General features: G+C 66.1%; 32 protein-coding genes and 2 tRNA genes. 7 read left to right on the forward strand and 27 right to left on the reverse strand.

The annotated features are described in order from the left end of the window. Nucleotides 1–31: 31 nt before the first annotated feature. The 5 genes from M3B11_RS08335 to M3B11_RS08355 all read right to left on the reverse strand — a co-directional run bounded on the left by M3B11_RS08335 (nt 32) and on the right by M3B11_RS08355 (nt 8,348). Nucleotides 32–835, reverse strand: a complete 804-nt coding sequence (locus M3B11_RS08335; protein WP_259877033.1) for a Bax inhibitor-1/YccA family protein — start codon at nt 833–835, stop codon at nt 32–34. Between the two features lie 219 nt (nt 836–1,054). Beyond that, nucleotides 1,055–3,379 carry an AAA family ATPase gene (locus M3B11_RS08340; RefSeq protein WP_165883361.1) on the reverse strand — a complete coding sequence of 775 codons (2,325 nt, stop codon included), beginning with the start codon at nt 3,377–3,379 and terminating at the stop codon, nt 1,055–1,057. 158 nt (nt 3,380–3,537) lie between these two features. Beyond that, nucleotides 3,538–5,202: an AbgT family transporter gene (locus M3B11_RS08345; protein ID WP_259877043.1), complete on the reverse strand. Its 1,665-nt coding sequence runs from the start codon at nt 5,200–5,202 to the stop codon at nt 3,538–3,540. 254 nt (nt 5,203–5,456) lie between these two features. Beyond that, entirely contained in the window at nt 5,457–6,542 is a 1,086-nt protein-coding gene (locus M3B11_RS08350) for an inositol-3-phosphate synthase (RefSeq protein WP_165883363.1), read from the reverse strand. Between the two features lie 210 nt (nt 6,543–6,752). Further along, nucleotides 6,753–8,348, reverse strand: a complete 1,596-nt coding sequence (locus M3B11_RS08355; RefSeq protein ID WP_259877054.1) for a peptide chain release factor 3 — start codon at nt 8,346–8,348, stop codon at nt 6,753–6,755. A 124-nt stretch (nt 8,349–8,472) separates the two neighbouring features. Between M3B11_RS08355 and M3B11_RS08360 the strand changes: the two genes are divergently transcribed. Beyond that, nucleotides 8,473–8,853: a hypothetical protein gene (locus M3B11_RS08360; RefSeq protein ID WP_165883365.1), complete on the forward strand. Its 381-nt coding sequence runs from the start codon at nt 8,473–8,475 to the stop codon at nt 8,851–8,853. Nucleotides 8,854–8,964: 111 nt separating this feature from the next. Here the strand turns inward: M3B11_RS08360 and hrpA are convergent, their stop codons facing one another. Beyond that, on the reverse strand, nt 8,965–13,095 hold the full coding sequence (gene hrpA, locus M3B11_RS08365; protein ID WP_259877058.1) for an ATP-dependent RNA helicase HrpA: 4,131 nt from the start codon (nt 13,093–13,095) through the stop codon (nt 8,965–8,967). 363 nt (nt 13,096–13,458) lie between these two features. On the opposite strand from hrpA, the gene M3B11_RS08370 reads away from it, so the two are divergent. The 3 genes from M3B11_RS08370 (at nt 13,459) to M3B11_RS08380 (ending at nt 16,674) form a co-directional block, all read left to right on the forward strand. Further along, on the forward strand, nt 13,459–13,929 hold the full coding sequence (locus M3B11_RS08370; protein ID WP_259877064.1) for a hypothetical protein: 471 nt from the start codon (nt 13,459–13,461) through the stop codon (nt 13,927–13,929). A gap of 320 nt (nt 13,930–14,249) precedes the next feature. Beyond that, a complete protein-coding gene (locus M3B11_RS08375; protein WP_165883368.1) occupies nt 14,250–15,176 on the forward strand; it encodes an AEC family transporter in 927 nt (308 codons plus the stop codon). Between the two features lie 145 nt (nt 15,177–15,321). Further along, nucleotides 15,322–16,674 (forward strand): TIGR01906 family membrane protein, encoded by a 1,353-nt coding sequence (locus M3B11_RS08380; protein ID WP_259877065.1) that lies wholly within the window; start codon nt 15,322–15,324, stop codon nt 16,672–16,674. A 67-nt stretch (nt 16,675–16,741) separates the two neighbouring features. Here M3B11_RS08380 and M3B11_RS08385 read toward each other — a convergent pair whose 3' ends face one another. The 16 genes from M3B11_RS08385 to mfd all read right to left on the reverse strand — a co-directional run bounded on the left by M3B11_RS08385 (nt 16,742) and on the right by mfd (nt 34,791). Next, nucleotides 16,742–17,542 carry a potassium channel family protein gene (locus tag M3B11_RS08385; RefSeq protein ID WP_102163126.1) on the reverse strand — a complete coding sequence of 267 codons (801 nt, stop codon included), beginning with the start codon at nt 17,540–17,542 and terminating at the stop codon, nt 16,742–16,744. A 69-nt stretch (nt 17,543–17,611) separates the two neighbouring features. After that, on the reverse strand, nt 17,612–17,983 hold the full coding sequence (locus M3B11_RS08390) for a hypothetical protein (RefSeq protein ID WP_217007639.1): 372 nt from the start codon (nt 17,981–17,983) through the stop codon (nt 17,612–17,614). Between the two features lie 222 nt (nt 17,984–18,205). Continuing rightward, nucleotides 18,206–19,147, reverse strand: coding sequence for a cation diffusion facilitator family transporter (locus tag M3B11_RS08395; protein ID WP_259877066.1), 942 nt, complete (start codon nt 19,145–19,147; stop codon nt 18,206–18,208). A gap of 38 nt (nt 19,148–19,185) precedes the next feature. Continuing rightward, nucleotides 19,186–19,563: a helix-turn-helix transcriptional regulator gene (locus M3B11_RS08400; protein WP_259877067.1), complete on the reverse strand. Its 378-nt coding sequence runs from the start codon at nt 19,561–19,563 to the stop codon at nt 19,186–19,188. Between the two features lie 516 nt (nt 19,564–20,079). Next, nucleotides 20,080–21,210 carry an FAD-binding oxidoreductase gene (locus M3B11_RS08405; RefSeq protein WP_259877068.1) on the reverse strand — a complete coding sequence of 377 codons (1,131 nt, stop codon included), beginning with the start codon at nt 21,208–21,210 and terminating at the stop codon, nt 20,080–20,082. Between the two features lie 133 nt (nt 21,211–21,343). Further along, the gene (locus M3B11_RS08410; protein ID WP_259877069.1) at nt 21,344–22,510 is read right to left on the reverse strand and encodes a glutathione-independent formaldehyde dehydrogenase; all 1,167 of its coding nucleotides are present in this window, start codon (nt 22,508–22,510) and stop codon (nt 21,344–21,346) included. A 233-nt stretch (nt 22,511–22,743) separates the two neighbouring features. Continuing rightward, a tRNA-Leu gene (locus tag M3B11_RS08415) sits at nt 22,744–22,820 on the reverse strand. Between the two features lie 131 nt (nt 22,821–22,951). Next, nucleotides 22,952–24,325: an NAD(P)/FAD-dependent oxidoreductase gene (locus M3B11_RS08420; RefSeq protein WP_259877070.1), complete on the reverse strand. Its 1,374-nt coding sequence runs from the start codon at nt 24,323–24,325 to the stop codon at nt 22,952–22,954. 46 nt (nt 24,326–24,371) lie between these two features. Beyond that, on the reverse strand, nt 24,372–25,733 hold the full coding sequence (locus M3B11_RS08425) for a S8 family serine peptidase (RefSeq protein ID WP_259877071.1): 1,362 nt from the start codon (nt 25,731–25,733) through the stop codon (nt 24,372–24,374). Nucleotides 25,734–25,744: 11 nt separating this feature from the next. Further along, the gene (locus tag M3B11_RS08430; RefSeq protein ID WP_259877072.1) at nt 25,745–26,734 is read right to left on the reverse strand and encodes a Ppx/GppA phosphatase family protein; all 990 of its coding nucleotides are present in this window, start codon (nt 26,732–26,734) and stop codon (nt 25,745–25,747) included. A gap of 46 nt (nt 26,735–26,780) precedes the next feature. Continuing rightward, entirely contained in the window at nt 26,781–27,284 is a 504-nt protein-coding gene (locus M3B11_RS08435) for a DUF501 domain-containing protein (protein ID WP_259877073.1), read from the reverse strand. Further along, nucleotides 27,281–27,850, reverse strand: a complete 570-nt coding sequence (locus tag M3B11_RS08440; protein ID WP_259877074.1) for a septum formation initiator family protein — start codon at nt 27,848–27,850, stop codon at nt 27,281–27,283. The genes M3B11_RS08435 and M3B11_RS08440 overlap by 4 nt, the downstream gene beginning before the upstream one ends. Nucleotides 27,851–28,134: 284 nt before the next feature. Continuing rightward, complete coding sequence (gene eno / locus M3B11_RS08445) at nt 28,135–29,415, reverse strand: phosphopyruvate hydratase (protein ID WP_259877075.1); 1,281 nt, start codon at nt 29,413–29,415, stop codon at nt 28,135–28,137. A 63-nt stretch (nt 29,416–29,478) separates the two neighbouring features. Further along, nucleotides 29,479–30,252, reverse strand: a complete 774-nt coding sequence (locus M3B11_RS08450; RefSeq protein ID WP_259877076.1) for a tyrosine-protein phosphatase — start codon at nt 30,250–30,252, stop codon at nt 29,479–29,481. Beyond that, entirely contained in the window at nt 30,227–31,159 is a 933-nt protein-coding gene (locus M3B11_RS08455; RefSeq protein ID WP_259877077.1) for a MazG nucleotide pyrophosphohydrolase domain-containing protein, read from the reverse strand. The genes M3B11_RS08450 and M3B11_RS08455 overlap by 26 nt, the downstream gene beginning before the upstream one ends. After that, on the reverse strand, nt 31,156–34,791 hold the full coding sequence (gene mfd, locus M3B11_RS08460) for a transcription-repair coupling factor (protein ID WP_259877078.1): 3,636 nt from the start codon (nt 34,789–34,791) through the stop codon (nt 31,156–31,158). Before mfd ends, M3B11_RS08455 begins: the two co-directional genes overlap by 4 nt. 140 nt (nt 34,792–34,931) lie before the next feature. Here mfd and M3B11_RS08465 point away from each other — a divergent pair, with 140 nt between their 5' ends. Continuing rightward, entirely contained in the window at nt 34,932–35,630 is a 699-nt protein-coding gene (locus M3B11_RS08465) for a rhomboid family intramembrane serine protease (protein WP_259877079.1), read from the forward strand. A 381-nt stretch (nt 35,631–36,011) separates the two neighbouring features. Here M3B11_RS08465 and pth read toward each other — a convergent pair whose 3' ends face one another. The 5 genes from pth to M3B11_RS08490 form a co-directional block, all read right to left on the reverse strand. Then, nucleotides 36,012–36,605 (reverse strand): aminoacyl-tRNA hydrolase, encoded by a 594-nt coding sequence (pth, locus tag M3B11_RS08470; RefSeq protein ID WP_259877080.1) that lies wholly within the window; start codon nt 36,603–36,605, stop codon nt 36,012–36,014. Between the two features lie 222 nt (nt 36,606–36,827). After that, a complete protein-coding gene (locus tag M3B11_RS08475; RefSeq protein WP_259877081.1) occupies nt 36,828–37,520 on the reverse strand; it encodes a 50S ribosomal protein L25/general stress protein Ctc in 693 nt (230 codons plus the stop codon). Nucleotides 37,521–37,774: 254 nt separating this feature from the next. Beyond that, on the reverse strand, nt 37,775–38,749 hold the full coding sequence (locus tag M3B11_RS08480; protein WP_259857113.1) for a ribose-phosphate diphosphokinase: 975 nt from the start codon (nt 38,747–38,749) through the stop codon (nt 37,775–37,777). After that, nucleotides 38,749–40,206: a bifunctional UDP-N-acetylglucosamine diphosphorylase/glucosamine-1-phosphate N-acetyltransferase GlmU gene (gene glmU, locus M3B11_RS08485; RefSeq protein ID WP_259877082.1), complete on the reverse strand. Its 1,458-nt coding sequence runs from the start codon at nt 40,204–40,206 to the stop codon at nt 38,749–38,751. Before glmU ends, M3B11_RS08480 begins: the two co-directional genes overlap by 1 nt. A gap of 61 nt (nt 40,207–40,267) precedes the next feature. Next, nucleotides 40,268–40,339: transfer RNA gene (locus M3B11_RS08490), tRNA-Gln, on the reverse strand. 75 nt (nt 40,340–40,414) lie between these two features. On the opposite strand from M3B11_RS08490, the gene M3B11_RS08495 reads away from it, so the two are divergent. Both M3B11_RS08495 and pcrA read left to right on the forward strand, forming a co-directional pair. Next, the gene (locus tag M3B11_RS08495; protein WP_259877083.1) at nt 40,415–40,816 is read left to right on the forward strand and encodes a hypothetical protein; all 402 of its coding nucleotides are present in this window, start codon (nt 40,415–40,417) and stop codon (nt 40,814–40,816) included. 126 nt (nt 40,817–40,942) lie between these two features. Continuing rightward, on the forward strand, nt 40,943–43,522 hold the full coding sequence (gene pcrA, locus M3B11_RS08500; protein WP_259877084.1) for a DNA helicase PcrA: 2,580 nt from the start codon (nt 40,943–40,945) through the stop codon (nt 43,520–43,522). Nucleotides 43,523–43,531: the final 9 nt, after the last annotated feature.

Consider the following 43,531-nt stretch of genomic DNA (forward strand, 5'->3'; position numbering starts at 1 on the left):
GTGGGTATTCATCGCCAGGGAAGCACCTGGGTCAATCCTGCCTGAAGTACGACAGCAGGCGCAGGATCTCAACGTAGAGCCAGATGAGGGTCACCATGAGCGAGAATGCGCAGGTCCAGGAGTACTTCTCCGGGATGCGGTGCTTGACGCCCTCTTCGATCATCTGGAAGTCAGCCACGAGGGTGAGCGAAGCGAGAATGACAGCGACGATGCCGATGACGACGCCGAGCGGCATCGTCATGCCCATGATGGTGATCTCGACGTTGCGGGCATTCATCGCACCACCGGTGAACATTGCGAAAGCGAAATTCACGAGCGCGAAGATCGCATACCCGCCGACGGCGAGCATGAGGAACTTCGTCATCTTGCCGCTCATGCGCACGATGCGGAAGCGGAAGAGAGCGAACATCAGGCCGAAGACGCACAGAGTGGCGAGCACAGCCTGAACGACGATGCCCTCGTAGGCGGCGTTGAACATACCGGAGATGCCGCCAAGGAACACGCCCTCGACACCGGCATAGAGGAGGATGAGTCCCTTGTTCGGCTCGCGTTTGAAGGCGTTGACGAGGCCGAGGACGAGACCCAGCAGCATCGCCGGCAGGGCGAGGACGGGCATGAACCAGCCGAGCACCGCACCGGCGAGCAGCACGGCGAAGCAGATGCCGGTCTTGATGAGGACGTCGTCATAGGTCATGACACGCTCATCGACCGGGCGCTGCGGCTCGGCCGAGGGCTGCATGTACATCGAATTGAGCTCTTCGGCGCTTGGGGTGGCCGGCTGGTGGCCAGCCTTGATTCCCTGTTCAAGGCCGCGTCGAACGAGCGGGTTGGACATCCGTGTTACCTCCGGGTATCGCTGGTTTGTCGTCACGGTCCGCGACTGCCTGTCAGTCTACCGAAGGAAGCTGTACGGACGCTGAGGCCGGGTGCGCTCTGGCCAGCCGTTATGCACCCGTTACCGACGCCTCGGCAACGGGTGCCCTTACGCTGACCAGCGAACTATGTCTTACGCCCACCATTAAATTTCATGCACGAACCTGCATAAAGACTGATGCTAAGCAAATATCGAATTGAGCGGATCATCATTTCGACCAGTAGCTTGACACATATATCTGTAATGCTCACCATCAACGCTACGCAGAAGCTCTACGCAACGCCTGATATTCAGGCGTGTCAAACTGACATCCAAAGCAAGTTGCGCCTCACGACCCTCACCATGTGAAAAACGGTTGCAAAAGTCATAGACGTCACGGAACTCGGATTGGCAATCCTCCACTGCCAATTTCTCTATCTGACTACGGAACTCAGACATATGGGGCAATTGGAAGCTAGCGAAGGATTCAAGGAGACGGCGAGCCGCATTAGGCAGCAAAAACAAGGTGGTGTGATCGTCCGGGTTTTCGAGACCAGACAACAGCCGATCAAATAAGAAATGGTACTCAGAATTGTGCTGCAACAGAATTGGAGACACAGGCTTCAGCTCTGAAGCGCGTCGCCCATTTGCATCATGCACGCACCGCATTTCCAAGAAGGAAACACGAGGAAATGCATCTTCAGCCTTAGCTGCTTCCCTCTCACTAGCGCTATTACTGCTTAGCTTCTTAAGAATACCATGACTTTTAGTCAGCTGGCTTTTCTGGGACGCGATCAGGAGGCGGAGCATTTCGAAATCGTGAGTGAGAATAATCGTTTGTCCATATCGAGGCAATAGGTCGAGAAGCCAGGAGTGGGTGGAGAACACAGCCTCTCGGTCAAAACTACTGGATGGATCATCGATCACCACGATCCGCTCTTCGGGCCGGATCTCGACGGTTTCGTCCTCCAAGCACCTCAGAAAATAGATAAGAGCAACGGCATTTCTTTCACCTTCACTGAGATTTTTAGCTGGTTCACCGTCCCGTCGACAACGGTATGACTGGCCGTCACTCGAAACCTCAATCGTCAAATGGGACTTTCCATAGATAGAAGCTAGATCGCTACTGATACGCTGAGCCATCTCATGACTCGAGTATCTCTCAGCCCGCGCCCGAGTCAAAAGTTGCTCAATTTGAGTAATCTCAGATGCGATACGGTCGCGCTCCTCAAATGCCTTGCCCTCTTCGCGGCAGAGTTCTCGAAAGTCAGCCGCCCGCTCGCCTAGCAAATGAGCTAGTATTGCTTCCGCGATCGATTCTTGACGGGATCCAGCTTCTTTAGCAATTCCATTGTGCTGCCTGACAAGGTCTATTACGGTCTCACTGACCAGGCTCGGAACATCGCCGGGTTCCGCAAAATCACATTTCTCGGGCAGATGCCGTTTCTCCGTTAGATTCTGCTTGATCGTCGTGAGAAACTGCCGCACCTTCCCAACATCGCGAACCGCGTCGTCCCTCGCGCCTACGAATTTTTCCCTCAGATCGCTGTAGAGGTCGTCTTCTCCTGGCAACTGCGACTCCCATTGCTCATAAGACAATTGCACGTTTGCTACCCGGGCTAGTAGTTCGTCTGCCTCAGTCTGGATTTGCCGCCGGGAGTCATCAAAGTGGTTCCTTAGCTCGATTAGTCTCGGCCCGTCGAGAGGCCCTTCACAAAAGTAGCAGTCACTTTTCCCTTCATGCAATCGAAGTCCTGTTTCTAGCCAGCGCTGCAGCTCACCTTTACCAAGCAGATCCGAAATCAGCTGTCCGTCACTGTTTCGTTTCAATAGTTGCCACACTTCGTCTCTCAACGACCCCAAGGTCCCATCGGGCGGGGGTGGGATTGCTACAGTTGGAAGTGGGCCACGCGCTACCTCCTCCAAATTTCGCTCGTGCTCCTCCAAAGACGGATAGTCGGCAGTAGCTTCGCTGAGCAATTTTCTGACTCTCGGTACAGAGTAGCGATTCTTCGAATACTGCCGATGATCGACTTCACTTAGTGTTCCGACAATCGAGTCTTGCACCGCGCTCACTAGAGCTGCGGTAGCGTTCGCGGCAGCATTAGCTTTGTCACATGCATCTGGTTGAAGCGCCATGAGCTTCTGCAACTCTTCCTCGTGCTTTTTTTGACGCTTTTTAGCGTCTACCGCAGCTGACCCGAGCATGACTATAGCGGCGGCCTCGTCACCGTCAAGAAAGCTCTCAAGGTTCTCTTGGATCCAAGACTTAGAAAATACAGTAAGGGTTGACTCTCGCAACTGTTTGCCAGGCGGTAGTTTTACTCGTTTCTGGCTTTCGTCGACAAAAGATATAGGCTCCGCACAGACACCGTCACCAACCTGGTGCAGAAGTTCAGCAAACGTCGATTTCCCGCTGCCGTTATGGCCATAAATCACGGTTCTCTTACCGAATTTTGCGCCATTTTCAAATGTATCGGGCGTTAAGCTCCGAAACCGCCCATGCAGTTTAACATTGCCTATCACGACCCGTCACCCCTTTAAGCCGATGCGCTCATATCCTTACGTTCTTTCACCGTAACGGGCCGTCAAACGTTCTGTCTACACAAGCAACCAGGTTACCAATAGGTGTTGCTCAAAGCGTTTGCTTTTAGTGTGGCACAGTAACGCAAAAAACCGGACGGTCACATCTGGTAGTGCGTCTGCGCGCCGGGGCCCATCGGGATGCCAGTGGCCCACCAGAGGAAGAACAGGATGCCCCATACGATGAACATCGCAAAGGACAGCGGGATCGTCAGCGACAGCAGCGTGCCGATGCCGGCGTCCTTCTTATAGCGCTGGATGAACCCGAGGATCATGACGAAGTACGGGCTCATCGGCGAGATGATGTTCGTCGTCGAGTCGCCGATGCGGTAGACGGCCTGGGTGATCTCCGGGGCGATACCCAGCAGCATGAACATCGGGATGAGCACCGGGGCCATGAGTGTCCACAGGCCTGAACCGGAGGTGATGAACATCGCGCCGAGCGCGGTGAGCAGGTAGCCGCCGATGAGGATGAGGAAGGTAGTTGCGCCGATGTTCTGGAAGAACTCGGCACCGCGGATCGCGAGGATGACACCGAGGTTCGACATCGCGAACAGCGCCAGGAACTGGGAGGCGGCGAAGAACAGCACAAGGACCTGCACGAACGGGGCCACACCCTTGACCATCATCTCCGGGACATCGTTGGGGTGTTTGATGCTGCCGGTGACGACGCCGTAGACGATGCCGAGGACGAAGAAGCCCATGCCGATGAGCGGTGCGATGCCGGCCATCAGCCCGGATTCCATCGTGAAGCCGCCGTCGGCATCGCGCAGGAAGGAGTTCTCAGGCCACGCGATAGCTACACAGGCGGCCACACCGATGATCGCGACGACGAGGGTGATGAGCATGCCGCGCTTCTCCAACGCGGTAACCGGTGCGGAGAGGTCCTGGTCCTGGACGTCGCGGCCGGCGGTGCCGTCGTCGCTGCCGGCCGTTGCCGAGGCGGTGGTCACGGCGGCGCCGGAGCCGTTGCCTCCGCTGGTGGTGCTGGTGCCGTTCACTTCGGTGAGCTCCATCTGCTCACCGCGCTTGTTGAGCAGCAATTCGGTCACCAGCGTGATCGCCAGCGCCACGGCGAACATGGAGACGAAGTTGAAGTACAGGTTCGCCACCGGGGTGACGGTGTAGTTTTCGTCGATGATGTGGGAGGCAGAGGTCGAGATGCCGCCGAGGATCGCATCGAGGCTGTTGACGAACGGGGCGGCGGAGTAGCCACCGGAGACTGCGGCGTAGGCGACCGCGCAGCCGATGACCGGGTTGCGGCCGACGGCCTTGAACGCCAGCCCGCCGAGCGGGATGACGATCATGTAGGAGGCGTCGGAGGCGATCGAGGCGGCCGCACCGACGAGAGCGACGACCGGGGTGACCAGCCGCGGGGAAACGTTCGACAGGGCCGCGCGCATCATGGTGGGAAACAGACCCGACTGCTCAGCGACCGCCACACCGAAGAGCACGACGAGCACGAGTCCCAGCGCAGGGAAGGTGACGTAGCTTTCGGTGATGCCGGAGACGATCTCGCGCAGGCTCTCGGTCGAGAGCAGGTTGACGACGGCGACTTCCTCGTCATCTGCCGGATTGACGGCGGAGACGCCGGCACTGGCAAGCCACCAGGACAGCAGCATGACGATGGCGGCAAGGCTGAGGAACAGCCAGAAGGGGTGCGGGAGCTTGTTGCCGGCCTTCTCGATGAGGACCAGCGACTTCATCAGCCAGCTGAGGTCCTCATCGGACTTCTGCTTTCCCGGATGTGCTGCTGCAGTGGACATGGCGGGGATCTTTCACTCGGAGACAACGGCGATTCGGCGCGCGGCTTGTAGCCTACTACAGCACAGGAATGACAGCCATGCGATGCATTCGCAGAAGAGATCTTCCCCACTGCCGGGTCCGCACTCCGGCCGATAGGTCTCCAGATGCCTCGACGGGCCCTGCCGTCGTGCAGGGCCCGTTGAGTTCGTTCAGCGGCGCGGACGCGCCCGGTTCAGGGTTCTCTACGCCCGGTTCAGCGTTCGATGCGCCCGGTTCAGCGTTCGATGCGCCCGGCGATGAAGTCTTCGACGGCCTGGCGGGCCAGTTCGTCGTTCTGCTGCTCGGGTGGGGACTTCATGAAGAAGGACGAGGCGGAGATGAGCGCACCGCCGACACCGCGGTCGAGGCCGATCTTCGCAGCTCGGATCGCGTCGATGATGACGCCGGCGGAGTTCGGGGAGTCCCACACCTCCAGCTTGTACTCCAGCGACACCGGAGCATCGCCGAAGTTGCGGCCCTCGAGGCGCACATAGGCCCACTTGCGGTCATCGAGCCACTGCACGTAGTCGCTGGGGCCGATGTGGACGTCCTTGTCGGTCAGTTCGGCAGACGTGTTCGAGGTCACCGCCTGGGTCTTGGAGATCTTCTTCGATTCCAGCCGGTCGCGTTCGAGCATGTTCTTGAAGTCCATGTTGCCGCCGACGTTGAGCTGATAGGTGCGGTCGAGGACGACGCCGCGGTCTTCGAACAGCCGAGCCATGACCCGGTGGGTGATCGTCGCACCGATCTGGCTCTTGATGTCGTCACCGACGATCGGAACCCCGGCCGCACGGAACTTGTCGTCCCATTCCTTGGTGCCGGCGATGAACACCGGCAGGGCGTTGACGAAGGCGACGCCGGCATCGATCGAGGCCTGGGCGTAGAACTCGGTGGCCTCCTGCGAGCCGACCGGCAGGTAGCACACGAGCACATCGGCCTGAGCATCGCGCAGCGCCTGGGCGACGTCGACGGGTTCGGCGGCGGATTCGGTGATCGTCTCGCGGTAGTAGCGCCCGAGACCGTCGAGCGTCGGACCGCGCTGCACCTTCACGCCGGTGTTCTCGACATCGCAGATCTTGATCGTGTTGTTCTGTCCGGCGCGCATCGCCTCGGCGATGTCGAGGCCGACCTTGGCCTCGTCGACGTCGAAGGCGGCGACGAACTCGAGGTCGCTGACGTGGTAGTCACCGAAGTTCACGTGCATGAGACCGGGGATGGTGTCCTCAGGGGAAGCGTCCGCGTAGTACGTGACGCCTTCGACGAGGGACGTTGCGCAGTTGCCCAATCCGGCGATTGCGACGCGAATCGGTTGAGTTGTCACTGTTGTCGACCTTTCCTGATGAACGCCTTCGTATTGTGAAGAGGTATGCCTGCCCAGCGGGATCATGATGTGACAGCCCTTGTGAAGGCACAGATGACCATCTTAGTCCTCTCCTGGACCGGTTCAAAGCTGCATGATCTTCTATTCCTGGCGGGCGAGATCGTCACATGTTCACCAGCGTATGCGATGTGCCGGCGCCGAGGTCGTGGTTCAGGAGACGACGAGGGGTTCGAGGACGAGTTCGGGGTGCTGTCGTTCGACGCCCTGGAGCCGCCACCGGTCGGAGAACAGTGCCAGCAGTTCGCCGTCGGAGCGCGAGAGCACCTCGACGGAGCGCTCCCGGGCCAGAGTCGGCACACATTCCGCAGTCGTGCGGCGGGCGATCGTGTAGGGCAGCGGCTCGAGCCGGCAGGGGGCGTTGAACTCCTGGACCATGCGGTCTTCGGCGACCTCGAACTGCATCGGGCCGACCGCGCCGAGCACGGGCGCTTGGTCGCCGCGCAGGTCGGAGCGCAGCACTTGGACGACGCCTTCGTGGTCGAGCTGTTCGATGCCGCGGCGGAACTGTTTGTACTTCGAAGAGTCCTTGGCGCGGATGACCATGAAGTGCTCTGGTGAGAAGGTCGGGATGCCGGGGAACTCGACAGGCTGATCCAGGTACAGCGAGTCGCCGACCCGCAAGGCGGAGGCGTTGACGAGGCCGACGACGTCACCGGGGAAGGCTTCGTCGATGACGGCACGGTCGCGGCCGAAGACCTGCTGGGCGTACTTTGTGGCGAAGGGTTTGCCGGTCGAGGCATGGGTGACGACCATGCCGCGTTCGAACACGCCGGAGCACACGCGGATATAGGCCAGCCGGTCGCGGTGGTTGGCGTCCATGCCGGCCTGCACCTTGAACACGAAGCCGGAGAACGGCGCGTCGACCGGCCGGTCCGTCCCATCCTTGTCCGCCCGCGCCTCGGCGGCGGGAGCGAGGTCGACGAGGGTGTCGAGGATCTTGTGCACACCGAAGTTGAGCACCGCGGCAGCGAACATCACCGGTGTCGACTTCGCTGCGAGGAAGGAGACCTGGTCGTGGTTCTGTTCCTCCATCTCCAGCAGCTCGGACTCATCGACGGCGGTGGTGAAGGCTTCGCCTTCGAGGGCTGCGGCGGCCTCGGCGTCCATTGTCTCCTCACCGGCGATCGAGGCACCGCCGTCGGAGCGGGTGTACTTCGTGTAGGTGCCATCCTCCCGGTTGAGCACGCCGCGGAAGTCACCGGAGACGCCGACCGGCCAGGTCAGCGGGGTCGGCAGCATGCCGGTGCGTTCGCGGATCTCGTCCATCAGCTCAAGCGGTTCGAGACCGGGCCGGTCCCACTTGTTGATGACGGTGATGATCGGGATGTTGCGGTGCGCACAGACTTCGAAGAGCTTCATCGTCTGCGTCTCCAGGCCCTTGGCGGCGTCGACGAGCATGATCGTGCAGTCGACCGAGGAGAGCACCCGGTAGGTGTCTTCGGAGAAGTCGGCGTGGCCGGGGGTGTCGATGAGGTTGAGGACCGCGTCCCGGTACTCGAACTGCAGGGCGGCTGAGGAGATCGAGATGCCGCGCTCCTGCTCCATCTTCTGCCAGTCCGACACGGTCGCCCGGCGGCCGGCCTTGCCGTGGGTGGCGCCGGCCTGCCCGATGACCCGGGCGTGCAGGGCCAGCGCCTCAGTCAGGGTCGACTTACCGGCATCAGGGTGGGAGATGACCGCGAAGGTGCGCCTGCGGGCGGCCTGTTCGCGGATGGTCTTCGGGCTGTAGTCACCGGTGGAAGTCACCCAAGAGAGTCTAGTACTTTGAGGGTGGCGCCGATACCGTGGGGATGATGCCGGCACGTCGGTCGGCGCTCACTCCTTGTCTCTCCCAATGACCTGTTTCTCTCCCGATGACGCTGAGGACTCCATGAACCAGCACTCCGAGTACTCGCAGGTCGCCCGCGACCCCGAGCGTCGGGACAGACTCATCAAAGCACTCCCGCTTCTCATCGCTGCAATCGTCTCACTTCCGCTCGTGTGGCTGTCACTGCGGTTCTCGCTCATGGTCGGCCAGATCGCCTACTACGTCATCCTCATGGGCACCTCGGCGCTGAACATCCTGGGCCTGGGCATCATGACGCTGCTGGGCGCAGCCGGTCTCATCGGCGCGATCGTGTGCCTGTGGCGCGGGTTCAAACACCGCACCTGGAAGTGGCGGATCGGCTGGGCGCTCGGGGCGATCGCCTGTGCTGGTGCGCTGCCGCTGAGCTGGGTGCTGCTCGGCTACACCTCCGGCCCGCCCCTCTGATCTCGCGTGTCTGATCCTGCCGGTCTGATCCTGCCTGTCTGATCCTGTCCTGCCTGTCTGATCCTGCCGGCCTGATCCTGCCTGTCTGATGCGATCGGACCCCGTCCAGACCTACAGTGCCGCGAGCGCCTTGTGGATCCGGGTGTCGCTGACTGGGTGGGCGGTCGGCAGGTGCTGGGCGAAGTAGGAGATGCGCAGCTCCTCAACTGACCACAGCACCGCAGCCCAGTCAGCGGGCACGCCGGCCGCCTGGACCGGAGCCGGCAGATCCGCCAGGTTCGGGAACGCCTTGGTCAGCGCCTGTTCGACCTTGCCCGCCACCACGCTGATGCGGTCCATGAGCTGCCGGTCACGGGCGGGACTCTCCTGCATCTTCGCCACCCGGTGTTCGGCTGCCTGCAGGTACACCGGGAAGCGGGCGAGTGCGCCCGCTCCGGTGATCTCGAAGACATCGGCGGTCATGAGGTCGATGAGCCAGCTGCGCACATCGGCCAGCTGTTGGACAAGCGTGAGCGAGGAGGCCGCACTGATCGCCTTGTCGACAGCGGTCGCACGGGTGAGGATGTCGACGACGAGGCCGACAGCTCGGGTTGCCTCGGTGATGAACCCGGCATCGACCTGCCGGAACACGGTGTCGAACTCCTCGCGGGTGCGCACGGTCGTATCGGAGCCGAGCAGCCGGTCGACGGCAATCCGGGCGCACGAGCCGAGCAGGTCGGGCCGTGCCTGTGGAGTCGCTGCCCCGAACCCGGTCTTCGCATGCCCGGCGAGGACGAGCTTCTCGTTCGTCGACAGGTGCTCGGCGATGTAGTCGATGCGCGATTTCAAGGCGATGACGAGCAGCCGGATGAGCCCGGCCCGGGTGCGGCGGGCGGCCTCTTCAGCGGTTGAGAACGCGGTGATGGCAACGGTGTCGCGGTCATCGCGCAGGCCAGGGTGGACCTCGGTCTCCTTTCCGGTGGGCACTGGCCGGGTGTCGAGGGTGAAATCCCAGTCGCGGATGCCGGTCCGCTCGGTGAACGTCGTCTTCTGCGCTGCTTTCTCGGCCGGTTTCGGTGCCGCGGCCGAGGTGGTGAGCTGGCGGGGGTCGCGGGTCGGCTGGCTCGTCTTCCCCCCGTGACGGGTGGTGAACTCCATGACGAGGTGGGCCGGCAGCCGGCCGGTATCGAAATCACTGGCCTTGACGGTGATCGGGACGAGGTCGGTGAGCTCTCCCCCGCCGGCGCGGGCGGTGAGTTCGGCGGCGAGCACCTCGGGCAGCCGCCCGGAATAGGGTTCGAGCACACTGAGGATGTCGGTGGCGACATCGGGGGCGGGCACGAAGTAGCGACGCTTAGCTTTGGGAAGGGAGCGGATGAGCGCGGTGACGAGCTCATGCCGCAGGCCGGGCACCTGCCAGGTGAACACGTCGGTGTCGACGTCGGCGAGCGCCTCGGCAGGCAGCTCGACCGTCACCCCGTCGGTGGCCTGGCCGGGTGCATACGCGTAGTGCAGCTTCGCCTCCGAACCGTCCGGCAACGCCCAGGTGAGCGGGAAGTCGCTGGCGGCCCTGGCGGACATATCGGCCGAATCGTCGGCGAGCAGCGCCTCGGGGTCGATGTCGAGGAGTTCGGGTTCGCTGCGGCGCTTCTTCTTCCACCACGAGTTGAAGTGGGCCCCGGAGATGATCGTGGTCGGCAGCCGGTCGTCGTAGAAGTCGAAGAGCACATCGTCTTCGGCCAGCAGGCGGTGGTCGCGCATCCGGGAGGCGAGTCGTTCGGCCGCGTCGATGGCCTGGGCGTTGCGGCCCAGGAACGGGTGGCGGTCATTCCACTCCCCGTCGATGAGGGCGTGCCGGATGAACATGTCGCGGGCGGCTTCCGGGTCGATGCGCCCGTAGCCGATGCGCTGATCGGAGATGAGGGTGACGCCGTAGAGCGAGATCCGCTCATAGGCCATCGCCTGCCCGCCCTTCTTCGACCAGTGCGGTTCGGAGTGCTGGCGGGTGACGAGCTCGCCTGCGGCCTCGACGATCCACTCCGGTTCGACAGCGGCGACCGTCCGGGCCCACAGGCGGGAGGTTTCGACGAGTTCGGCGGCGACGACGACCTCGGGAGCGGACTTGAACAGCCCGGAGCCGGGGAAGATCTGGAACTTCGTGCCGCGCGCACCCTGGTAGTCGTAGCCGCGGCGCTTGGGCCGGCGCTCACCGGGCCGGGGCTTGGGTTCCGGTGCCCGCACCCCGATCATCGACAGCAGGCCGGTCAGCAGCGCCCGGTGGATGGCCGCGGCATGCGGATCCATCCCTTCCGGGGCACTCGGCGCGCCCTTCCTGCCGTCGCGGCCGCCGCCTCGGGACCGGCTGCCGGCATGCGTGGTGGTGTCGTCGTCGCTGCCGGGCCGCCAGTGAGAGCGGTCGATCTTGACGCCGACGCCGCCGAGCAGGTGGCGCAGCTGGGTGACGAGGTCCTGCCATTCGCGCACGCGCACAAAGTTGATGAACTCGGCCTTGCACAGTTTGCGGAACTTCGATGACGACAGGGCGGCGGCGTTGTCGGCGAGGTGGTTCCACAGGTTCAGCAGGGTGAGGAAGTCGCTGTGCGGATCGGTGAAGCGGGCGTGGAGCTCATCGGCTTGCGCGCGCACCTCAGCCGGGCGTTCGCGCGGGTCCTGGACGGACAGACCTGCGACGATGACGGCGACTTCGCCGCCGCAGCCGGCCTCAGCGCCGGCGAGGACCATGCGGGCCAGCCTCGGGTCGATCGGCAGTTTGGCGAGCATCCGGCCGATCTTCGTCAGCCGGATCCGGCCCGTCTCATCGGTGCGGGTGGCGCCGAGTTCGCCGAGCAGCACGCGCCCATCGCGCACCGCCTTCGATTCGGGTGGGGTGAGGAAGGGGAAGGAGGTGATGTCGGATTCGGTCTGCGCGAAGCCGAGCGAAATCATCTGCAGGATGACGCTGGCGAGGTTGGTGCGCAGGATCTCCGGGTCGGTGAACTCGGGGCGGGCTTCGAAGTCGTCTTCGGAGTACAGGCGGATGCAGATGCCCTCGCTCGTGCGGCCGCAGCGGCCCTTGCGCTGGTTGGCTGAGGCCTGCGAGACCCGTTCGATCGGCAGCCGCTGGACCTTCGTGCGGTTGGAATACCGCGAGATGCGGGCGGTGCCGGCGTCGATGACGTATTTGATGCCGGGCACCGTCAGCGAGGTCTCGGCGACATTGGTGGCCAGTACGATGCGCGGCCGGTCATGCGGTGCGAACACGCGCTGCTGTTCGGCAGACGAGAGCCGGGCGAACAGCGGGATGACCTCCCACTCGGCGAACCTGGGCCCCTTCTGCTGCAGGTGGGCGGCGAGCGCATCGGCGGTGTCGCGGATCTCGCGTTCGCCGGAGAGGAAGACGAGGATGTCGCCGGGGGCTTCGCGGGCGAGTTCGTCGACGGCGGTCAGGATCCCCTCGGTCTGGTCGGCGGCTCCTGCTTCGTAGTCACCGTCGGCGCCGGGGCCGTCAGGGTCGTCGTCGCTGGCGGTGTCATCGGCCAGCGGACGATAGCGCACCTCGACGGGATAGGTCCGCCCGGACACACTGATGATCGGTGCCGGGCCGTCAGCGGAGGCGAAGTGCTCGGCGAAGGACTCCGGGTCGATTGTCGCCGAGGTGATGATGACCTTGAGATCGGGCCGTGTGGGCAGCAGGCGGGCCAGCGACCCGAGCAGGAAGTCGATGTTCAGGCTGCGTTCGTGGGCCTCATCGATGATGATGACCTCGTAGTCGCGCAGCTGCCGATCATGCTGGAGTTCGGCCAGCAGGATGCCGTCGGTCATGACCTTCACCCGGGTGGCGTCGGCGACCTGGGAGGTGAACCGGACCTGGTAGCCGATGCCTGCGCCGAGCTCCTGACCGAGTTCGTCGGCCAGCCGGGCGGCGACCGCGCGGGCGGCGATGCGGCGGGGCTGGGTGTGGCCGATGAGCCCGGTGATGCCGTAGCCGAGTTCGAGGCAGATCTTGGGTATCTGGGTGGTCTTTCCCGAACCGGTCTCACCGGCGATGATGACGACCTGGTGAGCGCGGATCGCCTCGGCGATCTCATCGCGGTGCTCGCTGACCGGCAGCTCGGCCGGATACGTGATGGCGATATCGAGGCCGGCGCGGGCAGCCCGGCGGGCAGCAGCGCGCTGGGCGTGCTGTCGTGTGGAAGGGCGATCAGGGCGGTCGCTGCGCGAGCGCGCGCCGCGGCGCCGGCGGCCGGGCCGGGAATCAGACATAACCCCACCAGGTTAACCCCTCGGCTCTGCGGCAGCACCGTGCATTCAGACGTTCAAGGCTCCATCACATGTTCAACACTCCACGCGTCCATCGTCGGACTGCATGCCACCAGTGTTTCCTTCACTGCATTCCAGCGATTCATCCCCCGGGCCCGCGATGACATGACCCCGGAATCGCAGGCATGTCTGCCGCAGGAGACCGCACGGCCGTAGGGAACTGCGACCAAGGGAGCTACAGTCAAAGGAGAACCGATACGACCTTCGCGCAATATCTGACGATCAGCAGAATCGGTAGCGTCATGTCGTCACGCTCTATTGTCGCCAGCTGAGGAATCTCATTCACTGGACCCCGGAGGTAATACAATGGTCCGCCGCACGTCGTTCATTTCTCTCGCCTGGCCGATTCAGTTGGTGCTCTGGCTGTCCATGCTCGCGCTCGTCGTCATTCTGATCGCACTCTGGACTGCGCTGGATACGTGGCTCCTCATCCTGTTGACGGTCGTCACCATCGCGTCGCTGTGGCTCGCGCTCGCCACGAGCGTCTTCAAGGTGTCTCTCGACGATTCGAGGTTCACCGCCGGGTCACTGCTCGGCTGGCCCCGGCTGTCTGTCGCGGTGGCGGAAATCGAATCGGTGCGGATCGTGGATGTGAAGCCCCTGGGTGAGTTCTTCGGCTGGGGCTACCGCATTCGGGGTGTCCGCGATAAGGGGATCATCACCCACGGCGGCCCAGGGCTCGAGATCAGGTCTCGGGACGGTTCGCTCATCACCGTCACGCTCAGCGACGCCCCGGCTTTCGCCGCGGACCTTGAGCGCCACACGCTGCCGGGCTGACAGTTCGGCGCTGTCGATGCGATCCCCATTCCACGACGCTGTCGGCATCTGACGCCCATCCTCACCCGGCGCAGTGCCCCGGCACAGATCGAGCATGTGCCGTACTGGTGACCGCCCGCTTCATCTCATGCGTTCTCCTTGGCGACCGCGGTGTGCAGAGGGGAATCGGATTCGATAGTCTCCACCTGGAAACCGGGGTTGGACTCTGAGACCTGGGCACGATCGCAGTTTCGTCGTCAGCGCCGGTCGCACACTCGCGCAGCACAGCTGACGATCCGCCGGGCGGATGAACGCCCCTGAGAGAAGGAACTGACCGCACCGTGCTCGATGTGCTCGAAGGCTTCGGCGTCATCGCCGTTGTCATCTTCGCCGGCCTCATGCTCGGCCGTTCTGGGGTGCTCGGCCCGACCGGCCAGCAGGTGCTCGCCCGCGTCGTCTTCTACGTCGCCACCCCCGCGCTGCTCTACGTCACGATCTCCTCGACGGACATCGATGCGATCTTCTCCCCTGCCCTGCTGGCCACCGGCGGCTCGGCGGTGCTCGTGTTCACCGGGATCTTCGCCTTCACGCTGTGGGCCCGGCGGCGCAGCTTGGGTGAGGCGACGATCAGCGCCATGGCCTCGGGCTATGTCAACATCGGCAATCTCGGCATCCCCATCGCCACCTATGTGCTGAAGGACCTGAGCTTCGTCGCCCCGGTGCTGCTCTTCCAGCTCATCCTGCTCAGCCCCATCATCATGGTGCTGCTCGACTCCACCCGGGCACAGGCCGACAGTCAGTGGTGGCGCCCGGTGCTCATGGTGCTGCGCAACCCGATCGTCATCGGCGCCGCCCTCGGCGTGGCCGGCTCGCTGACCGGGTGGCGGCTGCCCGAGGTGGTGCACGAGCCGGTGAGCATGCTCGCGGCGATGTCGGTGCCGGGCATGCTGCTGGCCTTCGGCATCTCACTCAAGGACGGTTGGAAGCTCCCGCCGGCCGGTTCGCGCCGCCAGCTTGTCATCATCACGGTCACCAAGCTCGTCATCCAGCCGTTGATCGCCTGGCTCATTGGCGGGGTGCTGCTCGGCTATGACGGTCTCATGCTCATGGGCATCGTCGTGACCTCGACCCTGCCGACGGCGCAGAACGTCTACATCTACGCCATGGAGTACAAGGCCTCGGCTCAGCTGGCCCGTGACGCCGTGTTCATCACCACGATCCTCTCGGTGCCGGCTGTGGTGGTCGCAGCGCTGCTGTTCGGAGTCTGAGCCCGGCTCCAGGATCTGCACCCGCAGCCGGGGCCTGAGCCCCATGGCCGGACGCGGGCCGGCAGACACCGCGCACCCGTCCTGACTTGCCGGTTTGTGCGTGTCGCTCCACTAGCGCAGTGTTCATCCGTCGAACAATGGGAGCGTGGCTATCGACGACTCGAAGAACACCGACGACCTGCTCTCCCGGCGGATGAGCTCCGGCAGCGAGCCGGAGTCATCGGCCGAGTCGAGCGACGGTGCCGCCGGCTCCCGCCGCCACGACCGCGAAGCGCACATCGGCGAGCACGTCGCAGATGAGCAGACCTTCTCGATTGACGCGCCCGGCACTGACGAGTCGCCCGGTTCGCCGCTGAGTGAGGAGACTGTCGAGTTCGACCCGATCGCCCACCGCAACCGGGAGCTGCGCGACCGCGCTTTCGCGCAGAGCACCCCTGACCCTCACGCCACCGCCGAACACCGCCCCATCGACGCCGGCACCAGCACAGCCACCAGCGCCACGGCCACCGGCACCGGCGCTGCCGCCGGTGCCACCGCCTCGGGCGCGGCCGTGGCGCCCACCCAGCAGATCCGCACCCGCGGCCACCACGACGCCCATGACGATGTCGACGAGCCGGCCAGAAGGCGTGTCAACGCCCTCGACATCATCGGCGGGATCTGGATCGCGCTGGCCACTCCCTTCGTGCTCGCGGGCCTGGCCGTCAGGCTCATCGCCTCGGGCCTGTTTCTGAAGTTCGCATACTTCTGGCGGCCTGGCTTCCCCGCCGACGCCTACGGCTTCACCAACGACGACCGATTGCACTACGGCTCCTACGTCGTCGACTACCTCAACAACTTCGACTCCAGTCGCTACCTCTCCGACGTTGTGCTGCCCAACGGGGTGCCGCTCTTCCAGCCCGAAGAGATCGCCCACATGGAAGACGTCAAGGACCTCGTGTCCCTGCTCTACCTGATCGCCGTCATCGGCGCGATCGGCATGCTTCTCTTCGGCCTGTACATGTCACGGGCCAATGGTCCGGGCCTGCGCCACGCGCTGCGTTTCGGGGCGCTGCTGACGATCGTCGCCTTCCTCGCCCTCGGAGCGCTGGCGATGCTGGGCTGGGACCGGTTCTTCACCCAGTTCCACGCGATGTTCTTCGACGCCGGCACCTGGGAGTTCTACGTCGACGACGCACTCATCCGGCTCTTCCCCGGCCAGTTCTGGGTTGATGCCGGCATCGCCGCAGCCGCGATCGTGCTGCTGATCTCCGCGCTCATCCTCGCGCTGTCGTTCATCGGCCGCCGACGCGCTGAGCGCAAGGAGCGCTCGAATGAGCGCCGTGCCGCCAAGGCTGAGAAGAAGGCCGAGCGCCGCAGCGACCGCGGCGAGCTGCCCGACCCGGCCACCCAGGCCAGCGGCACACGGGAGGCGGGCACCGCCTCGGCGCCGGAATCCACCCGCCCGGTCACGGTGCGCCCGCAGCAGCCGGAGGACCCGGCTGGGACGACGCGCAGCTGACGCGTCCCCACAGATCCTTCCCCCATCGACCCGAGTGGCTGTTTCCCCTGCCACTCGGGTCGAACTCTTATAAGTCGAGGCGTTCGCGGCGCGGGCGCAGCACGCCTGCCGGCTCATCGGCCAGGTCACCTGCGTGGGCCCCGTGGTGGCGTTCGTGCAGCTCGGCGGTCTGTTCGCTCAAGTGCCGGGCCTCAGCCTCCTCGTCTTCGGAGACGACATCGACGATCCACGAGGCCAGGGTCGCAGTCACCGAGCCGATGAGGGCGATGCCGCAGATCATGAGCCCGACGGCGATGAACCGGCCGAGCGCGGTGATCGGGAAGTGATCGCCGTAACCGACCGTCGTGATCGTCACAACCGCCCACCACAGCGCATCGCCGAAGCTCGTGATGTTCGCCCCCGGATAGTTCTGCTCGGCGTCGAGGACGGCCAGCGCTGCGACGAAGACGAGCACGACCGAGGCGGTGCAGATGAAGAGGGTGACCTTGCCGCGCAGGCGGGCGCCGGCGGTGCGGTGGATGAACCCGATGAGGGTGATGAGGCGCAGCAGGTACAGCGGCCTGAGGAACGGGAAGATGACGAGGGCGAGTTCATGCAGGTGGGTCCAAAACCACAGGAAGCGGCGGCGCACAAGGATGAAGCTGACGATGTAGTCGATGGCGAAGACGACCCACATGGCGAGCATGACGCGTTCGGGCCACATGATCTCCGAGGGCCGCAGGTTGCCGATGACGACGTAGGCGTAGGCGGCTAGGAAGATGAGGGCGGCGATCGCCATCGGCCATTCGGTCAGCTGCTGCCACCGCTGGTAGCGACTCTGCGGTACCGCGGTGTCTTGTGTCTGTGTGGTCTGTCTCGCCTCGCTCATGCTGTTGTCAGTGTCGCATATGCGCAGGTGCGAGGGGTGGTGCGTGCCGTCTGGCGGCGGTCGTGTCGGCTACTGCTGGGCGCCGGACATGAGCCGGGGCTCGGCCAGTGCCGGGGTCTCGGTGACGGCCGGTGCCGGCGCCGAGGCGGGGGTCGCCGGGGTTTCAAGCGGTTGGGATTCGACGCGCACCGGGCGTGGTGCGAAACGGCTCATGAGGGCTGCGATGAGGAAGATGGTGCCGAAGAGTGCTGCCATGATGCCGAGCAGGGTGGCGGTCATCGTCAGGTGGTGGGTGAGTCCGGCGGGCGTGCGCAGCTCCCCGGAGGTGTAGGCGAACGCCCAGAGGACGGCGCAGGCGGGGGCGGCCACGAGAAGGAACCGGATGATGAGCTCTTTGAGCATCGTGCTTCTTTCGGCTTCGGCAGGTTCGCAGTTGTGCATGGGATTCAGTGGGCCTGGTGCGGCGTTTCGCATGCCGCTTCAGTGACCAGGCTAGCTGAGTGAACTCTGCGAATCAGCCGGTGTTATCGTCTCGTGCCGCACATGACGGGATTGAGACATACCCTCGATGCTCCGCCGCTGGCAGGAGGACTGAGTGTGGCGTGGGCAACTTCTCCGCTCGGCCGACGTTACCGAATTGTGATGCTGCGCTGGGCCTTCTCGTTAAGGATGGACTGTGTCGTGGCTCTCACGCCGGCGGATGTCCTCGGTTTCGAGCTGGAACGTCGTGTGCTCGATCGAGACCTCGAAGTCCTCAGCGATGCAGCGGCGCAGCCCGTCGAGGATCTCGATCGCGTGGCCGTCGCTGAAGCAGGAGTCGTCGAGCACGACATGGGCGCTGAGTGTCGGCAGCCCGGAGGCGACGGTCGAGGCGTGCAGGTCGTGGACGTCGATGACGTGATCGACGGCGAGCATGTGGCGGCGGACCTCATCGAGGTCGAGGCCTGCCGGGGTGAAGTCCATGAGGATCCGGACGGCATCGCGCAGCAGGATGACCGAGCGCGGGATGATGAGGGCGGCGATGAGGAAGGCGGCCAGCGTGTCGGCGCGGGTGTAGCCCGTGGTGAGGATGAGGATCGCCGAGACCATGACCGCCAGCGTGCCGAGGGCGTCGACGAGGACTTCGAGGAACGCGGCCCGCATGTTCAGATTCGCCTTCCGCCCGGCTGCCAGGGCGAGCATCGCTGCGACATTCAGGACCAGGCTGAGTGCGGCGACGATGAGCAGCGGACCGGCGGCGACCTCCGGCGGGGCGGCCCAGCGGCGGATGCCGTCGATGATGGCGTAGATGCTCACACCGGCCAGCAGCAGGCCCTGGGCGAGTGCCGCGAGGCTCTCAAGCCGCCGGTAGCCCCAGGTGCGCTCATTCGACGGCGGGCGGGCGATGAGGGTGACGGCGACGACGGCGATGAGCAGACCGGAGGAGTCGACGAAGGAGTGGACGAGGTCGACGAGCAGGGCAAGGCTGCCCGACAGCCAGGCGCCGATGAGCTGGACGACGACGATGGAGGCGACGAAGCTGAAGGCGATGAGCAGTCGGCGGCGCATGCCCGGTGCGTGTGCTGCTTCGGCGGCGCTGGGTCCGTGGTTGTGGTGTGCTCCCATGGTCTCCTCCTCCCTTGGTGCTGTGGCTGGCTATCGGTTCAGCTGGCGGCCGGTTGGTGCGGTTCGGTTGTGTGCAGGTGCTGGCAGAGCACCGCGTGGGCGCCGGTCGCAGTCAGTACGCGTTCGGCTGCGGTGATGAGCCCGCGCAACCACTCGGGTCCGGCCAGCGCGTACCAGGTGGCGCGGCCTTCGGGCCGGGCGGTGAGCAGCCGACATTCGTGCAGGAAGGCGATGTGCTTGCTCACCGTCGACTGCGCCAGGCCCATGTGCGCCACCAGGTCGCGCACCCGGTGCGGGCCAGAGGCCAGATGCTGGACGATCGCCAGGCGCGTCGGTTCGGCCAGCGCCTGGAACAGGTGCGCGTACGCGGTCGTGGCCGCTTCGTCGATTGATATCACATCAGCTTTCATCGCCATAGAGCGATGCTATCACCCAAGGGTGATGCCGCTTTCGTCCGGGCGCCGCTTTGCTTGAGACGGCTTCTGTGCCGTTCATCCTGATTCGCCCCGGGTCTGGTGGAGGCTCTGATCCCATGGGCGGATGAGGAGCATGGCAGCACCGAGGAAGCAGAGCGTTGAGCTCCACGCGCGGGCCACGCGGAGGGCGTCGGGCGCCAGGAAGGGCTGACCGCAGCGGGCCAGCCCGAACCCTTCCCCGAGGACTTCTTCGACCCCGACAGCGATTGAGTCCCAACAGCCACGACACCCAGCCCACCGACGGCGCGCAGCCCTTCTAACCCCAAACCGAAGGATCATCCGCTACACCACGTCCGGGGACTTGACCCCATGGTCCCGCTGGAGGCTCGTCTTCTGAACATCCCCGGCGTGGTTCAGCGTTCAGGATTCGAACCGGGCCTGGTCGGTCCGCTCACGTTGAAAGATCACGTAATTCACCCCAGCTGGCGCAGTGCCGCAACCGTTGACCACCGTCAGCTAGGCCTGGGCCTCGCCGAGGCGCGCTTCGGGCCTGAGCTCGGCGCGGAGACCGCCGCCGGTCGCAGCCCGGGCGAGGGCGCGACCCAGCGATGGTGCCTGCTTGAATAGATTGTGACCGGCCACGAAGAAGACCGAGCCTGCCTCCCACACGGCCACGCCGTCCTCACTCCACGGGAGGTCGGTCACCCAGCAGTGGACGAAGTCGCGCGGCTCTGGGCGGAGACCGGGCAGCGCCCGTGTCACGTAATCGCGTGCGCGTTCGTCCAGCGATCGAATCGCCGCCGGGTCGATGAACGTTCCGTCGTCGCGGACGCCGACGGTGTCGCTGAGTCCGACCGAATAGCTGCTGTTGCCCGGTAGCGGCGTCGCGTAGACGCCGACTTCGCCGAAGACGCCGCTGCTGTCCTGCAGGCACGCGACTCGTGCCGGGGCGGCGGCTTTCACGTCGAAGGTCAGCCGGACGTGTGCGGCAAGGCGAACCGGCAGCGACAGGCCGACGCTGCGTGCCAGGCGGGCGGTTTCGCGGCCGGCGCACACGACCACCTTGGAGTAGACAGCCCGGTCGGTTACGCTGCGCACCTCGACCGTCCCGTCGGCGCGGGGATCGATGGAGATGACCTCACCGGTAGTGACCGCATCTGCGAGGGCACCCGTGAGTGCCGTGATCGCGGCGCGGGTGCGGATCGCGCCGCCCGACTCGTCGAGCACTGCTGGCCCCGAGTACCCAGCGAGCAGCGGCATCCGCTGGGCGACCTCGGCAGCGTCGATCTCGCGCGCTTCCACGCCGCCGACCTGGTCGAGCACCCGCAGCCGCGCCAGGGCGCTGTCTCCGACCGCCAGGACACCGTCTGATGAGACCAGCTCGACGTCGAAGTGTTCGGCCCACTCATCCCATACGCCGCGGCTCTCGCGCGCGAAAGCGACGAGCCGCGGGTCGTCGTGGGCATGCCGGAAGATCCGCGACTCACCCGCGGACTGACCTGTCCCGGGCAGACCAGCCTCGTACAAGCGCACCGGCACGCCCTGCTCCCGCAGCGCGTACGCTGTCGACAGACCGACGATCCCGCCCCCGATCACTGCTACCTCGGGTGAACGCGTCGTGGCAACGCCGTCGTCAGTTCCTGTCATCGCGGTTCCTTGATCTGTTGGTGATTAGCGATAGGCCGCAGGAGAGCTTCTCAATCGCGGGTTCGCAGAACAACGTGCCGGTCTGCTCGCGGCGAGGATCGCGACCCTGCTGGCCTGCAGATCCGCGGGCATATCAGCTTGCCTTCTCTCCGCTCGACATGCCGGGCTTGATGACGACCTTGGTCCAGCCCTCGGCCCTGGAGTCGAAATTCTTGTAGGCGTCGGCGGCCTGCTCCAACGAGATCTCGTGGGAGACGATCCATGACGGCTTCGCCTTCCCAGCCGCGATCAGGTCGCGCAGCTGGCGGTTGTACTTCTTGACCGGGCATTGACCGTTGCCCATGGTCTGCCCCTTGAACCAGTGCAAGCCGAAGTCGACAGCCGCCTTGCCCTGTTTGGCCAGGTCGTCCTTGCCCCCAGGATCCTGAGGGACGAACACGCCGACGGTGCCGATCCCGCCGGTGAAACGGACCGAGTTGATGAGCATGTTCAGGGTGGCAGCCGGATCTTCGTTGCCCTGGGGATCGTGGGCCTGGTAGCCCACGCACTCGCAGCCGCGGTCGGCTCCGAGTCCCATTGTCTCGTCCAGCACGGCCTGCACAGGGTCGGTCTTGGAGTCGTCGATGGCAATCGCGCCGATCTGCTCGGCCAGCGCCAGCCGGTCGGGGTGGCGATCGACCACCATCACCTTCGCGGCGCCCTTGATCGTCGCGGACAAGGCGGCCATCAGTCCCACGGGTCCGGCCCCGGCGATGACGACGCTGTCGCCCGGAACCACGCCGGCCATCTCGGTGGCGTGGTAGCCGGTGGGGAAGATGTCGGAGAGCATGACGTAGTCGTTCTCCTTCTCCTCCGCGTCCTCACCCAGGCGCAGCGCGTTGTGGTCGCCGAAGGGCACCCGGAGCAGTTCTGCCTGCCCGCCGCCGTACGAGCCCATTTCGGCGAAACCGTAGGCCGCGCCGGCGGCCGACGGGTCAGGCTGCGTCGTCAGGCAGTAGTTCGTGAGCCCGCGCTCGCAGTTCTTGCAGAAACCGCACGAGATATTGAACGGCAGCACGACCCGGTCGCCCACCTTGACCTTCTCGACTCCCTGGCCGACCTCCACCACCTCTCCCATGTTCTCGTGACCGAACGTCCGGCCTTGCTCGAAGGAGGTCCGGCCCTCGTACATGTGCAGGTCCGAGCCGCAGATGTTGGTTGTTGTCACCTTGACCAGCACATCTGTGGGCCGCTCGATCTTGGCGTCCGGAACATCCGTGACCGCGACATCTCTGGGTCCCTGATAGACGACAGCCTTCATGGCGGATCTCCAATCGTTGTGTGGTGACTTTCAGACCTGAACCGTCCTGGGTCTCGATTCTATGCTACAGATGAAGCAGCGCACTTACTACAGATTGAAGCAGCGCACTTACTGCAGAGGAAGTATCGCGCTGTCTGGGGTGAGCCGTCTTTGACCACCATCTAGGAATGAAACCCAGGACGGTTCACGGTGCTGGTTTGAACGGATGACCAGGCGTTTTGTGCTGGTATTTTTGGTGCCCCCAGTGGGACTCGAACCCACACTGAATCGATTTTAAGTCGACTGCCTCTGCCGATTGGGCTATAGGGGCGACGGCTGACAGTCTAACCGAGTCAGCGCCGCCCAACGCCCTCCACCCAGGGCCACCGCATAGAAAACACTGGTGGGGACCCCAGACAGGATCCCCACGAGTGTTGACATCAGCTCAGGTGAGCGTCACGGTCAGGCTTTGGCCGGCTCTTTCTTGGGGGCCGGCTTCGAGTGCGCGGCGTCGACGAACGACTTGCGCGGCACATCGAGGTCCTTGAGCGGCATAACGTCGCGGCCGAAGACGACGTTGAGCGCCCAGTTTCCGAACACCCGGACCTTGCGGTCGATGGTCGGGATGGCGTAGCCGTGGTAACCGCGGTGCATCGCCCAGGCGAGCAGACCGCGGGCCTCGAAGTCGCCCATCTGCGAGACACCCTTGTACAGGCCGAGACCGGCAACCGTGCCGATGGTCTTGTGGAAGTACTGGCGGAACTCGGTCTCACCGCGCAGCGCGGCGAGCACGTTGGCGGCCAGCACCGGAGCCTGGCGCACGGCGTGCTGTGCGTTGGGCACGCAGTAGCCGCCCACGCCGCCGCCGGAGAGGTCGGGCACAGCAGCGTTGTCACCGGCAGCCCAGGCGCCTTCGACAACACCCTCATCGCCCTCGACGCGCAGGTCGGCGCGCACGGTGACGCGGCCGCGCTCGTCGAGCGGCAGGTCGGAGTCGACAAGCAGCGGGTTGGCCTTGACGCCGGCGCTCCACACGACGGTGTCGCAGTCGAACTCTTCGCCGTTGGACAGCTGGATGTGCTTGTTGGTGCAGTCCTGCAGGAAGGTCTCGAGGTAGACGTCGATGCCGCGCTCGCGCATGTGCTCGACGACCCAGCGGGCCTGAGCCTCGCCCACCTCGGGCATGACGCGGCCCATCGCCTCGACGAGGACGAAGCGCAGGTCGGCCTCGGTCAGGGTCTCGTACTGGGCAACGGCGGCACGGGCCATGTCCTCGAGCTCGGCGAGGATCTCCATGCCGGCGAAGCCGCCGCCGACGAAGACGAAGGTGAGCAGCCGGCGGCGCTCTTCGTCGTCTTCGAGCAGGGAGGCCTCGGAGATGTTGTTGAGCACGTGGTCGCGCAGGGCGACGGCCTCTTCGATCCGCTTGAGGCCGATGGCCTCTTCGGCCAGGCCCGGGATCGGCAGGGTGCGGGCCACGGAACCTGCGGCGAGGATGATCTGGTCGTAGTCGAGCTCGAATGGCTCATCGCCTTCGGGTTCGACGGTGACGAACTTGTCAGCGTGGTTGATCGACCGGACGTAGCCGGTGACGACCTCCGCACCCTTGAGGTTGCGGCGCAGCGGCACGACGGCGTGACGCGGCTCGATCGAGCCGGCTGCCACCTCGGGCAGGAACGGCTGGTAGGTCATGTAGGGGTTGGGGTCGACGACAGTGACCGTCGCTTCGCCGCGACCCAGGTTCTTCAGCAGATTCTGGGCGGTGACGAGGCCGAGGTAGCCGCCTCCGACGATGAGAATACGAGGACGCAGTTTGCTGTTTCGAATCAGTGCCATGACCCCATACTAGCGACCGCCCCAGGGTTTGTGAAAACTTTCACTTTCACTCCGGGGGTGCTGGCGGATCCGCTTCAGACCGCGGTGTGCGCCGCATCCGGGCGATCCCGGCGGCGATGAGCCCACTGCCTGCCAGGCCGCCGATGATGAGCATGGCCGGGCCCGCCGCCGAGGCGGTGGCCGGTGTGATCTGCGCCTGGCCTTCGCGGGAGGTTTCCTTGCCGGAATCGGCGCCGGGTTCGGCCTGTTCGGAGGTCGCAGGCGCCCGACGGTGCATCGTCACCCAGTCGGCGAGCTGCTGTCTGGCCTGCGGGACGTCTGCGGGCACCTCGGCGTTCAGGGCTGCCAGAGGGGCAAGCCGGCCGTGGCCGACGACCGGATCGGGCTGCTCGGGTGTCGTCGTGCCGTCGTGACCGGGGACCGGGGTGGCTGTGGTGTAGAGCTTGGCGACGACCTCATCGGCGGACAGATCCGGGTCGTTGCTGCGGATGAGGGCTGCGACTCCGGCGACGACCGGTGCTGCGAAGGAGCAGCCGTCGCCGGTGCCGTACTCGCCGCCGGGCAGCGGGACGGGGATGTCCTCGGCTGGTCCCATGAGGTCGACGGCGATACCAGGGGCGGTCGATTCGGCGCGCACCTGCCCGTTGGTGCCCAGTCCCCCGACACCCACAACGCCGGGCACGGTCGAGGGCGCCCAGGCCTTGCGCGCACCCTGTGAGCGGTTGCCCACGCAGGCGATGACGACGACATCGTGCTCGAATGCATACGCGAAGGCCTCGTCCCAGTCCGGGTCCCAGGTCGGGTCGTCCCAGCCCAGGGACATGTTGACGACATCAGCGCCCTCGTCGACAGCCCAGCGCAGTGCGGCGGCAGCCTGCTGGCGGGAGGGCGGGGAGCTCTCGGGCCGGTTGCTGCCCAGCCACATCGAGGCGGAGAGCAGGTCGGCGTCCGGGGCCACGCCCATCGGCCCTGGCCCGGATCCGTTGCCGGCGATGACGCCTGCGATGGCGGTGCCGTGGTGGATGATCGACCCGTCGCCGAGAGGGGTGGTGCCGTCCGCACCGGTTTCGGAGAAGTCCTTGGCCTTGACGACGGTGTCGGTGAGGTTCTCATGCGCGGCATCGACGCCGGAGTCGATGACAGCGACCGTCGTGCCCTTCCCGGTCGTCGTCTTCCACATCTCGTCAATGCCGTAGTCGGCGATGAACCATTGGCCGGGTCCTGCCTCGGGTTCGGCCGCCTGCGCCGGGCCCGAGGCGAGAGTCGCCTCGGCAAGTCCCGCGCCGGTGGCCAGCGCAAGGGCCGCGGCAGCGGCGGCGAGCTTCTGCCCGGCAGCCCTGCCAGCCCAGGCAGCCCTGACTCGCCGGGCGCGCGGGAGGCCGGTGGCGTCTCGGTCGGCGACGGTCATGTCGGCTGCCTTCAGGTGCCGGCTCGCTGGCTGAGGCCGATGGCGATGCCGTCGAGGATGTCGGTCTCGCTCGCGTAGATCGCAGGAGGCTGCTGGGCATCAGAGGTGATGCGGTCGATGAGCCTGGCGAAGATGAGCGCCCCGGAACCGATGACGTCGACGCGGCCGGGGTGCATGAACGGCAGTGCGGCCCGCTCAGCCCGCGGCATGTGCAGCAGATCATGGCAGGTGGCCTGCAGCTGCTCGGGTTCCAGCCGTGCGGCGTGGATCGCCTCGGGTTCATAGGCGTTGAGTCCGAGCAGTGCGGCGGTGACAGTGGTGATCGTGCCGGCGACACCGATGACGGTGCGCACACCGGAGACGTCGACATCAGCACAGGCGGCATCGTAGGCGGCGTCGACATCGGCGACCGTCGCCGCGGTCTCAGCATCAGTCGGCGGGTCGGAGCTGAGGTGGCGTTCGGTCAGGCGCACACACCCGATGTCCATGCTGTGCGCCCCGGTCAGCTCAGCCCCGGCGGGCCCGACTGCACCGGTGACGAGTTCGGTGGAGCCGCCGCCGAGATCCATGACGAGGAACGGGCCGGTCGGTGCCGGGTCGGCGGCCGCCTGCACGCCGACGGTCGCGCCGGTGAAGGACAGCTGCGCTTCTTCGATGCCGGTGATGACCTCCGCCTCAACGCCGAGGCGTGCGCGCACACCGGCGAAGAACGCTGCCCGGTTGGCCGCATCCCGGCTGGCAGACGTCGCAACGAAGCGCACATGTTCCGGCTCGTGGGCGCGGATGAGCTCGGCGTACTCCTCGCAGGCGGCGAAGGTGCGCTCTAAGGCTTCGGAAGCGAACCGGCCGGTGGCATCGACTCCCTGGCCGAGGCGCACGATGCGCATCTCGCGTACGACATCGCTCACCTGCAGCGGCCCGCCGTCAGCGGGGGCGGTGATGTCGGCGATGAGGAGGCGGATGGAGTTCGTTCCGCAGTCGATGGCAGCAGATCGGGTCATGCCATCCAGCTTAGACGCCGCAGGGCAGCTTGCCGGTCCAGGATGCTCACACCTCGGCGACGGGCGGCACCCCGTCCATCATCGACAGGGCGAGGTCACCGACCGGGTTGACACCTGGACCGGCGGCCAGGGCGTGGCCGACGAGCGCATGGAGGCACTTGATGCGGGTGGGCATGCCGCCGGCGGAGAAGTCATCGATCTCCGGGACCTCGCCGACACCGGCGTCGATGCCGATCTGCCGGCGGGCCTCCAGATAGGCGGCATGGGCCTTGCGGTAGGCGGCCTGCATGTCCTCGTCCTCGGCGAGCTGCTCACTCATCTGCGCCATGACGCCGGCGGCTTCGAGCCGGGAGCATTCGGTGACGTAGTCCGGGTGCGTGAGGTAGAAGGTGGTGGGGAACGGCGTGCCGTCCTCCAGCCGGGGCGCGGTGGCGACGACGAGCGGCTCACCGGTCTTCGAGCGTGCAGCGACGCCGACGACGCCGCGCGGGATCCGGCCGAGCTGGGCGCGGATCGTCTCGAAGTCCGCTTCGGTGCATTCGGTGATCATGGGCTCTCTTCTGTTGCGAAACCGACGGCCTTGAGAGAATCTACCAGCTCGATGTACCACGGCTGCCTGCGCACGGTGCGCTTCTCCCCTGCCCCGGCCTCCGCGGTCTCGGTGGCGACCTCCTCGCCGGTGTCGTCGATGACGATGTAGACCTCTTCACCGTCCTTGGCGTAGTGGTAGTCCTCGCGGGCCCGCAGGGCGAGATAGTCGGGATCCTTGAGCTGCTCCTGGCGCTCCTTGAGGTCGGCGACTTCCTGCTCGGTGACCTCGATGTCGCGCTCCAAAGCGGCGATCTGCTGGTACTGGGCGATCCCGGTCGAGATCGAGGGCAGGAACATCGTCAGCAGCATCGCGGCGATGACGCCGAGGATGATGGTGCGTGCCGGCAGACGGCGCCCGGCCGCGGTCGCGTCGATGTCGGTGCCTGAGAGGTCGACGACCGGCTGGGCCCTGCGCGTGCGCGCGGCAGGCGCCGGGGCCTTGGCGGATTTCGGCTTGCGGGAGGCAGCGGACTTCCGCTTGGCAGCCAGGGCGCGGCGCTGTGCTGCAGATGACGTCGGAGCCATTGCCACCTCATGAGCTGATCAGGGGAAGAAAGGTGTGTGGCACCAAGTCTGCCTGTCTTCGCGACCGACAGCCCTCATTTGGTGCGGCGTGTTCGCACGAGCACATGCGAGATGCGCGTATGCGCTCCCCGGCCGCCGCCCCACAACGCACGCCTCGCGCCCCGCGCCTCGTCCCCCACGCATGAGGTGGGGGCACGCACGGTCGTGCACCCCACCTCGGGGGCCGGTCGCCTCAGCCGCGCACGCCTGGGGCGGCTGGGAGTTCAGCCGGTGGGCGGCCGGTGTCAGTCGCGGAAGCGCGGGAAAGCCGAGCGTCCGGCGTAGCGGGCGGCGTCGGCGAGCTGCTCTTCGATGCGCAGCAGCTGGTTGTACTTCGCCACGCGCTCCGAGCGGGCCGGGGCGCCGGTCTTGATCTGGCCGGCCTGGGTGGCCACGGCCAGATCGGCGATCGTGGTGTCCTCGGTCTCACCGGAGCGGTGGGAGATCATGCAGGTGTAGCGGTTGGTCTGGGCGAGCATGACCGCATCGAAGGTCTCGGTCAGCGAGCCGATCTGGTTGACCTTGACGAGCAGCGAGTTCGCAGCGCCGGACTCGATGCCGCGGCGCAGCCGCTCGGGGTTGGTGACGAACAGGTCGTCGCCGACGATCTGGACCTTCTCGCCGAGTTCGTCGGTGAGCTCGACCCAGCCGTCCCAGTCGTTCTCATCGAGCGGGTCCTCGATGGACACGAGCGGGTAGCGCTCGACGAGGTCAGCGTAGTAGGCGGTCATGTCGGCGGCGGTCTTCTTCTCGCCTTCGAACTGGTAGGCGCCGTCCTTGAAGAACTCGCTGGAGGCGACGTCGAGGGCGAGCGCGATGTCCTTGCCGGGTTTGCGGCCGGCCTTCTCGATGGCCTCGATGATGAGGTCGAGGGCCTCGGAGTTCGACTCCAGGTTCGGGGCGAATCCGCCCTCATCTCCCAGGCCGGTGGACAGGCCGCGATCCTTGAGCACGGCCTTGAGTGCGTGGTAGACCTCAGTGCCCCACTGCAGGGCTTCGCGGAAGCTGGCAGCCCCGATCGGGGCGATCATGAATTCCTGGATGTCGACGTTCGAGTCGGCATGCGAACCTCCGTTGAGGATGTTCATCATCGGCACCGGCATGATGTGGGCGTTCGGGCCGCCGAGGTAGCGGTACAGCGGCAGGTCGGCGGACTGGGCGGCGGCGCGGGCGACGGCGAGTGAGACACCGAGGATGGCGTTGGCGCCGACCCGGGACTTGTTGTCGGTGCCGTCGGTGTCGATCATCGCCTGGTCGATGAGGCGCTGCTCTTCGGCTTCGAAGCCGGCGATGGCGTTGTTGAGATCGTCGAGCACGGCATCGACGGCCTGCTGGACGCTCTTGCCGAGGTAGCGCTCGGGGTCGGAGTCGCGCAGCTCGACGGCTTCGAACTCGCCGGTCGAGGCACCCGAGGGCACGCCGGCGCGTCCGACGACTCCGTCTTCGAGCAGCACCTCGACCTCGACGGTCGGGTTGCCGCGGGAGTCGAGGATCTCGCGGGCATTGGCAGCGATGATTTCAGCCACTGTGGTCTCCTTCAAGCCTGATGCATCGGCTGTGGGGCGGGAACGGGGTCTACGCGAATCAGCTTAGTCGACACGCGCGGGGCGGACGAGACCGGCGCGCAGCTCGTCGACCGCCTCGGGATTCATGCCGTGGGTGCGCAGGTAGCCGGCCACTCCCCCGTACTCGTCATCAAGCCGATCGAGCACTGCGGTGATGAGCCCGGCCGGTGCCTGGGTGGCGGTCTTCGAGATGTCGGCGACGATCCCGGCCTGGGCGAACTTCGCACCGAGGGCTGCGACGAATTCGGCACCGAGGTAGCGCTCGGTCATCGTGTAGTCGGTCACGACGTGCTCGCGGTCGACGTCGAGCAGACTGAGCACGAAGGCTGAGAGCACGCCGGTGCGGTCCTTGCCGGCAGAGCAGTGGATGAGCACCGGGGTGCGCACGCGTGCGGCGATCGTCTCGACACCGGCGGCGAGGCGGGGCCCGAATTCATCGATCATCGTCTGGTAGATCGTCGGCAGGGTGTGATCGGGCAGCTGGACGCGCGCAGCGTTCGGGTCGAGCGGATAGTAGCGGTTGTCGAAGACCGGCAGTGAGATGTGCTCGACGTCGAGCCCGTCGAGGGCATCGGGGGCGCGGTGGGATTCGCGCTCTTCGCGCAGGTCGATGACGGTGCGCAGGTTCAGCTCACGCAGCGCGGCCCGGGATGCGTCGGTGAGGTTGTGCAGGCCGTCGGAGCGGTACAGCAGCCCGCGGGAGACGGTGCCGCTGCTGGTCGGCCAGCCTCCGATGTCGCGGAAGTTGAACGTGCCTGGGATCGGGATCCGCTCAGCGACATGCATCTGCTGTGTCATCTCCACCCTCCACGGCCTGCCTGCGGGCCTGCTCGACGGCTGCGTCCTCCACTTCGGAGGTTACCCGACGCAGCGCGGCCTCGGCGTCGAGGCCCTGAGCGTGGGCCTGGCTCACAAGCGCGAAGAGCGCCTGTCCGAGTTCGGCTTCCGCTCCCGAGGCGGTGGGCGCCTGGCCTGGGGCGGTGTCCGGGCCCGAGAAGTCCGGGTCCGAGGTGTCCGGGTCCGAGGGGTCCGGCTGGTCGAGTGCGAGGCGTTCGATCCGGCCGAGCACCGCCTGGGCGCGGGTGAGGGCGGGGACACTGGCGGGCAGGGAGTCGAACGAGGCGCGGGCGGCGGCCGCGGCCTGCTGGCCAGCGGCGTGCTCCCCAGCGGGATGCGGGGCGGCGGCCTGCTCTCCTGGGGCATCGGGGCCGGGGGCCTGCTGCCGGGCGGCTGCGCGTTCGGCGGTCTTGATCGCTTCGTAGCGGCGTTCGACTTCGTCGATGTCGACTGGGGCAGTCGAGTCGAAGACGTGCGGGTGGCGGCGGATGATCTTCTCCGTCAGCTGCGCATCGACGCGCTGGATCGCCGCTGGCGTCAGGGGTTCGCCCGGTAGATCCTCGTGGTCGCGCATCGAGGCGAGTGGCTGCCCGCCGGCGGCCTTACGGTCGAGCAGGGCGGCGTGGAAGAGCACCTGGTAGAGCACGTCACCGAGCTCGCCCTCCACCTCGGCTGCGGTCTGCTCGTGCGGGTCAGCGGCGTAGTCGTCAAGGGCGCCGATGAGCTCGTGGGTCTCCTCGATGAGGTGCTTCTGCAGCCCGGTGTGGGTCTGGGCGGCACCCCACGGGCAGCGCGCCAACAGGTAGGCGACGGCCTCAGCCGCCGTCATGCCGGTGGTGTCCGGACGCTGCCAGCGCGGGGTGCTCATGCGTTCGTCTCCACCTTCGCACCGGCCTTCTTCTCAGAGCCGGCCTCCTCTGCCGACCCGGCGTTCTCTGCGGACCTCACCTCCGCCTCGGGGACGGGCAGGATCGCGTCGAGGAACTGGTGCACCCAGTCGATGAGCTCGCGGTCGACGAGGTCCTTCTTGTCGAATCCGACGCCGGCCTGCGGCTTGGGCACCTGGATGGCGCGCAGGGCCGGTTTGATGAGCGACTTCGGGTACAGGCGCTTGAGGCGCACGATCTGCGAATCGGCCAGTTCGACCGGGGCGAAGCGGATCGTGTTGCCCACCGACAGGATCTCCTGCACGCCGGAGGCACGCGCGCGGATGCGCAGGCGGGCGATCTCGGCGAGCACCTCGACCGCCTCCGGGTAGGGGCCGTAGCGGTCGGTGAGTTCGGCCAGGACCTCTTGGATCTCGGCGTCGTCGGTGGCGGCGGCGAGCTTACGGTAGGCCTCGAGGCGGAGGCGTTCGTGTTCGACGTAGTCGGTCGGCAGGTGCGCGTCGATGGGCAGTTCGATGCGCATCTCCGCGACCTCTTCTTCGCCTTCGCCGCGGAAGTTCGCGACCGCCTCGCCGACGAGCCGGACGTAGAGGTCGAAGCCGACCCCTTCGATGTGCCCGGACTGCTGGCCGCCGAGCAGATTGCCGGCCCCGCGGATCTCCAGGTCCTTCATCGCCACCTGCATGCCGGCACCGAGCTCGGTGTGGGCAGCCACGGTCTGCAGCCGGTCGTGGGCGGTCTCGGTCAGGGTCATGTCGGCCGGGTAGAGGAAGTAGGCGTAGGCGCGTTCGCGGGAGCGGCCGACGCGGCCGCGCAGCTGGTGCAGCTGGGACAGGCCCATCCGGTCGGCGCGGTCGACGATGAGTGTGTTGGCATTCGAGATGTCGATGCCGGTCTCGACGATCGTCGTGCACACGAGCACGTCGTACTGCTTTTCCCAGAAGTCGACGATGACCTGCTCCAAGCGCTGCTCGCTCATCTTGCCGTGGGCGACGGCGATGCGCGCCTCGGGCACGAGTTCGGCCAGATGCGCGGCGGTCTTCTCGATGTCCTGGGTGCGGTTGTGGATGAAGAAGACCTGGCCTTCGCGCAGCAGCTCGCGGCGGATCGCAGCGGTGACCTGTTTGTCTTCGTATTTGCCGACGTAGGTCAGCACCGGGTGGCGGTCCTCCGGCGGGGTCGCCAGGGTCGACATCTCCCGGATACCGGTGACGGCCATCTCCAGGGTGCGCGGGATCGGCGTTGCGGACATGGCGAGCACGTCGACGTTGGTGCGCAGGGCCTTGAGTGTTTCCTTGTGCTCGACGCCGAAGCGCTGCTCCTCGTCGATGATGACGAGTCCGAGGTTCTTGAACTGCACTTCACCGGAGAGCAGCCGGTGGGTGCCGATGACGAGGTCGAGGCTGCCGTCCTTGAGGTCCTGCTTCGTCTTCTCGGAATCGGCCGGGGACTGGAAGCGGGAGAGCTTGCCGACGGTGACCGGGAAGCCGGAGTAGCGTTCGGAGAAGGTGTCGAAGTGCTGCTGGACGAGCAGGGTCGTCGGCACGAGCACGGCGACCTGCTTGCCGTCCTGGATCGCCTTGAACGCCGCGCGCACCGCCACCTCGGTCTTGCCGTAGCCGACGTCACCGCAGATGAGCCGGTCCATCGGGATCGGCTTCTCCATGTCGGCCTTGACCTCATCGATGGTGGTGAGCTGGTCGGGGGTCTCCATGTAGTGGAAGGCGTCTTCGAGCTCCCGCTGCCACGGGGTGTCCGGGCCGAAGGCGTGCCCGGAGGAGGCGCGGCGGGCCGAATAAAGATGGATGAGCTCGCGGGCGATCTCCTTGACCGCTTTGCGGGCTTTCGACTTCGTCTTCGCCCAGTCCGAACCGCCCATCTTGTTCACCGACGGTGACTCCCCGCCGACGTACCGGGTGACCTGGTCGAGGGAGTCAGAGGGCACGTAGAGGCGGTCGCCGGGCTGGCCGCGCTTGCTGGGCGCGTATTCGATGACGAGGTATTCGCGGGTGTGGGCCTGCGGCCCGCGGCCCGTCGTGCGGGTGACCATCTCGACGAACCGGCCCACGCCGTGCTGTTCGTGGACGACGTAGTCGCCGGGTTTGAGGTCGAGCGGGTCGACCTGGTGGCGCCGGCGGCGGGCAGGCAGGCGGCGCAGGTCGCGGGTCGAGGTGGCTGCGGCGCGGCCGAGCACATCGGCCTCGGTGAGGACGGCGAGCGTCATCTCGTCGATGACGAACCCGCCGAAGTCCGCGGCCGTCGTCACGGTCACCGCGCCCGAGGTGGTGGGCTCGGTGAGATCGTCGACGAACCGGGCGGGCACATCGGCTTCGGAGAACACCTCGACCATCCGCTCACCAGGACCGCGGCCCTCCGTGAGGACCAAGACGTCCCAGCTGTCGTGGACGAGAGCGCGCACATCGGTGAGGATCGCCTCGACGTCGCCGGCGTAGCCGCGCGGCTGCCGGCCGGGCACCTCGACCACGGTCTCACCGGTGGACTCGGCCAGTTCGGCATCGCGGGCGAAGCCGCCGATCTCCCACCACGGCAGGCTGCGCGCAGCGGCGGCCTCGCGGGTCTCCTCCAAGGTGCGGAAGCTGGCCGGCGACAGGTCGATCGGCGCCTTCCCGCCTGCAGCGGCAGACGTCCATGCGGCGGCGAGGAACTCCTCGGTCGTGGCGACGAGGTCCTCGGCCCGGGCCGCAACCTTCTCCGGGGCGGTCACGAGGATCCGGGTGCCGGCCGGCAAGGTGTCGACGAAGGACTCCATCTTTCCGGCGAGCACCGGGGCGAGGGACTCCATGCCTTCGACAGCGACGCCGTCGGCGATCTTCTCGAGCATCTCAGTAGCCTGCGGCAGCTGTGGGATGAGGCTGCGGGCGCGTTCGCGGACTTCGGCGGTCAGCAGCACTTCGCGGCACGGCGGGGCCCATAGGGTGTAGACGGCGTCGTCAGCAGTGGGCAGGGAGCGCTGGTCGGCGACGGAGAACGGGCGGATCTCATCGACCTCGTCGCCGAAGAACTCGATGCGCAGTGCCTGGTCATCCGTCGGCGGGAAGATGTCGAGGATGCCGCCGCGCACCGCGTACTCACCGCGCCGGGAGACCATGTCGACGCGCGAATAGGCGAGGTCGGAGAGCTGTTCGGCGAGGTCGGCGAGTGCGATTTCGTCACCGACCTTCAGCTGCACGGGCTCGAGGTCGCCGAGCCCTGTGACAAGCGGCTGCAGCAGCGCCCGGATCGGGGTGATGACGACGCTCAGCGGTGAATCGCCGGGGTGGCTGAGGCGGCGCAGCACCGACAGCCGGCGGCCGACGGTGTCCGAGCGCGGGGACAGCTTCTCGTGCGGCAACGTCTCCCAGCTGGGGAACACCGCCACAGAACCGGCAGGGAGGTAGTCGGCGAGTGCGCGTTCGAGGTGATCGGCCTCCCGGCCGGTGGCGGTGACGGCCAGCAGCGGCCCGGCCACGGCGGCCTCGGACATGAGCGAGGGCCACAGCCCGGTGATCGCGCTGATCGAACCGCCTGCCGTCGAGGTGTCAGCGAGCGCTGCCAGGGCAGCACTGTAGGCGGAGTTGGTTTGCAGCAGGCGGGAGATTCCGGTCACAGACACGCCGTAAAGTCTACTCGGCTTCCGCGTCCGGCGGGCCCGCTCTGGCGGTGAGGCTCATGACACCGGCACGGAACCTGCGGCCTGCGCCACACGGGTCCGCTGTGGAGGGCCCTATCAGTTTCGCTTGCGAGAATGAGCCCATGAGCTTCGAGCCCTCTGACCTCAACCGCACGCGTTCCCGGCAGACCGGATCGAGAACCCGGTCCGATCTCGACCTGCCCGGTTCGAATGTCGGACCCCGACTGCTGCAGCCGATCGTGCTGCTCGGGCTCATGTGGGTCATCGCCGCCGCCGACTTCGTGCTGCCGGGTTCATTCAACGGTTTCGGAGTCCGCTCATGGAATCCGACCGGTCTCATCGGCATCGTCTTCTCCCCGCTGCTGCACTCCGGCTGGCCGCATCTGATCGCCAACACGATCCCGTTCCTCGTCCTCGGGCTGCTCGTCGCTGCCGAGGGCATCCGCCGCTACTGGTTCGTCACCGCCGTCATCGCCGTTGTCAGCGGGCTCGGCGCCTGGGCGGTCAACTTTCCCGGCACGCTGACCGTCGGCGCCTCGGGTCTCGTGTTCGGCTACTTCGGCTACCTCATCATGCGCGCGGTCTTCACCGATTCGATCCTGCGCCGGCTGATGTTCGGCGTCATCGCCCTGCTCGTCATCATCCTCTACGGCGGCTCGATGCTCACCGGTGTGCTGCCGCTGTTCCCCGGCATCTCCTGGCAGGGCCACCTCTTCGGTGCGATCGGCGGCGGGCTGGCGGCCTGGATCGCAGGGCAGCCGCGCTGGCGGTCCCTCAGTGGTGAGACCGCCGCCCCGCGCCGCACCGGCGGACTGTACTGAGGGCCACGTTCTCACACCCGCCCACTGCCGAGTGAAGTTCCCCCTCGCACACGCAGCCCGCCGCCACTGAGCAGGGCTAGAGGTGAGCAAAGTCAACACCGAGCAGAGCTAAAGCTGAGCAAAGTCAATGGTGAGAAGAGCTAAAGCTGAGCAAAACGCAGAGCTGACCAAAGTTAGAAAAGTTATTCACGGTTTTGGCGCCGAAAACCATGAATAACTTTTCTAACTTTCGCGGCGGCCAACTTTCGCCGCGGTCATCTTCCGCGGGGGCTGACTTTCGCAGCGGCTAACTTTCGCAGCGGCCATCTTTCGCGGCGGCCCACATTATCCAGCGGCTCCCACTACCCAGCGGCCTTGGCCAGAGGCGCGGTCTCAGGCGCTTCAGCGGGAATGGTACTTCTGCTGCGTCTCCGTCAGCCCTTCGGTCACGAGCATCTCGACGGCATCGGCGAGATCGCTGATGAACATCGGCAGGGTCTTCTTCTCACCGGTGCTGAAGGGCCGCAGCACGAACGATGCAGTGTCCATGCGGCCCGGCGGTCGGCCCACCCCGGCGCGCACCCGCAGATAGTCCTTGGTGCCGAGGACCTGGGTGATCGAGCGCAGCCCATTGTGCCCGCCTTCTCCCCCGCCGCGTTTGAGTTTGATGGCGTCGAAGTCGAGGTCGACGTCGTCGTGGATGGCGATGAGGTTGGCCGCGGGCACTGAGTAGAACTTCAGCAGCGCCTGCGTCGGCCCGCCGGTGACGTTCATGTAACCCAGCGACTTCGCCAGCACCACGCGCGGTCCAGGCCTCCCGCCGATGCTGCCGAGCCGGCCCATCGCCGCGACCGCGCCGTGCCTGGTTTTGGTGAGGTTAAGGCTCATCCGGTCGGCGAGTTCGTCGACGGTCATCTGGCCGATGTTGTGCCGGGTCGGGGCATACCGCGCCCCAGGATTGCCCAAGCCCATGACGAGCCACGTCTCATCGGCCATCGCCGTCCTCCTTCATGATCGCCGGCCTCGATCCTGCCGGTCATGTCTACGGTAGCGAGTGAGTGAGCGTCGCGTGGCTTAGATCAGACTTACCTGTCGTGCCTGACCGGGCCCGAGGCGGCGGGTTGAATGCCGCAGCGGCAGGTCCCCGGGTGGGAACCTGCCGCTGCATGCCCAGAGGTGAGCCGGCGGTCAGCCCGGCGTCTCAGCTGAGTAAGAGGATCACTCCTCGTCGTCGCCCTCAGCCTCGGCGTCGCCCTGGGCCTCGGCGTCGCCCTGGGCCTCGGCGTCACTCTCAGCCGGAGCACCGGTGGCCGCAGCGACCTCTTCATCCACCGCGTCGGACTCGAGTTCGGCCTCGAGCTGCTCTTCGGAGAGCTCAGCGGAGATATTGACGATGAGCAGCTCGGGATCGTCGACGAGTTCGGTGCCCTTCGGGATGGTGACGTCGGAGGCGTACACGTGCTCGCCGACCTCGCGGCCCTCGATGGAGACCTCGACGGACTCCGGCAGGCTGGTGGCTTCGGCGAGCAGGCGGATGACCTGATTGTCGATCGAGACGACAGTGCCGGGTGCGGCTTCGCCCTCGACGACGACCGGGACCTCGACCTCGATCTTCTCGCCGCGCTTGACGATGATGAGGTCGAGGTGCTCGATGTTCCAGGTCACCGGGTGACGCTGGATGTCACGGGCGATGGCCAGGCGGTTCTTCGAGCCGTCCGGGCTTTCGATCTCGAGCAGAGCGTTGGGCATCTTCATCGCCATCATGGTGGCGTGGCCGTCGAGTGCCAAGTGGATGGGGTCCTCACCGTGGCCGTAGAGGACGGCGGGAACCTTGTCTGCGCGACGGAGCCGGCGGGCAGCGCCCTTGCCGAAGTCCTCGCGGCGTTCTGCGATGAGCTTGAAATCAGCCATTTTCTTCTCCTTCGTGGTGTGAGCACCACGGCGGACGAGCCTCGTGGTCGCTCCCGGGCCGACACCGAGGTGGTGGCGGTGGCGCTGTGCGCCGGAGAAGGGGGCTTACGAGAACCGCGTCGATCACGGAAACATGGGTTTCCCTCGCCGAGGTAACTCATCAAGGATACTCGCCTGGCGCCTCGGCGGCAAAACGACTGCGGCGCCCCCGCCGGTGCCGGGACGCCGCAGGAAGCCTGAGACTCAGACGAAGCTCATTCGATCTCGAAAAGGCTGGTGACCGAGCCGTCTTCGAACACCTCGTGAACGGCGCGGGCGAGCAGCGGGGCGATCGAGAGCACGGTGAGCTTGTCGAACTTCTGCGAGTCCTCCAGCGGCAGCGTGTTCGTCACGATGACCTCAGAGGCGCACGAGTTCTTCAGCCGCTCGACAGCCGGGCCGGAGAACACGGCATGGGTCGAGACGATGACCACGCCCTTCGCACCGGCTTCCATGCAGGCATCGGCTGCCTGGACGATGGTGCCGCCGGTGTCGATCATGTCATCGACGAGCACTGCGGTGCGTCCCTCGACGTCGCCGACGACGCGGTTGGCCTTCGTCTGGTTGGGCCGGTTGATGTCGCGGGTCTTGTGGATGAAGGCCAGCGGCACGCCGCCGAGAGCTGAGGACCAGTTCTCGGCGACCTTGATGCGGCCGGCGTCCGGGGACACGACAGCCAGTTCGCCCGGATGGTTCTGCTTGACGTAGTCGGCCAGGATCGGCAGGGCCACGAGGTGGTCGACCGGTCCGTCGAAGAAGCCCTGGATCTGCGCGGTGTGCAGGTCGACGGCGATGAGCCGATCGGCGCCAGCGGCCTTGTACATGTCCGCGACAAGACGCGCGGAGATCGGCTCGCGGCCGCGGTGCTTCTTGTCCTGGCGGGCGTAGGGGAAGAACGGGGCGATCACGGTGATGCGCTTGGCCGAGGCGCGCTTGAGCGCATCGACCATGAGCAGCTGCTCCATCAGCCAGTCGTTGATCGGCGCGCAGTGGGACTGCATGACGAACACATCCGAGCCGCGCACCGACTCGGAGTAGCGGACGTAGATCTCACCGTTGGCAAAGTTGTAGATGTCGGAGGGCAGCAGTTCAGTGCCCAGACATTCGGCGACCTGCTCGGCCAGCTCCATGTTCGCCCGGCCGGTGACCAGGACGAGCTCCTTCTCACCGGCTGCCGTAATCTTATTCACTACTCCGACTCCTTCTGCGTTTGCTGAGCAGCCTCGGCAGCCTGGGCGGCAGGCGTACCTGGACGGTTCTTCACTACCCAGTCTTCAACATTACGCTGAGGGGCGACCGTGATGGCCAGCGCCCCAGGCGGAACATCCTTGCGGATCACGGTGCTCGCTCCCGAGTAGGCGCCGTCGCCTACTGTGACGGGGGCGACGAACATCGTGTCCGAGCCGGTGCGGCAGTAGGAGCCGATGGTGGTGTGGTGCTTGTTGATGCCGTCGTAGTTGACGAACACGGAGGCAGCGCCGATGTTGGTGTGCTCCCCGATCGTCGCATCGCCGACATAGGACAGGTGCGGGACCTTCGAGCCGGTGCCGATCTTGGCGTTCTTCGTCTCGACGAAGGTGCCGATCTTGCCCTCGGTGCCCAGCTCGGTGCCCGGGCGCAGGTAGGCGAAGGGCCCGACGTTGGCGTTCTCGCCGATGACGGCCAGCTGGCCGTGGGTGCGGATCACCTGGGCGCCGGCGCGCACTTCGGTGTCTGTCAGCGTGGTGTCGGGTCCGATGACCGCGCCCGAGGCGATGTCGCAGGCCCCGTAGAGCTGCACGCCGGGCAGGATGGTCGCGTCGGCGGCGAGCACCGCATCGGCGTCGATCCACGTGGTGTCGGGGTCGACGACGGTGACGCCTGCGCGCATCCAGTTCTCGATGACGCGCTTGTTGAGTTCCTTGCCAAGCTGGGCGAGCTGCACACGGTCGTTGGCTCCCTCAACCTGCCAGAAGTCCTCGATCGCCCGGGCGGCGACAGCCCCGCCGGCGGCGCGGGCGATGCCGATGACATCGGTGAGATACTTCTCGGCCTGGGCGTTGTCGGTCGAGACCTGAGCAAGCGATTCGCGCAGCACGGTCGCATCGAAGGCGTAGATACCGGAGTTGATCTCCGTGATCTGCTTCTCCTCGTCGCTGGCGTCCTTCTCCTCGACGATGCGTTCGAGGTTGCCGCCGGCGTCGCGGACGATGCGCCCGTAGCCGTGCGGGCGGGCGACCTCGGCGGAGAGCACGGTGACCGCGCCGGAGCGCTGCTCGTGGAAGCCAACGAGATCCGAAAGCGTCTCAGCGGTCAGCAGCGGCACGTCGCCGTAGGTGACGACGACGGTGCCGGTGAGGTCCTCGGGCAGCTGGGTGAGCGCGCATTCGGCGGCGCGTCCGGTGCCGGGGATGTCGTCCTGGTCAGCGACGAGCACCTGCCGGTCGATCGCCTCGGCAATGGCCGAGACATGCTCGGCGACCTGTTCACGGGCGTGCCGGAGGACGACGACGAGATGCTGGGGCTGGGCACCGGCGGCGGCGTTGATCGCGTGGTGAAGCAGCGACCGCCCTCCGATCGGATGCATGACCTTCGGTGTGGCGGATTTCATTCTCGTGCCTTCGCCGGCGGCCAGCACGATGACGGCTGCGGGGCGGTTGACGGTCATGTTCACTCCTTCATCCGGGTGGCCGGATCGTCTTCATCCGGGTGGCCGGATCGTCGACGCGCTCCGCCCATAGGATTCGAACCTATACTGCACGGCTCCAAAGGCCGGCGTGCTGCCATTACACCAGGGCGGATCATGCAGTCCCGGCCGCCCGCAGACCCCGGGGCCGCGATTACTCGGGCACAATCTTGCCACTAGAATGAAGCCTATGGAAATTCTTCGCGATATTCTCCTGTTCCTGCACCTGCTCGGCATGGCGATCATCATCGGCGGCTATTTCGCCACGATCCGCCGACCCCGTGTCATGCCCGGCATGCTGCACGCCGCCTACCTCCAGCTCATCACCGGCATCGGCCTCGTCGGCATCATCGAGATGGCCGGTGACCCGTCTGCCGCCTTCCACATGAAGGTCGGCATCAAGGCCCTGCTGGCCATCGCCGTGACCGTCACCGCGTTCATCGGCAACCGTAAGCAGAAGCGCGCCCACGCCACCGCAGGTGCTGGCGAACCGGCCGCTGCGACCGGACCGGAGCCCAGCGCCGGCCTTGCCCACGCGACATTCGCACTCGCCCTGCTGGCTGTGCTCGTCGCCGTGTTCGTCAACGTCTGAGCCGACTGCCGCGCAAGGAGATGCCGGCGCCCCGTCACGGGGTGCCGGCATCTTCGTCGTCTCCCCCGCGCCCGAGGCGGTCGGCACCTTGGCCGCGTCTGACCCGGTTGGTAGATTGCTAAGACCATGTCTTCACTCTTCGAGTTTCTCAACATCGCCCCGGATTCTCCTCCGCCGCACGCTGCGCTGCCGGAGATGCCCGTGCCCGAGGCGCCAGCGGACTTCGCTGATATCGCCCACCCGGCCGACGACCCGGGTGCCGACGGTGGGCCCGGCGCGCCTGAAGCGGCAGGTGAGACGGGTGCTGCAGGCGCCCACCGCCTCGGCGCCGGCGACCCGGCTGAGCTGCTCGATGGGCTCAACCCCGAACAGTCTGCTGCGGTCACCCATGCTGGGTCACCGCTGCTCATCGTCGCCGGTGCCGGTTCGGGCAAGACGACGGTGCTCACCCGCCGGATCGCCTATGCGCTGCGCACCGGGCGCGCCCATCCCGGTCAGGTGCTGGCGATCACGTTCACGAACAAGGCCGCCAAGGAGATGCAGGAGCGCATCGGTGCGCTCATCGGTCCGCAGGCGCGCGGCATGTGGGTGTCGACGTTCCATTCGGCGTGTGTGCGGATCCTGCGGCGGGAGGCGAAGACGCTGGGCATGAAGTCGAACTTCGCCGTCTACGATGCGCAGGATTCGCTGCGGCTCATCACGCAGGTCGCCCGTGAGGCCGATGTCGATGTCAAGCGCTTCACCCCCAAGTCGCTGCAGCACCGGATCTCAGCGCTGAAGAACGACCTCATCACCGCTGAGGACTATGCCGGGCAGGCGCGGATGGACAATCCGGCCGATCAGGCCGTCGCCGAGGTGTACCGCCGGTACGCTGAGCGGCTGCGGCTGGCCAATGCGTTCGACTTCGATGACCTCATCATGGAGACGGTGCATCTGCTCGGCGCCTTCGCCGACGTCGCCGCCTACTACCGCAGCCGGTTCCAGCACATCCTCGTCGATGAGTATCAGGACACGAACCCGGCCCAGTATGCGCTCATCCGGGCGTTGGCCGGGGCTGATGCCGATCATCTCTCGGCGGAACTGACCGTCGTCGGCGATGCCGATCAGTCGATCTACGCCTTCCGCGGGGCGACGGTGCGCAACATCGTCGAGTTCGAAAAGGACTTCCCGCAGGCGCGTACCATCCTGCTGGAGCAGAACTACCGGTCGACGCAGAACATCCTCTCAGCCGCGAATGCGGTCATCGCCAACAATGAGGGCCGCAAGGACAAGCGGCTGTGGACGGCTGCCGGTGACGGTGCGCCAGTCGTCGGCTGGGTGGCCGAGAACGAGCAGGCTGAAGCGCAGTTCATCGTCGACCGGATCGATGAGCTCATCGACCAAGGCGACACCGTCTACGGCGACTGTGCGGTGTTCTACCGCACGAACGCCCAGTCCCGTGCGATCGAGGATGCGCTCGTGCGCGCCGGCATGCCCTACCGGGTCGTCGGCGGCACCCGGTTCTATGAGCGCAAGGAGATCAAGGACGCCCTCGCCTACCTGCGGGTGCTGGCGAACCCGGCCGATGACGTCAACCTGCGCCGCATCATCAACGTGCCTAAGCGCTCGATCGGCGACCGGACGGTCGCGATGCTCGGTGCGTTCGCCGAACGCGAGCGGGTGACCTTCTTCGAGGCGCTCGAACGCGCGGACGAGGTGCCGGGGCTCTCCAGCCGGGCGAAGGGCCCGCTGGAGAAGTTCCGGGCGCTTTTCGCAGACCTGCAGTCGACGGCAGAGGGCGCGCAGGTCGCCCGCGTGCTCGAATCGGTGCTCGAGCAGACCGGGTATCTGGCCGAGCTGCAGGCCAGCACAGATCCGCAGGACGAGTCGCGGGTGGACAACCTCGCCGAACTCGTCGCCGTTGCCGAGGCCTTCGATGCCCGCGGTGAGGGGGCGACGCTCGATGACTTCCTCGAGCTCGTGTCGCTGTCCTCGGATGCCGACCAGATCCCCGATGAGGAGTCCGGGGAAGTCACGCTCATGACCCTGCACACGGCCAAGGGTCTGGAGTTTCCGACCGTGTTCCTCACCGGTATGGAGGACGGCAGCTTCCCGCACCAGCGCTCCTTCAACGATCCGTCAGAGATGTCCGAGGAGCGCCGGCTGGCCTACGTCGGGCTGACACGTGCGCAGAAGCGGCTCATCCTCACGCGCGCGGAGACCCGCAGCATGTGGGGCCAGCCGCAGTACAACCCGCCCAGCCGGTTCCTCACCGAGATCCCCGCCTCGCTCATCGAGTGGGAGAGCACCGGCACCCTGTCAGCCGAGGCCCTCACCGCTGCCTCCGGGGGTTCTGGTGCCGGCGGGTTCGGCAGTTCGTACGGCGGCGGGTTCGGCAGTTCGTACGGCGGCGGGTCCACCGGCGGCTCCTACGGCGGCGGGTTCACCGGCGGGTCGGGCTCGTTCCGCTCCAACTCGGCGGCCGGGCGCAGCTCGTCGTCGCGTGCGGCGTCGAAGTCACCGGGCACCGGGTTCCCCAACCGCATCCGGCCCAACCGCGAGGTCGTCCAGGTCGCTGCCGGCGACCGGGTTTCGCATGATTCCTTCGGCCTCGGCACCGTCATCGAGGTCAAGGGCAGCGGTGACAAGACCGTCGCCGTCGTCGACTTCAAGTCGCTGGGCACCAAACGGCTGCTCATGCGCTATGCCCCGGTCGAGAAGCTCTGACGGATCCGA

The sequence above is a fragment of the Brevibacterium sp. p3-SID960 genome (assembly GCF_025144725.1).
GTDB lineage: Bacteria > Actinomycetota > Actinomycetes > Actinomycetales > Brevibacteriaceae > Brevibacterium.

What these genes read in the sequence shown, in the direction of transcription:
- M3B11_RS08370 (WP_259877064.1), top strand. Translation starts at nt 13,459, where the DNA reads ATGGTCCGCCGCACGTCGTTCATTTCTCTCGCCTGGCCGATTCAGTTG.
- M3B11_RS08335 (WP_259877033.1), bottom strand. Translation starts at nt 835, where the DNA reads ATGTCCAACCCGCTCGTTCGACGCGGCCTTGAACAGGGAATCAAGGCT.
- M3B11_RS08430 (WP_259877072.1), bottom strand. Translation starts at nt 26,734, where the DNA reads ATGACCCGATCTGCTGCCATCGACTGCGGAACGAACTCCATCCGCCTC.
- pcrA (WP_259877084.1), top strand. Translation starts at nt 40,943, where the DNA reads ATGTCTTCACTCTTCGAGTTTCTCAACATCGCCCCGGATTCTCCTCCG.
- glmU (WP_259877082.1), bottom strand. Translation starts at nt 40,206, where the DNA reads ATGACCGTCAACCGCCCCGCAGCCGTCATCGTGCTGGCCGCCGGCGAA.
- M3B11_RS08420 (WP_259877070.1), bottom strand. Translation starts at nt 24,325, where the DNA reads ATGGCACTGATTCGAAACAGCAAACTGCGTCCTCGTATTCTCATCGTC.
- M3B11_RS08390 (WP_217007639.1), bottom strand. Translation starts at nt 17,983, where the DNA reads ATGCACAACTGCGAACCTGCCGAAGCCGAAAGAAGCACGATGCTCAAA.
- M3B11_RS08435 (WP_259877073.1), bottom strand. Translation starts at nt 27,284, where the DNA reads ATGATCACCGAATGCACCGAAGCGGACTTCGAGACGATCCGCGCCCAG.
- M3B11_RS08425 (WP_259877071.1), bottom strand. Translation starts at nt 25,733, where the DNA reads ATGACCGTCGCCGACCGAGACGCCACCGGCCTCCCGCGCGCCCGGCGA.
- M3B11_RS08395 (WP_259877066.1), bottom strand. Translation starts at nt 19,147, where the DNA reads ATGGGAGCACACCACAACCACGGACCCAGCGCCGCCGAAGCAGCACAC.
- M3B11_RS08410 (WP_259877069.1), bottom strand. Translation starts at nt 22,510, where the DNA reads ATGAAGGCTGTCGTCTATCAGGGACCCAGAGATGTCGCGGTCACGGAT.
- hrpA (WP_259877058.1), bottom strand. Translation starts at nt 13,095, where the DNA reads ATGTCTGATTCCCGGCCCGGCCGCCGGCGCCGCGGCGCGCGCTCGCGC.
- M3B11_RS08385 (WP_102163126.1), bottom strand. Translation starts at nt 17,542, where the DNA reads ATGAGCGAGGCGAGACAGACCACACAGACACAAGACACCGCGGTACCG.
- M3B11_RS08440 (WP_259877074.1), bottom strand. Translation starts at nt 27,850, where the DNA reads ATGGCTCCGACGTCATCTGCAGCACAGCGCCGCGCCCTGGCTGCCAAG.
- M3B11_RS08475 (WP_259877081.1), bottom strand. Translation starts at nt 37,520, where the DNA reads ATGGCTGATTTCAAGCTCATCGCAGAACGCCGCGAGGACTTCGGCAAG.
- M3B11_RS08495 (WP_259877083.1), top strand. Translation starts at nt 40,415, where the DNA reads ATGGAAATTCTTCGCGATATTCTCCTGTTCCTGCACCTGCTCGGCATG.
- M3B11_RS08455 (WP_259877077.1), bottom strand. Translation starts at nt 31,159, where the DNA reads ATGAGCACCCCGCGCTGGCAGCGTCCGGACACCACCGGCATGACGGCG.
- M3B11_RS08405 (WP_259877068.1), bottom strand. Translation starts at nt 21,210, where the DNA reads ATGACAGGAACTGACGACGGCGTTGCCACGACGCGTTCACCCGAGGTA.
- M3B11_RS08360 (WP_165883365.1), top strand. Translation starts at nt 8,473, where the DNA reads ATGAACCAGCACTCCGAGTACTCGCAGGTCGCCCGCGACCCCGAGCGT.
- M3B11_RS08345 (WP_259877043.1), bottom strand. Translation starts at nt 5,202, where the DNA reads ATGTCCACTGCAGCAGCACATCCGGGAAAGCAGAAGTCCGATGAGGAC.
- M3B11_RS08465 (WP_259877079.1), top strand. Translation starts at nt 34,932, where the DNA reads ATGAGCTTCGAGCCCTCTGACCTCAACCGCACGCGTTCCCGGCAGACC.
- pth (WP_259877080.1), bottom strand. Translation starts at nt 36,605, where the DNA reads ATGGCCGATGAGACGTGGCTCGTCATGGGCTTGGGCAATCCTGGGGCG.
- M3B11_RS08400 (WP_259877067.1), bottom strand. Translation starts at nt 19,563, where the DNA reads ATGGCGATGAAAGCTGATGTGATATCAATCGACGAAGCGGCCACGACC.
- M3B11_RS08450 (WP_259877076.1), bottom strand. Translation starts at nt 30,252, where the DNA reads ATGACACAGCAGATGCATGTCGCTGAGCGGATCCCGATCCCAGGCACG.